The organism is Pseudoalteromonas sp. QJM3NY_22 (genome assembly GCF_056173065.1).
In genome coordinates this window covers 3,341,500-3,399,170 of the sequence record NZ_CM149655.1, presented here as the reverse complement: position 1 = coordinate 3,399,170, position 57,671 = coordinate 3,341,500, and the positions used below count along the sequence as shown (strand labels likewise).

General features: G+C 39.8%; 49 protein-coding genes and 3 pseudogenes (2 of these 52 only partly in view). 27 read left to right on the top strand and 25 right to left on the bottom strand.

What is annotated here, in order from left to right; genetic code table 11:
• Positions 1 to 744 carry the end of a M17 family metallopeptidase gene (locus AC0VZ4_RS15645; protein ID WP_475440119.1) on the top strand. It extends 792 nt beyond the left edge of the window, so only the last 744 of its 1,536 coding nucleotides appear in the window; its start codon lies beyond the left edge, outside the window; the stop codon is at positions 742 to 744.
• Between the two features lie 362 nt (positions 745 to 1,106).
• Here AC0VZ4_RS15645 and AC0VZ4_RS15640 read toward each other — a convergent pair whose 3' ends face one another.
• Complete coding sequence (locus tag AC0VZ4_RS15640; protein ID WP_008137536.1) at positions 1,107 to 2,741, bottom strand: methyl-accepting chemotaxis protein; 1,635 nt, start codon at positions 2,739 to 2,741, stop codon at positions 1,107 to 1,109.
• Between the two features lie 145 nt (positions 2,742 to 2,886).
• On the bottom strand, positions 2,887 to 5,112 hold the full coding sequence (locus tag AC0VZ4_RS15635; RefSeq protein WP_475440118.1) for a S9 family peptidase: 2,226 nt from the start codon (positions 5,110 to 5,112) through the stop codon (positions 2,887 to 2,889).
• A 111-nt stretch (positions 5,113 to 5,223) separates the two neighbouring features.
• On the opposite strand from AC0VZ4_RS15635, the gene AC0VZ4_RS15630 reads away from it, so the two are divergent.
• Entirely contained in the window at positions 5,224 to 5,628 is a 405-nt protein-coding gene (locus AC0VZ4_RS15630) for an HIT domain-containing protein (protein WP_475440117.1), read from the top strand.
• A 41-nt stretch (positions 5,629 to 5,669) separates the two neighbouring features.
• Here the strand turns inward: AC0VZ4_RS15630 and AC0VZ4_RS15625 are convergent, their stop codons facing one another.
• A complete protein-coding gene (locus tag AC0VZ4_RS15625) occupies positions 5,670 to 7,370 on the bottom strand; it encodes a dipeptidyl-peptidase 3 family protein (protein ID WP_475440116.1) in 1,701 nt (566 codons plus the stop codon).
• 178 nt (positions 7,371 to 7,548) lie between these two features.
• Here AC0VZ4_RS15625 and AC0VZ4_RS15620 point away from each other — a divergent pair, with 178 nt between their 5' ends.
• A complete protein-coding gene (locus AC0VZ4_RS15620) occupies positions 7,549 to 8,808 on the top strand; it encodes an IS256 family transposase (protein WP_475439694.1) in 1,260 nt (419 codons plus the stop codon).
• A gap of 237 nt (positions 8,809 to 9,045) precedes the next feature.
• Positions 9,046 to 9,885: an HDOD domain-containing protein gene (locus AC0VZ4_RS15615; protein WP_475440115.1), complete on the top strand. Its 840-nt coding sequence runs from the start codon at positions 9,046 to 9,048 to the stop codon at positions 9,883 to 9,885.
• Between the two features lie 435 nt (positions 9,886 to 10,320).
• Here the strand turns inward: AC0VZ4_RS15615 and AC0VZ4_RS15610 are convergent, their stop codons facing one another.
• Positions 10,321 to 10,977: a Crp/Fnr family transcriptional regulator gene (locus tag AC0VZ4_RS15610; RefSeq protein WP_475440114.1), complete on the bottom strand. Its 657-nt coding sequence runs from the start codon at positions 10,975 to 10,977 to the stop codon at positions 10,321 to 10,323.
• A gap of 287 nt (positions 10,978 to 11,264) precedes the next feature.
• Here AC0VZ4_RS15610 and AC0VZ4_RS15605 point away from each other — a divergent pair, with 287 nt between their 5' ends.
• Complete coding sequence (locus AC0VZ4_RS15605; protein ID WP_007377025.1) at positions 11,265 to 11,501, top strand: YgjV family protein; 237 nt, start codon at positions 11,265 to 11,267, stop codon at positions 11,499 to 11,501.
• A 15-nt stretch (positions 11,502 to 11,516) separates the two neighbouring features.
• Here AC0VZ4_RS15605 and AC0VZ4_RS15600 read toward each other — a convergent pair whose 3' ends face one another.
• From AC0VZ4_RS15600 to AC0VZ4_RS15580, 5 genes are all read right to left on the bottom strand, one after another.
• On the bottom strand, positions 11,517 to 13,229 hold the full coding sequence (locus tag AC0VZ4_RS15600; protein WP_475440113.1) for an amidohydrolase: 1,713 nt from the start codon (positions 13,227 to 13,229) through the stop codon (positions 11,517 to 11,519).
• A gap of 133 nt (positions 13,230 to 13,362) precedes the next feature.
• On the bottom strand, positions 13,363 to 13,599 hold the full coding sequence (locus tag AC0VZ4_RS15595; protein WP_007377023.1) for an EF-hand domain-containing protein: 237 nt from the start codon (positions 13,597 to 13,599) through the stop codon (positions 13,363 to 13,365).
• A 9-nt stretch (positions 13,600 to 13,608) separates the two neighbouring features.
• Positions 13,609 to 13,845, bottom strand: coding sequence for an EF-hand domain-containing protein (locus AC0VZ4_RS15590; protein ID WP_033016114.1), 237 nt, complete (start codon positions 13,843 to 13,845; stop codon positions 13,609 to 13,611).
• A gap of 290 nt (positions 13,846 to 14,135) precedes the next feature.
• Positions 14,136 to 14,363: a hypothetical protein gene (locus tag AC0VZ4_RS15585; protein WP_008137524.1), complete on the bottom strand. Its 228-nt coding sequence runs from the start codon at positions 14,361 to 14,363 to the stop codon at positions 14,136 to 14,138.
• 24 nt (positions 14,364 to 14,387) lie between these two features.
• Positions 14,388 to 14,621, bottom strand: coding sequence for an EF-hand domain-containing protein (locus AC0VZ4_RS15580; RefSeq protein ID WP_475440111.1), 234 nt, complete (start codon positions 14,619 to 14,621; stop codon positions 14,388 to 14,390).
• Positions 14,622 to 14,952: 331 nt separating this feature from the next.
• Between AC0VZ4_RS15580 and AC0VZ4_RS15575 the strand changes: the two genes are divergently transcribed.
• The 5 genes and pseudogenes from AC0VZ4_RS15575 (at position 14,953) to AC0VZ4_RS15555 (ending at position 19,998) form a co-directional block, all read left to right on the top strand.
• Positions 14,953 to 16,410 (top strand): sensor histidine kinase, encoded by a 1,458-nt coding sequence (locus AC0VZ4_RS15575; protein WP_475440110.1) that lies wholly within the window; start codon positions 14,953 to 14,955, stop codon positions 16,408 to 16,410.
• A 1-nt stretch (position 16,411) separates the two neighbouring features.
• Entirely contained in the window at positions 16,412 to 16,954 is a 543-nt protein-coding gene (locus tag AC0VZ4_RS15570; protein ID WP_475440109.1) for a hypothetical protein, read from the top strand.
• Positions 16,955 to 16,956: 2 nt separating this feature from the next.
• A pseudogene (locus AC0VZ4_RS15565) lies at positions 16,957 to 18,302 on the top strand (sigma 54-interacting transcriptional regulator).
• 10 nt (positions 18,303 to 18,312) lie between these two features.
• Entirely contained in the window at positions 18,313 to 18,813 is a 501-nt protein-coding gene (locus AC0VZ4_RS15560) for a DUF1543 domain-containing protein (RefSeq protein WP_475440108.1), read from the top strand.
• A gap of 33 nt (positions 18,814 to 18,846) precedes the next feature.
• Positions 18,847 to 19,998 (top strand): murein transglycosylase domain-containing protein, encoded by a 1,152-nt coding sequence (locus AC0VZ4_RS15555; protein WP_007377015.1) that lies wholly within the window; start codon positions 18,847 to 18,849, stop codon positions 19,996 to 19,998.
• Positions 19,999 to 20,386: 388 nt separating this feature from the next.
• Here the strand turns inward: AC0VZ4_RS15555 and AC0VZ4_RS15550 are convergent, their stop codons facing one another.
• Positions 20,387 to 20,812, bottom strand: a complete 426-nt coding sequence (locus AC0VZ4_RS15550) for a hypothetical protein (RefSeq protein WP_475440107.1) — start codon at positions 20,810 to 20,812, stop codon at positions 20,387 to 20,389.
• A 128-nt stretch (positions 20,813 to 20,940) separates the two neighbouring features.
• Positions 20,941 to 21,159 (bottom strand): hypothetical protein, encoded by a 219-nt coding sequence (locus AC0VZ4_RS15545; protein WP_033023621.1) that lies wholly within the window; start codon positions 21,157 to 21,159, stop codon positions 20,941 to 20,943.
• Positions 21,160 to 21,291: 132 nt separating this feature from the next.
• Between AC0VZ4_RS15545 and AC0VZ4_RS15540 the strand changes: the two genes are divergently transcribed.
• The gene (locus AC0VZ4_RS15540; protein WP_149615107.1) at positions 21,292 to 22,551 is read left to right on the top strand and encodes a multifunctional CCA addition/repair protein; all 1,260 of its coding nucleotides are present in this window, start codon (positions 21,292 to 21,294) and stop codon (positions 22,549 to 22,551) included.
• A gap of 6 nt (positions 22,552 to 22,557) precedes the next feature.
• Here AC0VZ4_RS15540 and AC0VZ4_RS15535 read toward each other — a convergent pair whose 3' ends face one another.
• From AC0VZ4_RS15535 to pdsR, 3 genes are all read right to left on the bottom strand, one after another.
• Positions 22,558 to 22,722, bottom strand: coding sequence for a hypothetical protein (locus tag AC0VZ4_RS15535; RefSeq protein WP_002961633.1), 165 nt, complete (start codon positions 22,720 to 22,722; stop codon positions 22,558 to 22,560).
• Between the two features lie 266 nt (positions 22,723 to 22,988).
• Positions 22,989 to 25,127, bottom strand: a complete 2,139-nt coding sequence (gene pdsS / locus AC0VZ4_RS15530; protein ID WP_475440106.1) for a proteobacterial dedicated sortase system histidine kinase — start codon at positions 25,125 to 25,127, stop codon at positions 22,989 to 22,991.
• Complete coding sequence (gene pdsR, locus AC0VZ4_RS15525) at positions 25,127 to 25,816, bottom strand: proteobacterial dedicated sortase system response regulator (protein ID WP_475441670.1); 690 nt, start codon at positions 25,814 to 25,816, stop codon at positions 25,127 to 25,129. The genes pdsS and pdsR overlap by 1 nt, the downstream gene beginning before the upstream one ends.
• A 204-nt stretch (positions 25,817 to 26,020) precedes the next feature.
• On the opposite strand from pdsR, the gene pdsO reads away from it, so the two are divergent.
• From pdsO to AC0VZ4_RS15510, 3 genes are read left to right on the top strand one after another with little or no spacing between them, the layout of a single operon-like run.
• Positions 26,021 to 26,752 (top strand): sortase-associated OmpA-like protein PdsO, encoded by a 732-nt coding sequence (pdsO, locus tag AC0VZ4_RS15520; protein ID WP_475440105.1) that lies wholly within the window; start codon positions 26,021 to 26,023, stop codon positions 26,750 to 26,752.
• A 46-nt stretch (positions 26,753 to 26,798) separates the two neighbouring features.
• Entirely contained in the window at positions 26,799 to 28,823 is a 2,025-nt protein-coding gene (locus tag AC0VZ4_RS15515) for a marine proteobacterial sortase target protein (protein ID WP_475440104.1), read from the top strand.
• Positions 28,820 to 29,425 (top strand): class GN sortase, encoded by a 606-nt coding sequence (locus tag AC0VZ4_RS15510; RefSeq protein ID WP_081824594.1) that lies wholly within the window; start codon positions 28,820 to 28,822, stop codon positions 29,423 to 29,425. The genes AC0VZ4_RS15515 and AC0VZ4_RS15510 overlap by 4 nt, the downstream gene beginning before the upstream one ends.
• Here AC0VZ4_RS15510 and AC0VZ4_RS15505 read toward each other — a convergent pair.
• Positions 29,320 to 30,279 (bottom strand): DMT family transporter, encoded by a 960-nt coding sequence (locus AC0VZ4_RS15505; RefSeq protein WP_475441669.1) that lies wholly within the window; start codon positions 30,277 to 30,279, stop codon positions 29,320 to 29,322. The genes AC0VZ4_RS15510 and AC0VZ4_RS15505 overlap by 106 nt on opposite strands.
• Positions 30,280 to 30,398: 119 nt before the next feature.
• Between AC0VZ4_RS15505 and proB the strand changes: the two genes are divergently transcribed.
• The 3 genes from proB to gltX all read left to right on the top strand — a co-directional run bounded on the left by proB (position 30,399) and on the right by gltX (position 33,502).
• Positions 30,399 to 31,502: a glutamate 5-kinase gene (proB, locus tag AC0VZ4_RS15500; RefSeq protein ID WP_475440103.1), complete on the top strand. Its 1,104-nt coding sequence runs from the start codon at positions 30,399 to 30,401 to the stop codon at positions 31,500 to 31,502.
• Between the two features lie 116 nt (positions 31,503 to 31,618).
• On the top strand, positions 31,619 to 31,978 hold the full coding sequence (locus AC0VZ4_RS15495) for a glutaredoxin family protein (RefSeq protein ID WP_475440102.1): 360 nt from the start codon (positions 31,619 to 31,621) through the stop codon (positions 31,976 to 31,978).
• A gap of 39 nt (positions 31,979 to 32,017) precedes the next feature.
• On the top strand, positions 32,018 to 33,502 hold the full coding sequence (gltX, locus tag AC0VZ4_RS15490; protein ID WP_475440101.1) for a glutamate--tRNA ligase: 1,485 nt from the start codon (positions 32,018 to 32,020) through the stop codon (positions 33,500 to 33,502).
• 65 nt (positions 33,503 to 33,567) lie between these two features.
• On the opposite strand, the gene AC0VZ4_RS15485 is transcribed toward gltX, so the two are convergent.
• Positions 33,568 to 34,536, bottom strand: a complete 969-nt coding sequence (locus tag AC0VZ4_RS15485) for an integron integrase (RefSeq protein ID WP_475440100.1) — start codon at positions 34,534 to 34,536, stop codon at positions 33,568 to 33,570.
• A gap of 259 nt (positions 34,537 to 34,795) precedes the next feature.
• Between AC0VZ4_RS15485 and AC0VZ4_RS15480 the strand changes: the two genes are divergently transcribed.
• The 5 genes from AC0VZ4_RS15480 (at position 34,796) to AC0VZ4_RS15460 (ending at position 39,777) form a co-directional block, all read left to right on the top strand.
• A complete protein-coding gene (locus AC0VZ4_RS15480) occupies positions 34,796 to 35,191 on the top strand; it encodes a hypothetical protein (protein ID WP_475440099.1) in 396 nt (131 codons plus the stop codon).
• Positions 35,192 to 35,644: 453 nt separating this feature from the next.
• Entirely contained in the window at positions 35,645 to 36,508 is an 864-nt protein-coding gene (locus AC0VZ4_RS15475) for a hypothetical protein (protein WP_475440098.1), read from the top strand.
• A gap of 213 nt (positions 36,509 to 36,721) precedes the next feature.
• On the top strand, positions 36,722 to 38,260 hold the full coding sequence (locus AC0VZ4_RS15470; RefSeq protein WP_475439616.1) for a transposase: 1,539 nt from the start codon (positions 36,722 to 36,724) through the stop codon (positions 38,258 to 38,260).
• 221 nt (positions 38,261 to 38,481) lie between these two features.
• Positions 38,482 to 39,099, top strand: coding sequence for a class I SAM-dependent methyltransferase (locus tag AC0VZ4_RS15465; RefSeq protein WP_475440097.1), 618 nt, complete (start codon positions 38,482 to 38,484; stop codon positions 39,097 to 39,099).
• 21 nt (positions 39,100 to 39,120) lie between these two features.
• Complete coding sequence (locus AC0VZ4_RS15460) at positions 39,121 to 39,777, top strand: alpha/beta hydrolase (protein ID WP_475440096.1); 657 nt, start codon at positions 39,121 to 39,123, stop codon at positions 39,775 to 39,777.
• 72 nt (positions 39,778 to 39,849) lie between these two features.
• Here the strand turns inward: AC0VZ4_RS15460 and ltrA (AC0VZ4_RS15455) are convergent, their stop codons facing one another.
• Entirely contained in the window at positions 39,850 to 41,205 is a 1,356-nt protein-coding gene (gene ltrA, locus AC0VZ4_RS15455) for a group II intron reverse transcriptase/maturase (RefSeq protein ID WP_475439586.1), read from the bottom strand.
• Between the two features lie 802 nt (positions 41,206 to 42,007).
• Here ltrA (AC0VZ4_RS15455) and AC0VZ4_RS15450 point away from each other — a divergent pair.
• Positions 42,008 to 43,546, top strand: coding sequence for a transposase (locus tag AC0VZ4_RS15450; protein ID WP_475439616.1), 1,539 nt, complete (start codon positions 42,008 to 42,010; stop codon positions 43,544 to 43,546).
• Positions 43,547 to 43,762: 216 nt separating this feature from the next.
• A complete protein-coding gene (locus AC0VZ4_RS15445; RefSeq protein ID WP_475440095.1) occupies positions 43,763 to 44,479 on the top strand; it encodes an HNH endonuclease in 717 nt (238 codons plus the stop codon).
• 465 nt (positions 44,480 to 44,944) lie between these two features.
• On the opposite strand, the gene AC0VZ4_RS15440 is transcribed toward AC0VZ4_RS15445, so the two are convergent.
• From AC0VZ4_RS15440 to AC0VZ4_RS15405, 8 genes and pseudogenes are all read right to left on the bottom strand, one after another.
• Positions 44,945 to 46,213, bottom strand: a complete 1,269-nt coding sequence (locus AC0VZ4_RS15440; RefSeq protein ID WP_475440094.1) for an IS110 family RNA-guided transposase — start codon at positions 46,211 to 46,213, stop codon at positions 44,945 to 44,947.
• Between the two features lie 331 nt (positions 46,214 to 46,544).
• Positions 46,545 to 47,093: a hypothetical protein gene (locus AC0VZ4_RS15435; protein ID WP_475440093.1), complete on the bottom strand. Its 549-nt coding sequence runs from the start codon at positions 47,091 to 47,093 to the stop codon at positions 46,545 to 46,547.
• A pseudogene (locus tag AC0VZ4_RS15430) lies at positions 47,083 to 47,637 on the bottom strand (transposase); the annotation flags it as partial. The gene AC0VZ4_RS15435 and the pseudogene AC0VZ4_RS15430, both read right to left, overlap by 11 nt.
• Positions 47,634 to 49,073, bottom strand: coding sequence for an IS66 family transposase (gene tnpC / locus AC0VZ4_RS15425; RefSeq protein ID WP_475439674.1), 1,440 nt, complete (start codon positions 49,071 to 49,073; stop codon positions 47,634 to 47,636). The pseudogene AC0VZ4_RS15430 and the gene tnpC, both read right to left, overlap by 4 nt.
• A 131-nt stretch (positions 49,074 to 49,204) precedes the next feature.
• Entirely contained in the window at positions 49,205 to 50,173 is a 969-nt protein-coding gene (locus AC0VZ4_RS15420) for an IS30 family transposase (protein ID WP_475441477.1), read from the bottom strand.
• Positions 50,174 to 50,257: 84 nt separating this feature from the next.
• Positions 50,258 to 50,578 (bottom strand): annotated as a pseudogene (locus AC0VZ4_RS15415) (IS110 family transposase); the annotation flags it as partial.
• Between the two features lie 23 nt (positions 50,579 to 50,601).
• Positions 50,602 to 51,699: an ISAs1-like element ISPsesp1 family transposase gene (locus AC0VZ4_RS15410; protein ID WP_475439755.1), complete on the bottom strand. Its 1,098-nt coding sequence runs from the start codon at positions 51,697 to 51,699 to the stop codon at positions 50,602 to 50,604.
• 52 nt (positions 51,700 to 51,751) lie between these two features.
• A complete protein-coding gene (locus tag AC0VZ4_RS15405) occupies positions 51,752 to 52,207 on the bottom strand; it encodes an IS110 family transposase (protein WP_475440092.1) in 456 nt (151 codons plus the stop codon).
• An 889-nt stretch (positions 52,208 to 53,096) separates the two neighbouring features.
• Here AC0VZ4_RS15405 and ltrA (AC0VZ4_RS15400) point away from each other — a divergent pair.
• From ltrA (AC0VZ4_RS15400) to ltrA (AC0VZ4_RS15390), 3 genes are all read left to right on the top strand, one after another.
• The gene (gene ltrA, locus AC0VZ4_RS15400; protein ID WP_475439617.1) at positions 53,097 to 54,386 is read left to right on the top strand and encodes a group II intron reverse transcriptase/maturase; all 1,290 of its coding nucleotides are present in this window, start codon (positions 53,097 to 53,099) and stop codon (positions 54,384 to 54,386) included.
• Positions 54,387 to 55,052: 666 nt separating this feature from the next.
• Entirely contained in the window at positions 55,053 to 56,342 is a 1,290-nt protein-coding gene (gene ltrA, locus AC0VZ4_RS15395; protein WP_475439617.1) for a group II intron reverse transcriptase/maturase, read from the top strand.
• A 664-nt stretch (positions 56,343 to 57,006) separates the two neighbouring features.
• A protein-coding gene (gene ltrA, locus AC0VZ4_RS15390; RefSeq protein WP_475439617.1) for a group II intron reverse transcriptase/maturase crosses the window boundary here: on the top strand, positions 57,007 to 57,671 show its 5' portion. 625 nt of this gene lie beyond the right edge of the window; only the first 665 of its 1,290 coding nucleotides appear in the window; it begins with the start codon at positions 57,007 to 57,009; its stop codon lies off the right edge, out of view.

Sequence of the window (57,671 nt, the reverse complement as noted above, 5' to 3'; positions counted from 1 at the left end):
ACAGGTGGAGCCGATTTAAAAGTAGGCGGCCATATGGCAGGCATGAGCCGTGATAAAGGCGGCGCAGCTTCTGTTGCGGGCTTTATGAAAGCCGTTGCTGATTATCAGCCTAAAGGCGTTAAAGTGGTATCGTACTTAGCTGTTGTTCGTAACTCTATTGGCTCAGATTGTTTTGTGCCAGATGAAATTATTACTAGCCGTGAAGGTGTTCGTGTACGTATTGGTAATACCGATGCAGAAGGGCGTTTAGCAATGGGCGACCTGCTTAGCGAAATGAAAGATTTAGCTAAAGGTGAGGTTAATCCAACGTTATTTACTGTAGCTACATTAACGGGTCATGCAGCTCGCGCAATGGGTCCATACGGTGCGTATGTTGAAAATGGTCCAGCTCGTAGTGCTGGTGTTTCACGTCAAATAGCTGATTTGGGTGACTTATGGGCCGATGGCGCAGAAGTGTCGCGCTCACGCCGTGAAGATTACGACTTTATTAAACCACGCACGCTGGCTGACGATGTTTTATCTAGCAATAACGCGGCATCTGCAGTTACTGCGCGTGGGCATCAGTTCCCAATGGCATTTATGGCTATCGTAGGTGGGCTAGATAAGCACGGTAACGACTCTACACAGCCTTTACCTTACGTACATATGGATATTGCGGGTAGTGGCGTTGAAGGTGGTGATTGGCAGCACGGTAAGCCAACTGCGGCATCAGTAACTAGCTTGTTTGCTCGTTACTGTTTATAAAATTTAAGGCCTGTTGACCTTTGTGGATTAAAATTTGTTATACCCAATGGCGGTTTGATCACGACTCGAAATTTTTAACCTAGTGGGCTAGGTAGTTGCTCCTGCGTTACTTATATATGTAACGTAGGATGAGGCCAAAGGGTAGAGTATGTTTGTCATTTATGAAGAATAACCAGATACCATAAATAGGCACTGCTTTGCTTAATTACCAAACATACAGCTGAAAATTTAATCTGGAAAGATAAGCAGGCCTCAATATATAAATAAAAGCCCCAAATTATGAACCATAATTTGGGGCTTTTAATTTACACTATTTAAAATGTGATTCGAGGCTGATTTTTATTCTGAGTTCAATATTTAAACTATAGCTTAAAGCGGTTAACAACATTGGATAACTCCGAGCTGCTTTGTTTTAGTTTATCACTAGCATCGGTAAGTTGTTTTGTATTGCTTAACGACTGTTCAGTTGAATGTGATAGGTCATTAATACGTAAATTAACTTCATCGGCTGCAGATGTTTGCTGTTCAGTAGCACGCGCTATTTGACTGTTCATTTCAGTTATTACTGATACAAGTCTTTCAATTTCGTTAAGTGACGTGTTGGCAGATGATGCTTGATCAACCGTTGATACGGAAAGTGTTTGGCTCGCTTTTACGGCTTCAACAGCTGCTTTAGTACCTTCTTGCAGCTTGGTGATCATTGATTGAATTTCATCAGTACTTTTCCCCGTACGACTCGCTAGTGTGCGCACTTCGTCGGCAACAACGGCAAAGCCTCGGCCGTGCTCACCTGCTCGAGCTGCCTCAATTGCAGCGTTAAGTGCAAGTAAGTTGGTCTGCTCCGAAATACTTCTAATAACATCGAGTACAGAACCTATATTATGGCTTTCGTTAGCTAGATCTTCCGTTACACGGCTCACTGTTTCTATATTGCTAGAAAGGGTTTCTATGGCAGTGATTGTTTTAGCTACAACATTTTTACCAGTAGATGCATTTTTAGCTGCATCATTAGCAGCCTGTTCTGCGGCTTCCGCATTACGGCTTACATCATGTATTTGGTGAGTCATTTGCTCCATTGCGGCGGCAACTTGAGTAGAGCTGTCGTTTTGTAATTCTATGAACGATTGACTTGTTTTACTTGATTCGTCAACAGTATGAACGTGCTCATTAACGTCTCGTACACTTTGTGAAACATTAGTAAGTGATTCACGCATTTTTGATATAAAGGAATTAAATGATTTAGAAAGCTCAGAAATCTCATCGTTGCCTTCTTCATTTAAAGTTCGCGTTAAATCGCCTTCGCCTTGAGAAATATCTTTCATCATATCGGCTGCAAGACGTGTTGGGATAAGAATACTTTTGCCAATAAAATAGCTAAGTAAAATAATGGCTAATATCATTACAACAGCATTGAGAATAATTAGGTTTCGTTGTTCTGAAAATGCGGTATCAATTGAATCAAGGTAAACACCAGAGCCAACAATCCATTGCCACTGATTAAATCCTTTAACAAATGCAATTTTTTCAACGGGTTTATCTTTACCTGGTTTTGGCCATTTATAAGGTATAAAACCCTCGCCATCTTTTTTCACTATATTTACCATATCAACAAATAGTGCTTTCCCGTCGGGATCTTTATTATTGATTAGGCTTTTACCTTCAAGTGCCGGCTTTATAGGGTGCATTACCATTTCTGGTTGGTAGTTATTAATCCAAAAATAATTAGTTTCATCGTATCTAAGTGCACGAATAGTTTGTATCGCTTGGGATTGAGCTTGTTTTTGCGTAAGCGCTTTATTTTGTTCAAGCTCATAAAAGTGATCGATTATGCTATACGCGGTTTCTACTACATTTTGTGTTTTAAGGTATTGTTCGTTCTTAAGGGCATTGTATTGGTGAGTTAAGCTCGAAATACTCAATACAATTAAGCCAAAAATAACAATACCTACTAAAATGGCAAAACGCTGGAAAATACTAAAACGACGAAGATTAAGCATACATTTATCCTTTATGAGTTTGCACTATTAAGTGCTTAGAATAAGCGTAGCTAAAAAGTGTATTTAATCTAGGCTTAGCCGCTAATAAAACAAAAAAAGGCTGATTTTTCAATCAGCCTTTAGTCTACCTTTAATATTAACTCATCTATTTAACATCAAAATGACGATTAAAGAAGTTTGTTATGGTTTGATGTAAGTGTGTTTGCACTTGTTTCCCACGTAGGCTGTGTTTAGAGCCAGGGTAGGTCATCATTTCAAACTGTTTTTCGTTATCTTGCAGTTGTTTAAATAATTTAGTGGAATGCGTAAACAATACGTTGTCGTCAGCCATACCATGATAAATCATTAATGGGCCTTTTAAGCCATCTGCATATGGAAATACTGCGCTGTCTTCATAGCCTTTAGCATTTGTATCGGGGTGACCTAAATAACGCTCTGTGTAATGCGTATCGTATAGAGCCCAATCGGTTACTGGAGCACCTGATACGCCGGCTTGAAAGTAATCGCCCGCTTTAAACATAGTCATAAGCGCCATGTAGCCGCCGTAGCTGTGGCCATAAACACCTATGCGTTGTGGGTCTACGTAATCAAGTGTACGTAAAAACTCTACGCCTTTAATTTGATCGGCAACTTCAACCACGCCTAGGTTTTTATAAATAGCATCTTCAAACTTTTTACCACGGTTGTACGAACCACGGTTATCTAGTTGAAAAATTACGTAACCTTGTTGCGCCATGTACTGAAAGTACAAGTTTTTACTGCGCCAGCTATTCGTCACTCGTTGAGCATGCGGGCCGCCGTATACGTTAACAATAACAGGGTGCTTTTTGCCATCAGCAATGTTGCTAGGCTTAAATAAACGGTAATGCATAACTTGGCCATCTTGTGCTTTAATTGTGCCGTATTCTGGTTTTGTTAAGTCGCTTAAATAAGGAGTAAGGGGGTGGCTACTATCTAGCTTATTTTCTTCAAGCCAGGTAATAAATTCTCCGTTTACTTTACGAAGTGCTGCTGAGTTTGGTTTATTATCAGACGAGCTATTATCGATAAAGGTTTTATTGTCTTTTGCTAGCACAACATTATGGTATTGACCTTTTTTGGTGATACGTTTGGCATCGCCTTTTTTAAATAAAGGCGCGCTGTATAAATGGCTTTCAAGCGGTGTATCTTTTCGACCAGCAAAATACACAATGCCTTTTTTCTCATCAATGCCTTTTAAACTATCAACAGCCCAATCACCAGAGGTGATTTGACGAACAAGTTGACCGTTTGTGCGATACAGATATAAATGTTTAAAGCCGTCGCGTTCAGATGCCCATACAAAATGTTTTTTGTCTTTTAAAAACGCAAGATCAAAATGTAGGTTAATCCACGTTTCGCTGTTTTCGGTTAATGCTACTTTTTGGACTTTAGTTTCGCAGTTATAAAAACGCAGCTCTAATTTATGTTGCGAGCGATTTTGCCATTGGTAAGAAAGTGTATTACCGTCTTTTAGCCATTTAGCACGCGCGATATAAATGTCTTCATCTTTACCTAAATCAATCCAATCTACTTTTTGATCGTTTAGCTTAACCACACCGAGTTGAATTTTTACGTTATCGGTACCTGTAAACGGGTAGCGCTGGTTAAATAATTTAACTTCATCAGCGTAAATTTCGTTACGGATAGCTTCTTTTACTGGAGTTTCGTCAACACGCGTATAGGCAATTTTAGTTTCATCACCTGACCACCAATAACCTGTCATGCGGCTCATTTCTTCTTGAGCAACAAATTCGGCCATGCCGTTTTTAATTACGCCGCCGCCATCTTTACTAAGCTGAATTTCTTTACCTGATTCAAGCTCTAAAGCGAATAGGTTTTGCTCTCGAATAAACGATACGTAGTTACCTTTAGGTGAAAAGCGTGCATCGGTTTCAAATGTTTCAGTGTCGGTTAATTTTTTACTTTTAGCAGAGGCTAAATCGTAATAATAAAGGTCGCCATTGAGTGGGAATAAAAGTGCTTTGCCATCTTTAGACCATTTGTATTCAAGTATGCCTTTACCAAAGATACGTTGGCGTTCGCGGCGTGCTTTTTCTTCATCTGATAGGTTTTCTGGGCCTGAAAATAACTTTGCCGAATCAACTAGCACACGATTGGTGTTATCTTTTAGGTTGTATTCCCATAAGTCGTAGCGATTGTAGTCATCGCTTTTACCTTGTAGATAAGTTACACGGCTTCCGTCAGGCGAAAATTTAAGTTGTACAGGTGATTTACCTGAAAGGCTCGGATCGTCAAAAATACGCTCCAGTGATAAAGGTTTTGCTTGAACAGCAAGGGTGCCAACCATTAATGGCAGGGCCAGTGAAAGATGTTTTATTTTTTTTAGCACAAGGTTGCCTTCGCTTTTATAAATATTGCTTTGAATGGTAAAGCCAAGCGTGTGCAACTGCAACTAAATGCTATAAAGTGGCAATTATTAAAGATAAAGTAGGACATAAAAATGACTAACCCTGAATTTACATTAGCGCCAGAGCTTAAACGTGACTGCATAGAGCTTGCCGATTGGCCATTATGTAAGGTACTTTTATTAAATGACAGCCTGTACCCGTGGTTTGTATTAGTACCTAGGCAAGCCAACTTAAAAGAGATAATTGATTTATCTGAGGATGATCAAATTGTTTATTTAAAAGAGTCAGCCAAGCTAAGTAAATTATTAATGGATGTATTTAAACCTGATAAATTAAACATAGCGGCTTTAGGTAATATGGTGCCGCAATTACATATTCATCATATTGCGCGTTTTACGAGTGATGCTGCATGGCCTGCGCCAATTTGGGGTAAGCACCCAGCAGTGCCTTATACAGATCTACAAATCACAGAGCTAAAAAAAGCGCTGCAGTTTTAAGCTGCAACGCTTTTTTAGGGTTTAACTAAGTTTAACTAAACTTATTTAAGCCCTAGTACTTCCCTACCTTGCTTAAACGTTACATCTACAGGGATATTAGCTTTACTTAGTTTTTCTAAGTCTTTAGCAAGTTCTTCTTTAATGTCGCCATGCGTTGCAATTAGTTGATCTACTTTTTCATAATCGCCATCACCTTGTAAGGTTAAAATTAAGCGAGAAAGCTTGGCCATTGCAATGCTCATTTTTTCCATATTAACGCGGTATAAGCCTTCTTCATTTTTAGAAAAAGCACCTTCTTGAGCAAAAAAGTTAAAGCGGATCATATTTGCTTTACCATGCGCGCTTGATGCTCCAAAACGAACTGAGCGGAATATACCTGCCATGAAGGTCGTGTAATAATCTTCAATAGTGCCTTCAGTAATTTCGCCTTTTTTAAGTAACTGTTCAATCATGTATAGACCTAAAATATCGGCTTTACCTTCTTCAAGTGCACTTGCGTGTTCTTGTAGTGATTGACGAACAGTGCCTTTACCTGTGATTGTATTTTTAATACCTAAACCGTGAGCCACTTCATGGAACATCGTATTGGCAAAAAATGCATCAAAAGTAATGTGTTTACGCTGCTCTGGTACAATTAACTGCTCTGAAATTGGCACTAAGATTTTATCAAATTTAGCACGCATTGCATTTTTAAGTTGCAGACGACGAGTTCCTTTTTCTAGCTGCACTTGTTCATCGTTTGGTAAGTTAATTGCGATTGTTTTACTGCCTGCATTTGAATGCCCAGCGTAGTAAACAACATCATATGCATTTAGGTCGGCGTCAGAGCCTGGTACTTCTTGTTTGTACTTAGCATCAACGGGTAAGTCTTTTTGAAGTTCAGGTAAAAATGCTGCAAATTTAGCTAGGCGTTCACTCCATTTTAAATCTTTAATTAATACATAAGATTCATAAGCAGCGCGGTAACCAAACAACTGATCTTCATAAGTTTCTATAGGACCAATAACCACATCAATAGGGTTGTTTTTCATGTCCATCCATGCAAAGTCAGATACTTGGAAGTCATCTTTTTGTAGAGCATCGGCACGCAAGTTTAGATAGTTAGCAAATTCTTTATCGTCAGCAAGTTTGCTTGCTTCACGTAAAATATCAGCAGCTTTTGCAAGCTCATCAGCGTATTCTTTTGAATAAGGCACGCTGTAAAGCTTACCTTGCTCATCACGCTTAATTACAGAATAAAGCCCTGTTTTGTTTTTTACGTCTGCATTATTTAATTCTTCTTTGGTTATATCAGCAGGGTAAAATTGTGCGCCAAGTGGCTTTTCTTTATAACCTGATAAAAACGCTTCATCGCCATTTAAACGATCCCATGGGCCATAGTTTATATCGGCAAATTGACGTACTTTTTCGTCACTTAGCTTTGCTAAAAAAGCATCTTTATTTTCACCAAATGCTTGCTTCCAAAATAACTCATCCATTATTTTTGAAGCGTCAATAAGCTTTGCAACCATCGCTCGTTGGTTGTCGCTCAAGTGTGATAAATCACTTTGCAGACTAAAGTCGGTGTAAATATCTAAACGTTGTTTATCTGCATTAATAAGCTTAGGGCCTGATTGTGCACTGCTTTTTTGAGCAAGCTCTACGGCTGTGTTGTCGGTAGAAGACGGCGCTTGTTCAGAACATGCACTAAGAAAAACGACACCAGAGAGCATAATTGCTTGGCTAATTTTATTTAAGATCATTATGTTGCCTGTTTGAAAAGTAAGTTTAATAATTTTTATGCACTAGCTAAGTAGCTAAATACATATAAACGTTTGCTTATAGAGCTATAGTCGTTTCTGGTGTATGAGAAAAAGTCATTGCGATGTAATCTGTTAATTGATCTTGACCGGATCAACAATTAACCAGAGAGACATCGCAATGACTGAAAATGATAATGTTATTTCCATTGAAAAACCAGACAATCCGTTAGAGCAGTTGCTTAAAAGCGGGGCGCAGCAGTTGTTAGCTCAAGCGATTGAGGCTGAGTTGGCTGTTTTATTGGCTCAATACCAGCATGAGACCGTCGAGGGACTTCAGCGGATCGTCAAAAATGGTCACCAGCCTGAGCGTACGATCCAAACAGGCCTTGGTGATATTGAGGTCAAAATACCTAAAGTCAGGGATCGAAAAAAGGAAGGCATTAAATTCAATAGTGCCTTGATCCCGCCTTATCTGAAACGGACAAAAAATATCGAAGAGCTGATCCCATGGCTCTATTTACGAGGAATTTCGACGGGTGATATGCAGCCCGCTTTAGTGTCTCTTTTAGGCGAGCAAGCCAAAGGTTTGTCGGCCAATAGTGTCTCTCGGTTGAAATCCACCTGGGAAACGGAGTATCAGCAGTGGTCTAAACGTTCCTTGGCTAAACGTCGATATGTGTATATCTGGGCCGATGGGATTTACAGTAAAATTCGAATGGATGATAAGCTGTGCTTACTGGTAATTATGGGGGTAGATGAAACGGGCAGAAAGGAGCTATTGGCGGTGGTTGACGGGGTTCGTGAGTCTGAGCAGAGCTGGACTGAAGTGTTAAATCAGTTGCGCTCACAGGGTCTAACAATACCACCAAAATTGGCCATAGGGGATGGTGCGCTGGGGTTTTGGAATGCCCTCACCAAAGTATGGCCAACAACCCAACATCAACGTTGCTGGGTGCATAAAATCGCGAATGTGCTAAACAAAGTGCCGAAATCAATGCAACCTAAAATCAAAGCGAATTTACAAGATATCTGGATGGCAGAGAGTCGAGCTTCTGCTTATAAAGCGTATGATTTATTTGTTAAAAATTACTCAGTCAAATACCCAAAAGCGACGGATTGCTTGATGAAGGATAAAGATGAAATGCTGGCATTTTATGATTATCCTGCTGAGCATTGGATGCACATAAGAACGAGTAATCCGATAGAGTCAACGTTTGCGACGGTAAGGCTGAGAACGCATAAAGTGAAGAGTTGTGGCAGCCGGACAACCACCTTAATGATGGTTTTTAAACTCGCGCAGTCGGCAGAGAAAAAATGGTACCGCTTGCGAGGGTTTAAGTTACTGGCTGAAGTAATTACAGGGGTAAAATTTAAAGACGGCGAAAGAATAACTCAAGATCAAACAGAGCATCAAGATGAGCTCATACACCAGATTTGACAATAACTCTTGCTTATAGTGACTGCATTAAAGCAAAACTAAATGGTAAATAGCAAGTGTTAGGCGTTGTAAGACAAGCCCTTGCGATAAAAGACATAGAATAAGGAATAAACTTCTATAATTTTCTTAACTTTAACGGTAAGTTAGGCAATACTAATTGTACTATGAAAATTACAAAAATTAATTGTCGAAGTTTGCAGTTGCATTGCAATCGAAGAACAAAAGGATGACAGATCTATGTCTACAGAAAATGCATTATTAACAATTTTAGTCGATAGAATAAATAACGATACACTCGTTTTACCTACATTACCTGAAGTTGCTGTAAAGGTTCGCCAAGCTGCAGATAACTCTGATGTCAATTTGATGCAAATGGCAGATGTGATATCACAAGATCCCGCGCTTTCAGCTCGTATGATAAAAGTAGCTAATAGTGCGATTATGGGGCGCTCTGTAAAAGTATCTAATTTACAACAAGCAGTGACACGTATTGGACTTCGTCAAATTAAAAATATTGCAACAGCAATGGCTATGGAGCAATTATTTGTATCTAATAATGAGATAATTAAAGGCTACATGGGCAAAGCTTGGCAAAAAACATTAACGGTTGCGAGTCATTCAATAACACTCATGGAGTTTTACTTAAAAAATAATAAACATACTTCATTAAATCGCGATTCAATCACTCTAGCTGCATTGGTTTATAACATTGGCGTGTTACCTATTTTAACTGAAGCTGAGCGTCATCCTGAAGTATTTGCTAACCCGAGCTTTTTAGCTCATGTAATTCAAAAGCTTAGTGGAAAAATTGGTTCTTCTATTATGCGTGCATGGGAGTTTCCTGAAGAATTTTCTAATGTCGCTTTAAGTTGGGCTGATCCGAGTTATAAATTAGAACAAATAAGTTATGTCGATTTCATTCGTATTGGTGCTATTTTAGAGGGAACACTCCAGGTTTCTGATAAGTCAGCTGCTTTACAAGTGTATATAGAAAAAGGGGTTATCCCTTCCATGGATCTGTTCTTGAGTGATGAATACAACGATATGCTTGACGATGTGAAAGACATGTTTAGCTAAAGTAAGTAATACCAGTCCGTTTAGATTATTTAAAGGTTTATACGGATTGGTATTAATGTTGACTATTAAAACACGATTTAATTGCAATGCTGTTTAAGGTATACAGTGGAGCAATTTTTTGAAATATTTAAATAACCTGAACTCTGGATAATAAATCCATCTCGAGCAGCAATTTTTAGCGCTAACTGCGTTGAATTTACTTGCAATAGGCCAGTTATCGACAGTATTTTCTTATCTCAAAATCGATCTCTTAATTAAGCGAATTGGGGGATTATTTGCTGTATAAGCACGCACATTCTAAGATTGTCAGATTAAAAATCTGATAATCGCGACTCATATCAAATTTTTAACTGAATGTTGTAAGGTCTTAAATAGCCTTTTTATGGATAACGTTTTACTAATTATTTAACCAGCCAAGCCAATTAATCAAAAACCTTAAAGCTGAGCAAAGCTGTCTACGTATTCACTTAGTTTGGGTATATCAACCGCTTGCAAACCATCGTTACTTCTAAGCACTAAGCCTTTTTCTACAAGTTCTGTAACAACCCGTCTGTAAGCTCTCTCAGTTGTTGCAAAACGTTCGGCTTCTGCATTTACCGTAGGGTAAGCTCTAAGCAGTGTAGGGTTGTTGTTTTCGGCTCTTAGTAAACAATCTTTAGCTATGTTGTAGCTTAGCGGTAGTAATAGCTTATCTAGATTGATTTTTTTATTTTCTTGAAATTTAGCCGCTATAGTCTGCGCTGTGTATAAACTCAGTTCTGGTTTTTCAAGCAGCAGCGCGCGCCAATGCCTTAATTCAATAAGGTTATAGGTTACATCACTAAAACACGTGACCGTATAAATACACGGATTATTATTTAGCGCTTCTATTTCACCAATAAGGGTGTTGTTACAATCCAATTGTCCTAACAGCAGGCGTCGTCCATTTCCTACATCGTAACTAAACGACACAGTGCCACTGCGTACAAGCACAAGCTTGCTTAAAGGCTGATCTTGATGGATCAGAACTTCTTTTTTTGATTGTTGATAGCTACTACCGGCAAAGGTTAAAAGCTGATCAACAAGGTAACTAGAAAAATGGTATTGAAACATCAATGTGCTCTTCGGACATTTGTCCTATTTATTACATCTTAATGACGATAGCATTAAGACACTAAGAATTTACGCTAACTTGCTACTAATACTATTAGCTTTGCTAAGAGTATTATTTTACCTTCATTTCCCGTGTAATGATTTAAGAAGTTGCTGGTATTTTCCGGCAAACTTTTTCAGGTTTTTTAAGCAAGTTAGCTTTTTTATTTTGTTGTTACTTTGCAATACTTATAAATGTCATAAGCTAGCAGTAGTGTAATGCTAACCTAAAGGCAGGGAGAGAACAATTGAGTTGGGAATATTTAGGTTATATTGCGTCAGCTTTATTGGTTGCATCGTTAACAATGACTGATGTAGTAAAACTACGCTGGTACAACATGTTTGGTTGTATTGTATTTACTGCATATGGTGTTGCCATTGGTGCAGTACCTGTGATTTTTACCAACGGCTTATTGTCGCTCGTAAATTTATATCACATTATAAAAATATATCGTCAGCCAAAAGTTGAAGCGCCTAAAAGCTAAAATACTAGGCTGTAACTATAAAGGGTTAACTTGCGTTAACCCTTTATAGGTTTTATTTATCGATAATATTTTTTCTTTTTCGTACCGTTTTATTCCTGCTATCCATGTTTGCAACACATTCGTTTCATAAATTTCATCAACAGGTATTTTAAAGTAATCTTTGTCTATTAAAATAAAGTCAGCCCATTTACCTTGTTCTAAGCTACCAATTTTAAACTCTTGATGTGCGGCATACGCACCGCCTAAAGTAAATGCACGTAATGCATCTTCTCTACTTAATACTTCACTTGCACGCCAACCATTTTTAGGTAATTGATTGTGGTCCATGCGTGTAATGGCTGAATATAACCCATAGAATGGATTAGCGAGTTCTACAGGGTAGTCCGACCCAGCCGCAATAATAGATCCTTGCTGTAAAAAAGATTGCCAAGCGTAGGCACCGCTTAGTTGTTTTTCAGTTAAGCGTTGCTCTGCCATATGCATATCTGATGTAGCATGCACTGGTTGCATTGATGGGATTATCTTTAACTTTTTAAAGCGAGGAATGTCTTCAAGCGTTACAATTTGCGCATGTTCTATACGGTTACGAAGCAATATCCCTCCCGTTTTTTTAAACACCTTCTCATAAGCATCAAGTACCACTTTATTTGCTTTATCGCCAATAGCATGGGTGTGAGCGCTAAAACCGCGCTTAAAGCTTTGCGTAAAGAGTGCTTCGAGTTTTTCTTGTGTCTCTAGCATTAATCCATGATGGCCTGTACGGTCTGCATAATCTTCAATAAGAGCTGCGCCACGAGATCCAAGTGCACCATCGGCGTATACTTTAACACTGCGGATTGACATGAAACTGTTTGCGTCTTGGTATCGCCCTGCTTTAAGCATTGTGTTTAAGTCGGGGCTAGCACCACTTAACATGGCCACAATACGCACAGGTAAATTTCCTAGTTCACTGCGTTCTTTGTAAACTTCCCACGTTGCTTTATCAATGCCAGCATCATGGGTAGAGGTAATACCTAAACTTAATAAATGCTTTCCTGCTGCATCAAGCGAATCGCTTATATCTTGTTTTGAAGGGGCTGGCATATGCTGGGTAATTAGCGATTCTGCTTTATCTACAAATATGCCGGTAGGGTTGTCAAATTCATCTTTAATTATTTCACCGCCTTCAGGTGCTTTTGTTTGGGCGGTAATACCTGCAAGTTCGAGCGCTTTTGAATTTGCCCAAATAGCGTGGCTATCTACACGTGAAAGCACAACTGGACGATCATTAACTACTTTGTCTAAATCTTTAGCTGTTGGGAAGCGGGTATCAGCCCAAAGCTCTTGGTTCCAACCTCGCCCTATAATCCAACCTTGTTTGTTATTGGCAAATATTTTTAGTTTATTTGTGACTTCATCAACCGATTTTGCGCCACGTACATCAAGCTGCGATAAGTTATCTCCCAGGCCAATAACATGGCCATGAGCATCAATTAAGCCTGGTAATAAGGTGCTACCTTGTACATCAATGAGCTTGGCGTCTGGGTAGCTATTTTTTAGTGTATCGCCACCTACTTTTACTACTTTTCCATCTTTAATGACAAGGGTAGAAAACTGCTGTACTTCGCCTTTGTATAAAGGGGTGTAACCATTGGCGTTATAAATTACTTTTGTTTGTGCAAGAGTGTAGCTAGAACTTGCGCAAAGGCTGGCTAGTATGAGTGGTTTGATTAGTTTTTTGAGTAGCATAAGGCATTATTTTTTATTGTTAGTGAATCAACACTAACAAAATCATTTTTATAATACCAATATGATGAGATGGTTGGGGGACGAAGTAAACTAAAGCTAGTTAGTGATACCTACCTAGCTTAAGAGTTAACAATTATTTACTCGCGTATAAACCGTATTCATTTAATGTTAGCTTACCATCTTTATCTTGATCATAGCTTGAAAATCGAGACCAAAGAGCAGGGTCTATTGATGCTTCGCCACGTGTTAAAAAGCCATCTTGGTTTCTATCAAATTTATTAAATTGTTCAACAATATTATTGCTTGCGGCAAAACTTAGAGTGCAAAAAGTGCTGAATGCAAAAAGTGCCATATAGCGTATTTTTTTCATAGGAAATACTCAGTAGAGGTTATTGGTTAGATAATTTTTAAATTCGATTAATGAAATTTGGTTATCTTGATCTTTATCCCATATCAAAAATGTGCTCAATAATTGTGGTTGAGGTTCAAGTTCATCATGGGTTAAATAACCATTTTTGTTAGTATCGAGATGGGAAAAGCGTTGCTTAACATCAAGTGCTAGGGCGTCAAAGCTTGATAGTATTAAGATGCTTGTAACAAAGGAAAGTATCCTCATGGTATTTCTTCCAAAAGATTATTTAACCTGTAATCTGGTTGAGAGGTTAATTAACACATCTGGCCTATTACAAGTAAATTCAACGCAGTCAGCGCTGGGAATAGCTGCTTGAGATAGATTTATTAACCAGAGTTCAGGTTATTTAGGTTATAAACAATTTAGTAGAAGCGGGGAAAGCACTTGCCATAATTTAAATCCCAACATTAAATCCTTTTACACACTCCCTCAGGGATTATGGCAAATGCTTTAGTTCACTCTACTAGATAAAAGCTTAAGCAAAACTTAACTTGTTAAGGCTTAAAGCTTTTAAACTCTGTCTTAGAAATTACTTCATCATCGTTTTCGTCTAAATCGGTAAATTGCTTCATTACTTCTTTGTCTTGCTTGGCTTCGATAATTGATATTTGTCCATTCATATCTTTATCTAAGTGGGCAAAACGCACATTTGTTGGCGATGCAATTACGGTGGCACTAATTGCTAAAAACATTAATGAAAAAGCGGCGATAAGTTGTTTCATAATCACGTTCCTTATTAAATGAGTTTATTGAATAAATTTTTTGAATTCATCTAGCGACAATTGCCCATCTTGATTAGTATCAATTTGAGAAAAATTCTCGTTTAACACAGCATCTTCACCTGCTTCGGCTTCACTTAATGTGCCGTTACTGTCTTTATCAAGTTCGTTAAAAGTCGCGTGAACGTCCATTGCGTGTGCATTAGCGCCGAAAAAGCCTAAAGTCAGTAATGATGAAATTACTAAAATGCGTTTGTTCATAATTATTTCCTTATTGATTAAAGTTATTACTCCTGTTACAAAAATGGTGCCAATAATAATTATTGTTATTTTTCAATTGGTTATTATTTTTGCTTTAAGCCAATGAGAAGTTTTTACTGGGTTTATTGTAATTTTTGTGCGCCTTTTGCAACATTATTTGGTGGGGGTGAAAGGGAGTTTATTAAAATCAACGAGTTACGCTGTCTCTATTTGGCGACACATTGTTTTTGTAGCGCTGGCTGTTAATCGTATTAAATATAATTGCTGGTTCAGCTAGTGTATAAGGTAAGCACTTAATAATAGAACGCTTAACTTAAAAGGACTAAACGAAATGCCAGCAACCATAGCTAAAAAATACCAAGCAATGCTTAACTGGCGGCCTAATTTAATTGGGCAATTTGCAATGAGTATGCTGCTTTCGTTACTCCCGCTTTCTATAGTGGTGATTGTATTTTTAAATGCGCTTAACAAGCAATTAGCGGTTACTCAAAGTATCGTGAGTAACAACTATCAAGTTACCAAATCGTTTAATACTCTAAAACAAGAGCTCAACAGCCTTGAGCGCGCCACTAGGCAAAACTGGGTATTAAAAAGTGAATCGCTTGATAAGCTCATTGTCGATAAATGGCAATCATCCCTACAAAGCATTGATGAACTCAAATTTGTAAACACGAATAAAGAGTATATTCACCAATGGCAACGCTTATATACCACCTTACAAACCGCGCATGTAAAACTCGTTGAGCAAAAACAACAACAAGCTGAGCTATTTGTGCCAGTGAGCGATTTAGTTGCTGAGCTTACTTTATGGTTACGTGATAAAAACGAAGCACAAATTACCAATAACCAAAATGAGCTTACAAGCCTGCAAGCGTCATTTATAAACTGGCTGGTGGCACTTATTCCGCTTACTTTAATTGTTGGTGGTGGTTTTTTATGGCGTATAAGTGGGCGACTAAAAGGGTTAACTACGGTTATTGATAAGCTAGGGCAGGGGCATTGGCAGCAAAAAATATCTGTGAAAGGTTCAGCTGAGCTTGTTGAGCTAGGAGAAAAGCTCCAATGGGTGCAAGAGCAACTTCATATGCTTGAGCAGCAAAAAGATACTTTTTTACGCCATGTTACCCATGAGCTAAAAACGCCCCTTGCTTCAATGGTTGAAGGCACTGACTTATTAACTGATGAAATAGTAGGCCCAATTACCGCTGAGCAAAAAGCAGTGCTTGAGCTTATTAGCCAATCTATGGTGCGCCTTCGCACAATGATTGACAGCCTGCTGAGTTATAATGCGATTCGCACCAGTAAAGACAGCTTAAGTGAAGTTGAGTTTAGTCTTCTTATTAATAAAATTAATAGCCATTTTGAGCATCGCTTAAGTGCGCGTGAGCAAGCTCTGCAGTGGCAAAACACTTTACCTAACAAACCGCTTGCTTTACCTAGTGAGCTTATTGAGATGATTTTAATTCAGCTTATTTCAAATGGCTTAAAATTTTCAGATAATAAGCAAAGCGTTACTATTAATTTAGCGCTTGAGCAAAACCAGCTTTGTATCGTTGTACTTGATAAAGGGTGCGGTATTAAAGAGCAAGAAAAAACTCAAATTTTCAGCGCATTTTATCAAGGTCAACACAGTAAAAATGTTACGCTGCAAGGCAGTGGGCTGGGCTTAACTATTGTAAAAGAGTCTGTTGAACAGCTAAGAGGTACACTTACTGTTGAGCATAACGAGCCACATGGTTGCCGGTTTTCAATTAAAATTCCCATAACAAAAAGTCTAGGAGTTAATTAACATGCGCTTGCGTTTAATCGCTATTTTATGTGTGCTTAGTAGCATGGTTATATCAGGTTGTGAAATTAATAATGGGCAAAAAGAGCGTGTGTCAATTACACCTGCACCTGTGGTCGATACAAAAAAAACGAACGACAAAAACAGTAACCCTAGTCCAAAACCTAGACCAAAAATTGAACCAAGCTATCCTCCTGCAGAGCAAGTTATTGCATGGCACGCTAATCAGTGTGGCGGATTTAAATTGGTACCTAACAAAGATGTTTTTACAGGTGAAAACGAGCTTAAACGCTTTTTTAAATTTATGTGCTTAAACATAAATGATGATCCAAATACGGTAATGACTAAGTTGCTAAAACTCGATCTTGCTTACTTTTGGCCTGATGACATAAAGCAATATTTGTGGCTTCAAAAGCAGCAAGTAACTATGCAAATAAATGCTAAAAAAGAGCAGCAAGCACTTAATAATAAAATGCAAGAAACCCTCTCATCGTTAGCTACGATTGAGCAGCAGCTTTTACTACGTGAAGAAATTAAGGAGCAGTAATTATGGCCGCAACCAAAGCGCAAGGTGCAAAAGTACTATTAGTTGACGACGACGCTAGCTTATTAAAACTGCTCGCTATTCGTATTGAATCAAAAGGATACGAAGTGACAACCTGTGAAAGCGGCTTAACCGCACTACAAATACTTAAAAGCCAAGTGTTTGATGCCGTAATAACCGACTTACGCATGGATGAAATGGATGGTATGGTACTGCATCGTCAGCTGCAAAGCCGCTACCCAGCATTACCTGTCATTATGATGACAGCGCATGGCTCAATTCCTGATGCAGTAGAGGCAACTAAGCAGGGCATTTTTGCATTCATAACTAAACCTGTAGATAAAGATGAGCTATTTGACAGCCTTGCTAAAGCAATTGAAATTCACGGTGTTAACGCTGATGAAGCTGCACCTAAAAGTAATATAGTTACGCGCAGTGGTGCAATGCTGCACTTGTTAGAGCAAGTAAAACTACTTGGGCCAACGCAAGTTAATGTACTGATTTCGGGGGCTAGTGGTACTGGTAAAGAATTACTCGCACAGGCGATTCATCAGCATAGTCATGTAAGCGGTGGCCCTTTTGTTGCAATTAACTGCGGCGCTGTACCAGGGGAGCTTTTAGAGTCCGAATTATTTGGTCATAAAAAAGGCTCGTTTACGGGTGCAATTAAAGATCACCAAGGCTTGTTTCAACAAGCACAGGGTGGCACGTTATTTTTAGACGAAATAGGCGATATGCCGCTTAACTTGCAGGTTAAGTTACTGCGCGTATTACAAGAAAAAACAATTCGCCCAGTAGGTTTTCAAGAAGAGATAGCAATAGATGTGCGTATTGTATCGGCAACACACAAAAATCTTCCTGAAGCTATTTTAAACCAGCAATTTAGAGAAGATTTATACTATCGCTAAACGTAGTTAATTTAAAATTACCGCCACTGTGTGAACGCCGCGAAGATATAAGCTTATTAGCACAACATTTTAGTGCAAGCATTGCTAAGCGCATGAACCAAAATGAAAAACACTTTGCAAGCGATGCTATGCATGCACTTGTACGTTACGATTGGCCAGGTAATATCCGCCAATTACAAAACGTAGTAGAGCAGGTTGTAGCATTAACGCCAAGCGATGTTATTTCAGAGCACTTAGTGTTAGCTGCGCTAAATAGTAATGAAAAAAACGTAGAACCATTATCACTAAACGACGCTAAAAAAGAGTTTGAGCGCGACTATGTAATTAACACTTTAAAAATGGCTGGTGGTAACGTAGCTGAAGGCGCTAAGCTTGCCAAACGTAACCGTTCAGACTTTTATAAACTCATTAAAAAACATAATATTGATGTAGATAATTTATAAAGAGAAGCAAATGCAGTTATTTATGGTGTATTTAGGGGGGCGAATTCAGGGTTGCCATATAGAAATGCATGATATTCGTTTTGTTGTAGGGGAGAATATAGAACAAACCTTCTCAAAGTTAAAAAGCCAGTGGGTAGGCGACAGAAGTAGTGTTCACATGGATAGCTACATGGCAATTAATCATATTGATGGCTTTAAAGTAGAAGTTGTTGATAGCTATGTGGAGCAAAATAAACAACTCTATTTTGTAAATTTAGGCGCTTACAGAAGTGATTCCATGGCTGAGCAACATGACTTTGCACTGTATGTTGCAAGCAGTAGCCATGAAGCTAAAGAGCGTGCTAAAAACGATTTACTTGCAGGGCTTAGCCATATTCATAAAGATGATTTACATGATGTAGACGATTGCTTTGCCATTGATTTACTCGACAGCCAATTGAATATAAAGTTAACCCCCAGCGGTGAAGCACAAACCATAAAGCCAGATTGGTTTGGCTACCATATATTGTAATTATAATTTTACTTGGTTCAATAGGGATTAGTTGTGAAAAAGTATGGCTTCTTAGTGTTTATTCTATTATTGACCGGTTGCGAGTCAATATCGCACTTAGCGCCAGTAAGGGATCTCAATAAACTTGCAAAACAAGTAAAAAACAATCCCACCGATGTTAAAGCAATTGAAAAACAAGTAAAAAAAACGCGGCGTTCAATTAAGCAGCAAGTGGGGAGCGTTAGTCAGCTATTAGCAACGTTAGAAAGTGTAGTTAGTCGTAAATGGGGTAAAAAAAATACTCAGCAACCAACACGCAGAAAGTATGTAAAATACAGCAATGATTACCAAGCACGCGCTGTTATTGATTTTGACCGTAATATGGTACAGGTCGAAACCATAGCCACTAAAAATACCAATTCGCTTCTAACTCAAGCAATTGTAATGACATTATTAACCTCAAGTGATCCACATAAAACAGACATTTTTACCAGTGAATCGCCTATTTTAGGGGATGAACCTTTTTTGTATCAACAAGTGCTTGATGAAGACGGGCTCCCCATAAAATACCAATGGCGGGCAAATCGTTTTGCTCGTTACTTAGTAGACACTAAGGTGCAAAAAAAACGTAGTGATGGTCATTCAATTACATCGGTATCTTTTCCTCTGGTAGAACAAAACGCTCACTTACGAAAGCAAAAATACAGTGAGTATGTTTTGGCTGCGGCAAAAAAATACCAAATATCTGCGTCGCTTATCTACGGTATTATTGAAACAGAGAGTCACTTTAACCCTTACGCAGTAAGCTCTTCAAATGCGTATGGATTAATGCAAATAATTCCATCGCGCGCAGGAAGAGACGTCTATCAAAAAATAAAGAAAATACCAGGGGAGCCCAGTAAAGAAGTATTGTTTGATCCTAAAAGAAATATAGATATTGGCAGTGCGTATTTAAGTGTACTAAAAAATAGCTATTTAAATAAAATACAAACCAAACAAAACCAACATTACGCCATGATTTCTTCATATAACGGTGGCGCAGGCAATGTACTAAAAATATTTAATTCAAATAGAACAATCGCATTTTCAAAAATTAACCAACTAACGTCGAGCCAGTTTTATAAAATACTCACAACTAAGCACTCTAGAGCTGAATCGAGACATTACTTAGAAAAAGTGACCGTAGCAGAAAAAGCATATCAATAAGTTTCAAATATATTTGTTATTGATAAACAAACCATAGCTGAGTTCCTGTTTTGGTTCAATTGGTTACTTCAATTTCAGGTGAAATATTAAAAGGAGGTTTGGTGCTATTTTAACTGCCGTTTAAAGGCTGTTACTGGTGTTTGAGTGGCTAGGTTGAGAGGGAGTGGCTTTACTTTCTTTGTGTGCTTTTTTAGGCTGTGTATCTTGTTTACTTTCAAAACATTGGCATTTAAGTGAATATTATTTAGGTGCTTGAAAATACATACGCCCTATGATGAATCAGCTTCCTTGCTGCATTGAAAAATAACGGAACAACGCTACTAAAATCTGCGGTGGAAAATAAGTATTAGTGCTCATCAGCGTGTGTTGTTATCTGTTAATTAGCTATTTACATTAGAGTTGCAGTTATGACAGCCGTTGCACTAATACATGCTACTAGTAGTGGGACTATAACCTTCCATCGCTCAAAGTTTGAAACCTGCCTATCATGAATTTCAATAGCAACTTCTATTAATTTTTGCACTAAACTCGGCTCTAATCGCTCACGTATTTTCTTACCATTTTTGGTTTCGTAAGATGCTACGTAACGAGATACTAAAGAGACCCTATTTATTTTATCTTCCTCATCTCTAACACGAAATAGCTCAGGGTGGGATTTTGATAGCTCCACCCAAGAATTCGCAGACCTTGGAATTAGTTTTAGTTCTTCAATTAAGCCTTCTTCACTACGACTTGTATTTCGATGGAATGCTAAGACCTGAATTAGTGCGATGACTTCGCCTAGCCGATGTTCTTTTAAGTACTCTTTTGACATTGCAATATATCCCCATGGCTCATAAATAATGAAGTGTTAGGTTGGATTGGAATCTCGTTTTTACACCGAAGGATAAGGCATGACCTATTGGTAACTATACCTTAGCTAATTACGCCACGGAAAATCAGTTATTCCTCTTGTTCTTCTTTTTCACTCTTAGCCGCCATTTTAAACGCCACAATAACCAATCCAAACATAGCAAACGGCAGTGCTGCCAACATGTATTCAACCACATTACTGTCTTGAAAGTTTGCTTGTAGCAAAAAGTGACCTGCTACGCACATTAAAATAACTACCAATAAAATAGGCAGTAACATAAGTTCTTTTTTTGATGAATGATTTTTCATTGAATACGAGGCTGTAGCTAAAAATAATGCGCCATTGTAATGAGCTTGTTTAGGCTTGGCAAATACCGCAGAATTTTTTAATTAATGATATGATTAGCGTCAAACAATTGGGCAAGTGTTATTGGGAATAAAGTGAAAAGTAACTTAAAACAAGTTTACCTCGTTGGCGGTGCAGTGCGCGACAAACTGCTAAATATAAAATCAAAAGATAACGACTATGTAGTGATTGGTGAAACGCCAGATACAATGCAGTCGCTCGGTTTTGTACCAATAGGTAGCGACTTTCCGGTTTATTTACACCCAAAAACAAAAGAAGAATATGCACTAGGGCGCACAGAGCGCAAAAGTGGCAAAGGCTATACTGGCTTTGTGGTTGATGCCAGCCCAACCGTTACGCTAGAAGAAGATTTAGCAAGACGCGATTTAACTATAAATTCAATGGCGCTTGACGAACACGGTAATATTATTGACCCGTTTAATGGCCAAACAGACTTACAAAATAAAATACTGCGCCATACCACCGCTGCATTTGTAGAAGACCCTGTACGGGTACTGCGTATTGCCCGTTTTTTAGCGCGCTATGGCAGCGATTGGCGTATTCACCCAAGTACGTATGCATTGATGCGCGAGCTTAAAAATAAAGGTGAGCTAAATCATTTAGTACCTGAGCGCGTGTGGCTTGAAACAGAAAAAGCACTGGGTGAAAAGCACCCTGAGCTTTATTTTGAAGCATTGCAAGGCTTGGGTATTTTTCCAGAGCTTGAGCGCATGGTTAATGTACCGCAGCCAGCAAACCATCATCCTGAAGGGGATGTATTTGTGCATACTATGTTGGTACTTAGACGCGCCGCAGATTTAAATTTTGATTTGGAAACTCGTTTTGCAGCGCTGACTCATGACTTTGGTAAGGCGCTTAGTTTTAAAAAGTATGGAAATTTACGTGGGCACGAACGCGAAGGTGTTGCAATTATTGAGGCGTTTTGTGAGCGCTTAAAAGTGCCTAATCGCTTTCGTGATGTTGGTGTACTCACCAGTGATAATCACACCCTTTGCCACACAATTGATCAGTTAAGGCCGCAAACCGTTCACAAGCTAATAGTGACTAACTTAAATGCTTTGGTGCATCCGAATCGTTTTATAGCGTTTACTCAAGCGTGCCAATGTGATGCGCAAGGCCGTGGTGAAACATTGGTTGATAAGCCATACCCGCAAGCAGCTAAACTGCGAGCAATTCATACTGAGCTGCAAAAAATGGATAAGAAGCAAGTAGTGCAAGATGCGCTTAAAAATGGCAAAAAAGGCCCTGAAATAGGCGAAGAAGTAAAACTAGCAGAAATAAACTGCATTAAAGCATTTTTACAAAGCGAGAAATTGGAAGCTCAACAACGTTAGGCTGAGTTAAATTAAATAGTGTGACACGCCTTCGTTTTTAGGTATGTCGGGTTTTCGAAGTTCTTTATAATTAGCGTTCTTTGGTTTTACATTTTCAGATTTAGGCTTTTTAGATGGCCTATATAGGTCAAAAATAAAGTCTAGCTCTTCACGTTCTAGTAATTCTTTCATAAAGTAATCTCCTCAATAAGCAACTAGGGTATGGTCGTTCGACTGAATTAAAAGTGAATAGTTACATATGAAGTTGTACTAAATTGTAATCGGCAGGTTTTAAGGGGTGAGAGGGGTTTGTTTGTTAATTTATATGGAGTTAAGGTAAATTAAATTAACTCTTTTTAACTAAAAATATACAGCTTAATTTATTACGTACTTACTATTTACATATAGTGCTGTGGCTATAAATATAACGGTACAAATATAACGGTATAAATACAGCCTTAACCATTTACTAACGGCAGTGTTACGGTAAATACTACACCATCGGCTTGTTCGTTGTTTTGCGCAGTTACGCTGCCTTTATGGTAATCGCACACCAGCCTTACAATATAAAGCCCTAACCCCAAATGTGGCTGTTGCTGCATTTGCTGGCTACGTACCGACACCATTGAATCAAAAATATGCTCAGTTAATCCTTCGGGTAAAGCAGGGCCTGTGTTTCTCACAGTTAATATTGCTTTATTTTCGCTCTGCTTAAGGCTTACATTAATAGCCGTATTGGCTTCACTGAACTCCAGCGCGTTATTAATAAGTTTATCAAGCAGCTGAGCTATAAACTCCGGTGCACCTTGCATAGATAATTTGTTTTGGCCTACATCAAGCGTAAATAACTGGTTTGGGTAAGTAAGCTGATAGCCTTGCATGCAGCCATTTATTACTTTTTGTAAATCAAAAGGCTCAGGCTCGTTGCTTTGAATACTTTGCTCAAGGCGAGTGGCTTCGCTCATGGTGGTTATTATTTTCCCTAAGCGTTCAACGCCCTCACTGGCGCGATCGAGGTATTTTTGACTCAGCTCGTTTTGTGGCAAGCTTTGTAAGTTCTCGAGTGACGAGCGCACTACGGCAACCGGCGTGCGCAGCTCATGTGATAACCGCGACGACATGTTTTCTAAGTAATCGGTATAGCCACCAAGTCGGCTCACAATGTTTGAAAAACTACGTGATAGGTCGCCAATTTCATCGTTAGCGTCGCTGTAATTAATACTGCCGGTAACACGCCCTTGTGCATCAATCGCTTGCTCAGCAGTATCGCGCAGTCGCCTAATTCGGTTTGATATACGTGAGGCAAAAAAGAATAAAGTCACGGTACCAATTAGCATCACAGCTAAAATAACGTTAAAGAGTTTTTCGAGCGATTTGTTACGCAGCGTACGTACGCCGTTTGTGGTTTCCTCTGCTATTACCGCGCCAATTACTTGGTCTTGGATCCAAATAGGGTAAGCGGCCGATAAAATAACGGCTTTGCTGTCGGGGGTTAAGCGCCAAGACGATGCTGGTTGTCCTTTTAAGGCTTTCGCTAAATGTGTGCCCTGCATAGAAGCTACATCGTGCAGGGTATCTAAAAACTCATTTTCGGGGCGCGTTAATATCTTATAGTAAATTGGGTGCAAGTAATTTTGCTCAAAGCGCTGCCACCACGTTTCAGGTGCTTGGTTAGCAAGTCCATCAGCCCAAACGCCATCTGCATTTTGAATAGTACCCGATTGCGCAAGTACGCGATGATGGTTATCAACCACCCAAATACGACTGCCACTGTGGCCCATACCTTTTAAAATACGGCTAATTTCTGGGGAAGGGACTAATACCGAGCCTAAATCGTTTGGATTATTTAAGTTTGAGGTTGACATTACTTTAGGCTTTAGCAATGCCTCTTTACTATCAATATCAACAATAGCAAAGCCAAGTTTGTTGCCCAGCATGCTAATTGGAAAGCGCAGCTCTACGTTATAACCTGATTCGGTACTTTCAAAATAGCCTTGGATTTTAGTAAAAGGGGCTTTGGTTTTTGCATCAAACGCATTAACCCAGCCATCTTGGCGCGGCGCAATAATGTAAGTATTAAACTGGCCGTCTGGCGTTTTTAGGCCAATTTGTAAATAATCGTTATTGGTAATGCTTAAGCTATTTTTAGCGCGATAAATAAGGGTATTGTCGGTGACTTTAAATACGGCATATAAGTAGTTATCAAATTTTCCCACCATATGATCAAACGATAAGTCACTGGCTTGATGTTTGTTATCTGTTTTTTGTAAGTAGCGCTTGTCGTAATGCCAAAATAGCGGTTGGTAGCTGTCCCAATCGTTAAGTTTACCGTCGAGCTGAATAGGGTTTTTAAGATTATAAGCGTATAAATCGCGGCCTTTTACTACTTGGTCTAAAAAGTTGGTTTGCTCGTCAAATAATGCGGGGCGCTCATGTAATGCAGTAGCAAGAGCACGAGTGGTGCCTACTAGGGTTTTTTCTTGGCCTTGGCGTAAAAACTTTTCCATTTCCCATACGTACTCGTAGCCAAGCCACGGCAGCAAAAACAAAAAACATGAAAGTAATATAAATTTACTGCGCAGACCAAATCGTAGCATTAGTGTTGTTCCCACCGATAGCCCATACCGTACACGGTATCTATACAATCAAAGGTGCTATCGAGTGCTATAAACTTTTTACGAATACGTTTTACGTGTGAAGTAATAGTGCTGTCGTCTACATAAATTTTTGCATCGCTCATTAAATCGTTACGGCTTTTAACATGGCCTGGCCGCTGGGCGAGTGAATGCAGCATCCAAAATTCGGTTACGGTTAAATCAACTAATTGTTGTTGCCAAAATACCTGCATACGTTGCGTGTCGAGTGTTAACTGCCCGCGTGTTATGAGTGCGTTTGCATCAGCAGGTTGTTCAAGTGCTTCCATGCGGCGAAACAGCGCACCAATACGTGCAGCCAAGTGAGCCAAGCTTATGTCTTTTGTTAAGTAGTCGTCTGCGCCCATGCGTAGGCCGCATACGGTATCTATTTCGCTATCGCGGGCGGTTAAAAAAATAATAGGCAGTGTTTTAGAAAGCGATCGCAATGTTTGGCACAGTAAAAATCCACCATCTATTTCATAGCCTAAGCCAATATCAACAATAGCTAAATCGGGTAGAGCATTTTTAAATGCAACCTCTGCGCTGGCGCGATCTGTAAAGCCGCTCACTTGGTAGCCTTGTGCGGTAAGCATTTCTATGTAGTTTTCGCGGATTGCGGGTTCATCTTCAATGATGGCTATTTTTTTCATCTTAATCATTATCCTATCGGCTCTGTTGTGCACTATAACGAAGTTTTTAACCTAAGTAAGGTTAAAAAGCTAATTGCCATTTTTTTGCCACAATTGCTCAGCAGTTTGCCATTTTTGCTCCCCTTTGTTGCCACTTGAGCTTGTTTTAATACACCCATCAAAACAAAACATCACAAATTAAAAAGTAAGTTTAAGGATCAAATCATGAAGAAGACATTAATTGCGTTAACACTCGTTGCTAGTTTTTGTACTCCAGCAATTGCCTCAACATCTAACACGCCATCAAAAGAAGCCCATAAAGAAACGGCTATTGGGCTAGGTGCAGGCGCTATTATTGGCGGCGTAGTGGGCGGGCCAATTGGTGCGTTTATTGGGGCATTTGCCGGTGGTTTAATAGGTGATTCAAAAGTAGCTGATAACAAAATTGCAGAGCAAGAGCGTGCAATTACGGTTATGAAAGAAAAAACCAGCGATTACCAACATGTGCTTAACCACAACAATATGTTAGAGCAGCAGTTAGAAGTACTTGCCAATCAAAATGAGCAGTTAACTCAAGTTCAAATTAATAACTTATTAGCCATGACGGTGCAATTTAAAACAGGCTCAAGCGTTATTGCACCGCATTTTGCACTGCAGTTAGACCAACTGGTTACCTTGTTAAACAACCAACCACAACTCGCACTTGATTTAAGCGGCTTTGCCGATCAGCGCGGCGATGAGCAAGCCAACCTTTTACTCTCTAAAGCACGTGTAAATGCCGTGCAAAGCTATTTAATAAAACACGGTGTGAGCCACAAGCGCTTAAGCACGCAGGCATTTGGCGAGCAGCAAACGTTGGCTAACAGCAACATGGTGGAAGACAACTTTTTTGATAGACGCGTAACGCTTACCACTCGCTCAATGAATAGTGTAAATGGCCAAACGGCGAGTAACTAAACCTAACTGAATCTAAGTAAAGCTAAGCGTTCGATGGAGTGATTTTATGTTGAGTAAACCAACCAAAATGCTTACTAAAGTAAGCATTTTTATATTCATAGCGATTGTGCTGTTAGCGAGCTTCAAAAGCCATGCGCAATCACCCAAGTTAGAGCTTTTTGATAGCAATGGTGCGCCAGCAGGCCCAGCAATAATATTAAAAAGCGACGCCAATATGACCTTAACCGGCCTAATTAATCATGTTGTCGTAACGCAAACCTATCAAAACGAAAACCCGTTTGCAGTTAATGCGCGCTACGTTTTTCCATTGCCAGATGAAAGCGCCGTACATGCCATGACGATGCGTATAGGTGAGCGAGTTATTAAAGGCCAAATTGATAAAAAAGTGGAGGCTGAAAAAAAATACGAAGAGGCTAAAAAATCAGGCAAGCAAGCGGCACTCGTACGCCAGCAACGCGCCAATATGTTTATTACGAATGTGGCGAATATTGGCCCTGGTGAGCAGGTAATTATTGAGCTTGAGTATCAAGAAATAATTGATTACAACAGCGGTACATTCGCTATTAGATTTCCTACTACCATTACACCGCGTTATCACGCGATTAGTGGTGAGGTTAATACTCAAAACCAAGCACATACTAATCCTTTACCAACTGGGTGGTTGAGCCCTGTTTACAGCACTCAAAACATCACTCAAAATAGTACTCAAAATGATAACGTACCAAGCAGCCAATTTAGCTTAAACATTAATATAGACGTAGGCTTAGAGCTGGTGGATATCAATTCTAAATTTCATAATGTTGATGTACAAAACACTGCGTTTGGACAATATAAAATAGCGTTAAATGAGACAAATGCAGGTAATCGCGATTTTGTACTTGAGTTTAAACCGCTGCAAAAAGAGCAGGCTCAAGCCGCATTTTTTACTCAGCAGTTTGAAAATGGTGATCGATACGGGCTTGCTATGCTAATGCCACCAGGGGATCACTTTACACAAACTCAGCGCTTACCTCGCGAAATGGTATTTGTAGTTGATACGTCAGGCTCTATGCACGGGCAATCTATGGAGCAAGCTAAAAAAGCCTTGTTTTATGCACTTTCATTACTCGATAGCGACGACAGCTTTAATATTATTGGTTTTGATAACATAGTGACTCCAATGAGCGATAAACCACTTATAGCCAGTGACTTTAACTTACGCCGTGCAGAGCGATTTATTTATAGCCTAGAAGCCGACGGCGGCACTGAAATACAAGGTGCGCTTAATGCCGTACTTGATGGCAGCCAGTTTGATGGTTTTGTACGCCAAGTTGTATTTTTAACTGATGGTAGCGTAAGTAATGAAGATGCATTATTTAAAAATATTCAAAGTAAGTTAGGCGATAGCCGCTTATTTACAGTGGGTATTGGCAGCGCACCTAACAGCTTTTTTATGCGCCGAGCAGCAGATATAGGCAAAGGCTCATTCACGTTTATAGGCAGCACAAGCGAGGTGCAACCTAAAATGCAGCAGTTGTTTGATAAGCTAGCACATCCGGCTATTACTAATTTGGCGCTAAGCGATGAAAGCGGTAACAGCTTAGATTTTTGGCCATCACCACTACCTGATTTATATTTTGGCGAGCCTATCATGGTCGCTATAAAACTTAATAATGCTAAAAATGTGGTACTTGCTGGGCAAACAGCACAAGGGCCTTTAAGTATTAAATTAAGTACACAAAATAGTTCAAGCGCTCAAGGTATAGCAAAACTGTGGGCGCGCCAAAAAATCAAGTCATTACTTTTATACAATGAGCAAAGTACAGTTAAAGATGAAGTACAGGAGCTTGCGCTTACTCATCAATTACTTAGTCCGTTTACTGCTTTTATAGCGATTGAACAAACTCAAATAAAAGAGGTGGCAGAGCAAACGGCGCAAGCTACTAATGCATTACCACAAGGTATGGCAATGCGTTTACCGCAAACCGATGGGCAAAGCAGGTTACATATGTTGCTAGGCTGTATTTTATTATTGGGATTTGGCGCGCTTAAAATAAATCGAGGGCTTAAATTAAGTAGGGAATATAAATGAAAAAGTGGCTAAGCGTGGGCTTACTAATAGCTGGGCTTGGATTATTTGGTCACGGCGCTTATATGCAGGCAAAAGCGTGGCTTGCTCAAGTATTAATTGAGCAAGCATGGCAAGAGGCACTTAAATCACCCGGCACTAAAGTAAAACCGTGGTATTACGCCGACAGCTACGTTACTGCAAAGCTTGATTGGCCAAGTCATAATAAAACATTAAGTGTATTGGCTGGAGCGAGTGGCCGTAACTTAGCGTTTGCGCCTAGCCAATTTTTACCCGCAGGGGAGCTGGGCGGAAAAGAGTTTGGAAACGAAAAAGGCGCGCTAATAGCAGGGCATAACGACACCCACTTTGCATTTTTACAAAACGCAAAAGTGGGAGAGGCGTTTACTTTGCAACTGCAAAGTGGGGTGATTCAAAATTATAAGGTAACGGGGATTGAGGTTATTCATCAATCCCAAAACTCATTTTTACAAACACCTGGGCTGTATTTGCTTACCTGTTACCCTTTTGATTCGCTTGCCTCGGGTACTGATTTAAGGCTGCTTGTATCTGCGCAAATGTCTTCGCCTGATTCACTAAGCGGTATATCAACCACGAGTTCTTGATGACGCTGGCTTATCATTACGCCAATAAATACCACAAATATGCTCAGCCATTGCCAAACGTTGAGCACTTCGCCCAAAATAATCGCTGACAAAATAAGTGTAAAAATAGGAATTAAATTAGAGTACGCAGCAGCGGTTAATACCGATACCTTGCTAATTGCATAGTTGTACATGCCATAGCCGCCAAGGGTTACACACGAACCTAAATACAAAATGCTCATGAGCGCAGTTAAGTCGTGTTGGTTTTCGCTTGGTAGGTCGATAAAAAATAAAAATGGCGCAAAAAACAAGCTGCCGCTAATACCTTGCAAAGCAATTAAAGTCAGGGGCGAGTAGCGATTAGCTAAATGTTTAATACTTACAGTATAAAATGCCGCGCACACCATAGCCATAAGCTCTAAAAAGTTACCCAGTAACGGATTAGGTGCTTGGTCGGTACTTGGTGAAAGAAGCGTAAGTAAAATACTGCCGCCAATACACAGCGTAAAACCGACAACAATGGCTTTGCTTATATGCTCTTTAAGTAATACAAAGGCAAGCAGCGCAATAATAATAGGTAAGCAAGAGACAATAACACCGGCCTGCGAGGCTGATGTATATTCCATTGCATGGCCTTCAAATAAAAAGTACAAGCAAGGCTCAGCAAGCGACATACCCACTAAATACTTCCAGTCACCTTTTAAATACTCAAACCGAATAACGTAGCGCCATAAACAAAGCGACAAAACTAACGTGGTGAGCATGCGTAAAAATATCACCAATGCAGGGTCGTAAATAGCAATGGCGTATTTAAGCGCAATAAAAGAACTGCCCCATAAAAAGGTGGCAATAATTAAACATAAACTGGCAGGCATAGAGAGTAATTTACATAATTTAATAAAATCAGATCCTAGCATGAATATTTTTAACTTGTTCAAAAATACCGAGCTGGTATAAATTAATTCATCTTTAATTAATCAGTAGTAAAAAGCACATGCAAAGGGAACAGGTAATAGTTGTAAAGCTTGGTACAAGCGTACTTACTGGCGGCACCGATAAGCTAGATAAAGCACATATGGTTGAATTAGTACGCCAATGCTGCGAGCTTAAAAAGCAGGGGCATCACGTTATTTTAGTATCGAGCGGCGCGGTTGCTGCTGGGCGCGAACAACTATTAAAACCCTGTGGCAGAAGCTTAATTGATAAACAAATGCTTGCTGCAATTGGACAAGGTCAACTTATTCATATTTGGCAGAGCTTGTTTGCTTTATACGGTGTAAATGTAGGACAAATGCTGCTAACTCGCGCTGATGTAGACGACCGAGAGCGCTACCTTAATGCCCGCGATACACTCAATGCGTTATTAAATTACGACGTTGTGCCCATCATTAACGAAAATGACGCAGTCGCTACCAGTGAAATAAAAGTAGGCGACAACGATAACTTATCGGCACTTGTCGCGATTTTGGCTAATGCTAATAAGTTACTGCTACTTACCGATCAAGAAGGGTTATTTACCAGCGATCCGCGCACAAACGCCGATGCTACTCTCATTGGCGAAGTAACACATATAAATGATGAGCTGCGTCAACTTGCTGGTGGCAGTGGCACAAATTTAGGCACCGGCGGCATGGCAACCAAATTACAAGCCGCTGACATTGCAAGGCGCGCAGGTGTTGAAGTTATTATTGCTAAAGGCGCAGGTAAAAACGTTATTTTAAAATGTATGAGTGACGAGTTACCTGGTACACGCTTTTTAAAACTCACCGCCCCAAAAGATGGCCGTAAAAAATGGCTACTCGCTGGGCCTAAAAGTACCGGCCAAATTGTTATAGATACAGGTGCTATTGCAGCGCTGCAAAATAAAGGCGCAAGCTTACTTGCTAAAGGCGTTACTAATGCATTTGGACGTTTTGAAAGAGGCGATTTAATTGATTTAATAGATAATAAAAATCAAGTAATTGCACGTGGCTTAACGCGTTTTAGCAGTACCGAGGTAAATAAAATCAAAGGCGCACACTCAAATCAAATAGTTGAGTTACTCGATTACGATAGTGGCGCAGAAGTACTTCATAGGGATGATATGGTATTGCTATAGAAGTACTTTTAGTAAATTAAATTACGTGAGTGTAATTCTCGCAGTATTACACTTTTTTGATTGTAAATTTGTGCTAAAATCTGGCTCCTTAAATTGTTGTAAGCAGAGCACAGAACATGAAATTAGTTCGTTGGTTTTTAGGTTGTATAATCTTATTCTTTAATTTTGTATTTACTCCTCGCAGTAAAAAGCGCGCAAGCGACGAGCAAGCACAGGTTGATCTGCAAACCTCACAATTTAAACTGTATCAATTTAAAGCATGCCCGTTTTGTGTAAAAGTACGTCGCGCCATTAAACGCGAAGGCTTAAACATAGAAACGCGTGATGCAAAAGACAATGAGCAATATCGTCAAGAGCTACTAGAGCAAGGCGGCAAAGTTAAAGTTCCTTGCCTGCGTATAGAGCAAAACGGTCAAGTACAATGGCTGTATGAATCAAACGATATTATTGCTTACTTAAACAAAGTAGCTGCATAAACCACTTTTATTATCTCACTTATTTAAAGAGAATTTACCATGACAATTCGCACCCGTGTTGCCCCGTCGCCAACTGGTGACCCGCATCTTGGCACCGCTTATATCGCCTTATTTAACTACTGTTTTGCTAAACAACAAGGCGGTGAATTTGTACTTCGTATAGAAGATACAGACCAAGTACGTAGCACGCCAGAGTCTGAACTTGCGATTATGGATAGCCTACGTTGGTTAGGGCTTGAGTGGGATCATGGTCCTGATGTTGGTGGCGAATTTGGTCCTTACCGTCAATCTGAGCGTAGCGATTTATATAAAAAATACGCGCATCAGTTAGTTGACGATGGCAAAGCGTTTTACTGCTTTGCAACAAGCGAAGAGCTTGATCAAATGCGTGAAGAGCAAATGGCAGAAGGCCTACGCCCTAAATACGACGGTCGTGGTTTAAACCACACAGATGAAGAAATTAAAGCAAACTTAGCGGCAGGAAAACCTTACGTTATACGTATGAAAATCCCAAGCGAAGGCACATTTAAGTTTAACGACTACCTACGTGATGAAATTGAGATCCCGTGGGAAAACGTAGACATGCAAGTGCTGTTAAAAGCAGATGGTTTCCCTACGTACTTTTTAGCGAACGTAGTTGACGACCACCATATGGAAATTAGTCATATTTTCCGTGGTGAAGAGTGGATTAACTCAGCACCTAAGTTATTAAAACTGTATGAAGATTTTGGTTGGGAAGCACCAGTACTTGGTCACTTACCACTACTACGTAACCCAGATAAATCAAAGCTGTCTAAGCGTAAAAACCCAACATCTATTAATTACTATAAAGAAATGGGTTACCTGCCAGAAGCCGTACTTAACTACTTAGGTCGTATGGGTTGGTCAATGCCTGATGAGCGTGAAAAGTTCACACTTAATGAGATGATTGAAAACTTCGACATGAAGCGCGTATCGCTTGGTGGTCCAGTATTCGACGTAGATAAATTAAGCTGGTTAAACGGCATGTGGATCCGCGAAAACCTAACCGACGAGCAGTTAATTCAGCGCTTTGTTGATTGGAAGTTTAACGGCGAAATGCTCGCTAAAATATTACCAGAAGTGAAAACACGTATTAATACGCTGTCGGATATGGTTGAGCTTGCAGGGCACTTTGTAGGGGGGATTCCAACTTACGATCCTGCGCTATTAACAGCCGGCAAAGCAGACGAAAACGTAATACGCCAAGCGCTACAATTTTTTGTATGGCAGCTTGAAGGCTTACGTAGCTTTGAAAAGCCCGCTATTTTTGCAATTGCAAAAGAAGTGGCAACATTCCACGAGCTTAAGATTAAAGACTTTTTAGAGCCAATATTTGTCGCAATTACTGGCAAAACGTCAAGTACGTCAGTGCTTGATGCAATGGAAATATTGGGATCTGACCTATCACGTGCTCGTTTACGTGTAGCACTTGCTCATTTAGGTATTTCTAAAAAGCAGGCTAAAAATATAGAACGCGCATACCGCGAATACCCAAGTACATAATTGCTAAAATGCACTTACAAAAGCCGAGCTTAGTAAAATAAGTTCGGCTTTTTTAATCGGGTCACTTATAATTTTGAAAAAGGGCTAATAACACCATTAGCACCTTGTTGTAGTACGTGGGTATATATTTGTGTAGTTTTAACGTCAGAATGGCCAAGCTGAGCTTGAACAGTTCTTATATCGGCGCCACTTTGCAGTAGATGAGTAGCAAAAGAGTGTCTTAATGTATGAGGTGTTATTATTTTTGTTAACCCTGATTTTTTGACGGCTTTTTTAACCTCTTTTCTAATGCAAGAGTGATGAAAATGATGTCGCCTTATTTCGCCACTTTGAGGATCTGAACTTAATATATGAGAAGGAAATAAATATTGCCACGCAAGCGATTTTGCGGCACTTGGATATTTTTTTGTTAAAGCATATGGCATCCATACGCCAGAATATTTAGTATTATTTAAATCCAGTTTTAAATAGTCATCAACGTTCAAAATTTGATTTCTCAGTATAGGAATTAGCTCTGTGGCCAGCGTAACAATGCGGTGTTTATTACCTTTTCCATTCCATACTTGAATGCATTTATAATCAAAATCAATATCTTTTACTCTTAATTGCACCGCTTCCATTACTCTTAAGCCACTTCCATACATAAGGGCTGCAATTAAATAATAGCGCTTATTTAAATGAGCCATCAACATTTTAACTTCCTCTGGGGTCATCACGACAGGGAGCTTTGCTTGTTTTTTACTGCGGACAAAATTTAAATTTAATGAAAGTTCGTTTTTTATTATATGTTTGTATAAAAATGACAATGAATTGAGTGCAGTGGCTTGCGTACGTGGTGCGACGTTTTGATTTAACACTAAATGTTCTAAATAGCGCTCGACTTCGTTGTCTCCCATTGAGGCGGGGTGGCGTTTATTATGAAAATGGATATAAGATGCAATCCATCTTAGGTACGTATCTACGGTGCGTAATGAATACTGACGTACCAACATATAATCGGCTATATAATTTAAAAATGGAGAACGTGTTTTCATATTACCACTAATAATAATGCTGTTTTTATATACAGTATAGTTGTGCTGCTCCCATATTCAAGAAAATGAGCGACGAGCGCATTTTCTCTTTTATTGAGAGTTTGAATGCTAATAAAAAATTATATATAGCAATGTGTTAAGTTATTTGGTAAAAATGATTTATTAAATACATGAGCGTATCGTTGGCAGAAATATGCGCGATGAGCGCACTATTAAATTGTTATGAATCATCGTTGTAATTAATTACGGAGTTTTCTTTATGCTGGATTTTTTAAGTAATAGTGTGTTTTGGAAAGGGCTTTGCGCTATAGCACTGATTGGAGGATTATACAGAGTATATTTAATTAACTTTGGCCCCGCAGCAGGCCAAGCTGCTATTGATTATGAGGCAATTCAAGATTTTGGTTTTTGCCAAGCGAGTGTGTTTGGTAAACAAGCTCATTCTCTCGAAAATTGCTATAAATTTTATACAATCTATTTACCTAAAAAAACTGCTCCTAAAAATAAGAGAAAAATAGTAGAAGTGCAGCAATTAGATCCAAAGGATATTAAAAAGCTATATGTCGATCTAAATGTTTGGTTAAAAGAAAGAGGTGCCAAGCAATTACCTGCACTTTCTAAATTAAGTAATGGCCAATTGATTGTAAATTCATAACAAGAACTTCAAACGGAAAAAATACAGTTGGCTGTTTTCACTCCGTTCAACATTTTAGCCAACTATATTTTTCCGCTTAAGTAGGCGTTATGAGTTTAATCTAATTCGTTTGTTGGGTTTTGTTAAAAGGGCGGTTATAACAACTTAACTTTGTAATCGCTTCAAACGAGTTGAGCTAGGTTAGTTTTATAAATAACCACTAATAGACTTTGCCTTCATAAAGAGATCTTTGTGGCAAATCCATTAGTTCGTTAAAGTATTGTTAGTAGCTCAAGTTAACGTTTATCTATAAATTGGGTGTTTACTATTAGTTTAGTATTTTGAGTTAACCAAAGTTACTCATAACAAGCAAATCAACGGGAATTTTACAGCTGGCTGTTTCGTTCCTCAACATTTTAAGCCAGCTATAAAATCCCATTATTTGGGCGTTATGTAGCATACGGAGTCCGGTGAATGAGTGATGCGTCAGGAACTATATTAAAAATTATTTCTTCAGTTGCTTCTCCTAAGGCCGCTGTGAAATTTATATCTATAGCGATAGTTCTTACACTATCATGGAATTATTTAAATGTTACGTTAGATTCTTTTGGAACATCTTTTGAGCATAAGAGCATAGTCTTATTGTTTATATCGATTGGTGTAGGATCCTTGTGCGGTGAGTTAAGTACCGTTTGTGGTGGCATAATTTATAAGGGTACATTAGGTCGATATGTCAAAGCCAAAACAGCAAAAGAGCAAAAATTAGAAGAAGCCAAAAAGCGTGAGAAATTATTAAGTCACTTCAAGCTCACATATAAACATTTATCATTTAGTACTAAAGAGCTTTTGTGGGAACTTGCAAATGAACCTCAATCTGTTTGGGATGATGATGAGTCTAACATTCCTTTTAGGTCTCTATTAGAAAATGGTTACATTAAACAAGTTGCTTGTCTTAACGAGCATGAGAGTTTATATAAATTACACCCTGATATAGCTGAACATCTTAGCGGTTGTAAAGAAAAAGAAATAAATCAAATTATAGAGTCTTTTTTAAAAGAAAATAGCGAACCGCAAATAGACTTAATAGAAACTATTACATCTCATGATTACTTGCCAAAGGTGAATTACAGCGACTTTTCTGAAATAAGCCGAAAAGCTTCTCCTATTGTAAATTTCAATGTGAATTATGGTAGTGATTTTGATGACTTCTCTAATAGTATTAAAGGGTTTGAAATTTCACTAAATAAATGCTTCGAATCTAGCCTTGGTGAAAAATTACAAAAAAGCTTTTATTCAAGAAACTTTTTAGTCTCTGGTGAGGAAATAGCTGCTACATAACAAGGGTTTTCAAGTCGGACAAATTACAGTTGGCTTTTTGTTCGTGCCTCACTTATTTTAGCCAACTACAATTTGCCGCTTAAAACGGCGTTGAGGCTGTAGAATTACTCTTTTTAGGAACATACACAACTATTCTTGGTTGGTTGCTTTTTAACCTTGAATCCATCTATTCGCTGTGATCTAATAGATATTATTCACCCATGGTAAACTGTTATGGCTAACTATAAGCCTGACTTATCCTGTCAAAATAAATTCATTCCTATCAATTTCGCTGAGCAGATTCTGCCTGGCACATTTGAATATGCCCTTTGTTATATCGTCGAAAATAAACTCGATTTATCGGGATTTGACGCGTGGTATAACAACGACAAAACGGGCGCTGCTGCGTATCCGCCTTCGGTAATGTTAAAGATTATTTTACTGGGCTATGCACATGGTTTAATTAGTAGTCGCCGAATTGCTAAAGCGTGTGAGACGAACATTTTATTTATGAGTGTGTCGGGTGATATCCAGCCACATTACACATCTATAGCGGGTTTTGTGGCTAAAATGCATGAACAGATTGAGCCACTTTTTACGCAAGTGCTGATGATATGTGATGAGGAAGACTTGATAGGCCGCAACATGTTTGCCATTGATGGATGTAAATTAAAGTCCAATGCGAGTAAAGAGTGGAGTGGCACATTCGATGAGTTAGGCCGCAAAAAAGCAAAACTAGAACGCGCAAGTAAACGTATTATTGAACGCCACCAATCAGAAGATGGTCTGGGCGAAGAGTTGATAACTCAGGACTTAAAACAAAAAGAAAAGCTGGATAAAAGTGCAGATAAAATTACCGAGTTCTTAGCCACTCACAAAGAAAAAATAGGCAGTAAAGGCAAGCCTGTTAAAAGTAATATCACTGACCCTGATAGCGCGAAAATGACCACGTCAAAAGGGACAATTCAAGGCTATAACGGCATAGCGATAAACGATGACAAACATCAAATCATCCTGCAAGCACAAGCGTGGGGGTCGGTGGGCGAACAACAAACTCTACAGCCAGCTGTTAAGCAATTAAAACAGCAACTCGCTAAACTCAATACAGAAAAAATGGCAGATAAACACACCATTAAATTCACCGCAGACAGCGGGTTTAACAGCGAAGTGAACCTTGAATATATGGCGAAAAGTGGGTTCGATACCTACATTGCGGATAATCAGTTTAGAAAACGAAATCCGCTGTTTAAAGACAGCGAAACATACGAAACGGAGCAAGAAAAGCGCCGGCTAAAACGCAGCAAAGGCAAGCCACGCTTATTTACCTCAGATGATTTTCATTATGATGAAGCAACCCAAACATGCCGCTGCCCAGCAGGTAATGATATGTGGCGAAGTGGTATAAATGTAAAAAGTCACAATCAGCAATACACGCGATTCTGCGGTTACTTAAAAGACTGTAAAGCGTGCCCGCTACAACAGCAATGCATGCGAAAACCACCGATAGACAGGGGACGACAAGTTCAGTTTATAAATAATGAATCACGCAAAAAGCTGAGCTATGTAGACAAAATGAAAGTAAAAATAGATAGCCCCATAGGGCGACGACAATACAGTAAGCGATTAGGCTGTATTGAGCCAGTGTTCGGAAACATTACAGTGAATAAAGGGATGAATAAATTGACCTTACGGGGTCAAACGAAAGTGAACGCCCAATGGCAACTGTATTGCCTTGTTCATAATATAGAAAAGCTGAAAAACACGATGCATTAAGAGAGGCAACCCCTTTTAAGCCAAAATAAAGCCACTGAAACACCCGTAACTCCTTCCAAAACGCCAGTTAAAACAATACCAAACCAGCTTTTATATTCTATGAAAAATACAGTAATCAATTGAATCAAAATTGGAACTCAGCTATGGTCTATTTATCAATAAAAATAAATTTAAAAACGAGTTAATCTACAGGCTCGTTAGCAATCGGGGTTTAGCCGCTCATGAAAGAATATGATCAGGTCGGTTCAAAGTATCGAAAAACAAGATCATCGGATATAGGCGTCGCAGATGTTTTGAGTCTTATTGAACAATTTGGCAGAAAGATTTCAGTGTTGGATCTTGGGTGTGGTAATGGATTTCCTATCGCTGTTGCTGCCCATAGACATGCTTCTCATTATGTTGGGATTGATTCTTCAAAGGTATTGGCTGAGGAGTTCACCTCCAACGTGTTAGGAGCTGAAATTCTTATTGCAAGTATGGATGAAGTTGATCTAGGTGGGAGGAAGTTCGATTTTGTTTTTGGATTTGGAAGTGTTTTTCATTTGCCTCCTGAAAAACAAAGGAAGGCCTTACGGAAAGCAGCCGAAGTTGTTGAGCTGAACGGAGTTCTGATGTTTACCTCTTCAAGGGAAGATGGTTATTGTACTGGAAACGTTGCAGGAGTAACCGTTCCACATTGGTCCTTGGGCGAAGATGGTTACGTTGAGTTGCTAGAAAGTTGTGGTCTATCTTACAAGGGCTGGAAAATGGCGAGCGGCGGAAACTGCATGTTCATTTTTAATAAAAAATCTGCTAACAAGTCAAGTAAGCCGGACGCTGAAAAGCGCGCCGCTTCTTGAAGCGTTAGCTATACAAGGAAATTGCGTATCAAACTTCTAGCACTATTTACACTACTTCTTCCTGCTCTCGTACATGCTGGAAAAACCTATGAACAATTCCCAGACGAAGTAGATCCTAATAGCAAATATGTATTTTATTCACATGGAAAAATTGTTGAAGGAAAAAATACTAATCCAATACACCCTAGCTGGGGGGAATATGACTTCCCGAAAGTTAAAGAAGCTCTATCAAGTAATAACTACACTCTCGTTGCATATCACAGACCCGAAAATACCAACCCCAAAAAATTCGCCCTGAAATTGTCAAATGACGTTCAAAAATTAATTTCTCTTGGGGTTAAACCTCAAAATATATCACTTGTAGGTTTCTCGCGTGGCGGTGAAATTACAATTTTAGCTTCAAATAATTTACAGAACCCAGATGTTAATATTATTCTTCTAGCTAGCTGCGCTAGCTTTATGAAGAATAGAGAACTTTTCAAAGTTTACGGTAAGGTTTTTTCAATTTATGAAACATCTGATATGGTTGGCTCTTGCCAATTCCTGATAAACCAAAGTACTAATGTAAGTTCATTTAATGAAGTATCTATTAGTACAGGTAAAGAGCATGGCGCATTCTTTAAACCAATTTCAGATTGGATTAAACCCGTTAAAAAATGGCTTGGTGGCAATGTATAGCTAATCGGGTAGCCGGAGGTCTCTAACCTCCAGCCCCCACACCACCCATCATGCGGGTCCGCAATGGGCGGTTCATCTCCCGTAATGAATACCGATCCAAATATCTCTCAATGACACTAAACCTTGTGATGCTAAATAGTCATTGCCTAGCGCAATGTTAATTCCTTTTGTTTTTGAGCTTCGACAAGGCCCTTTACTGGTGATACCACAGGCTATCGCGAGTCGTTCGCTAACACCCAGTTTTATTAAACTGCGTACTTTCGTACGTGGTTTACGCCATTGCCGCCAGTAGCACATTCTTATCCTACGGCGGATCCAATGATCTAAATCCACCGTTAACTGATAAGCGTTGGCTATTAGGTAATAGTGTCCCCAGCCACGTAAATACTGCGTGAGTTTATGAATTTGTAGGGTCATTGAGATCCCCCAGTTGCGGTTAGTGAGTTCTCTTACATTTGCTTTAAATTTCTTTAGCGCCTGTTCGTGGATCTGCACTTGAGCGTAGCGGAAGGTAAACCCAAGAAATTTCGAGCCTGATACGGGACCGACTCGACTTTTCGATTCATTCACTTTGAGTTTTAATCGCTGAGTGATAAACGCAGTAATTTCCCGTTGGATTATTAGCCCTTCACTTTTCGTTTTTACTAAAATGATTATGTCATCAGCGTAACGTGCAAACTTAAGGTGTTTGTAGGTTAGCTTCTTATCTAATTCATCGAGTAAAATATTGGAAAGTAAAGGGGATAATGGCCCACCTTGAGGGACTCCTTTGGTTGACTCAAACCACAGACCCTTTTCGCGCTCTGCGATCCCTGCTCGTAGGTATTTACCGAGTAGGTGCATGAGTGCTTTGTCTTTGATTTTACGACCAACACGATTCATCAGCATGTCATGGTTTACCTCATCAAAGAACTTAGACAAGTCAATATCAACCGCTGTTTTGCAACCTTGTTTAACACAAGATTGAACATGGTCCACTGCTTGACTGGCTCTTTTATGAGGGCGATAACCATAACTATGTGGTGAAAATTGAGGCTCAAAGAAAGGGCTAATCACTTGAGCAATGGCTTGTTGGATCACTCTGTCGATAACAGAGGGGATCCCAAGCATTCGCTCACCGCCATCAGGTTTAGGTATTATCACGCGTTTGACTGGCAAGGGTTGATAAGTGCCGTTAAGTAATTGTTGTTTAATACCCAGCCAATGTAACTTAGCGAAGTGATTAAATTCCTCAATACTCATATTATCAATACCGGCAGCCCCTTTATTGCGCTTAACATGTTGCCATGAAGCGCTAATATTGTGGTTGCTCAGTACCCTTGCCATCAGGTCATGATTTGTTTGGTTGTATTCATTCGAGGTATTATTCACCATAGAACGCTGTTCATCACTATCACAACACGGTGATCTATGTGAATTCAAGTTCATTTGTAGTATCTCCTCTGGTTAAGATGTTCAGGCCTTCACCATGTCTTATCCATTACGATAAGTGTTGGGCTACTCGGCAACTGCTCCTGCGTTGCTCTACCTCCTGCATCCATGCAGTCGTATGCCGTCTGCTGACTTCTGATAAATCACTCTAGCGATTACTCGATAAAGCGCGTCTAAACTAACGCTTGTTTACTGCTATTTCGCTCGCTGTAGGTCGCAGCAACCAGAGCGCCTAGGTTTTAAAGACCAGTCCCTAACTGGTAATCTTCAAGCATTAGCGCGGATGCGTGTTTATCAGATCTCCCCGAATAAGGTGCATCGACTTTCTCTGCACAACTGCATCATTTACGGTGGCCGTTAGATCACATGACTTCGCTATCTTGTGCTAGCTCGTCTCCAGCCTACGCCTCATATGATGTTTTTGTTCATCAGCTCGCAGATTTGCTAGCGGCTTCCTCCAGACTATCTCTCGCGATTTAGCCCTTGCCATTCGCTAGTAGTTATCGTTTAATAACAGCATGTTATTTAAACGGTGATCTTCCTACAGAGGACTTTCACCTCATAAGTCAATGCCCATGTCGGGCGTACACAAGGCAATTAAACGGAAAAATTACAGTTGGCTGTTTTTCGTTCCTCAAACATTTTAGCCAACTGTAATTTTCCGCTTATTGCGGCGTTGAGGCTGTAGAATTACTCTTTTTAGGAACATACACAACTATTCTTGGTTGGTTGCTTTTTAACCTTGAATCCATCTATTCGCTGTGATCTAATAGATATTATTCACCCATGGTAAACTGTTATGGCTAACTATAAGCCTGACTTATCCTGTCAAAATAAATTCATTCCTATCAATTTCGCTGAGCAGATTCTGCCTGGCACATTTGAATATGCCCTTTGTTATATCGTCGAAAATAAACTCGATTTATCGGGATTTGACGCGTGGTATAACAACGACAAAACGGGCGCTGCTGCGTATCCGCCTTCGGTAATGTTAAAGATTATTTTACTGGGCTATGCACATGGTTTAATTAGTAGTCGCCGAATTGCTAAAGCGTGTGAGACGAACATTTTATTTATGAGTGTGTCGGGTGATATCCAGCCACATTACACATCTATAGCGGGTTTTGTGGCTAAAATGCATGAACAGATTGAGCCACTTTTTACGCAAGTGCTGATGATATGTGATGAGGAAGACTTGATAGGCCGCAACATGTTTGCCATTGATGGATGTAAATTAAAGTCCAATGCGAGTAAAGAGTGGAGTGGCACATTCGATGAGTTAGGCCGCAAAAAAGCAAAACTAGAACGCGCAAGTAAACGTATTATTGAACGCCACCAATCAGAAGATGGTCTGGGCGAAGAGTTGATAACTCAGGACTTAAAACAAAAAGAAAAGCTGGATAAAAGTGCAGATAAAATTACCGAGTTCTTAGCCACTCACAAAGAAAAAATAGGCAGTAAAGGCAAGCCTGTTAAAAGTAATATCACTGACCCTGATAGCGCGAAAATGACCACGTCAAAAGGGACAATTCAAGGCTATAACGGCATAGCGATAAACGATGACAAACATCAAATCATCCTGCAAGCACAAGCGTGGGGGTCGGTGGGCGAACAACAAACTCTACAGCCAGCTGTTAAGCAATTAAAACAGCAACTCGCTAAACTCAATACAGAAAAAATGGCAGATAAACACACCATTAAATTCACCGCAGACAGCGGGTTTAACAGCGAAGTGAACCTTGAATATATGGCGAAAAGTGGGTTCGATACCTACATTGCGGATAATCAGTTTAGAAAACGAAATCCGCTGTTTAAAGACAGCGAAACATACGAAACGGAGCAAGAAAAGCGCCGGCTAAAACGCAGCAAAGGCAAGCCACGCTTATTTACCTCAGATGATTTTCATTATGATGAAGCAACCCAAACATGCCGCTGCCCAGCAGGTAATGATATGTGGCGAAGTGGTATAAATGTAAAAAGTCACAATCAGCAATACACGCGATTCTGCGGTTACTTAAAAGACTGTAAAGCGTGCCCGCTACAACAGCAATGCATGCGAAAACCACCGATAGACAGGGGACGACAAGTTCAGTTTATAAATAATGAATCACGCAAAAAGCTGAGCTATGTAGACAAAATGAAAGTAAAAATAGATAGCCCCATAGGGCGACGACAATACAGTAAGCGATTAGGCTGTATTGAGCCAGTGTTCGGAAACATTACAGTGAATAAAGGGATGAATAAATTGACCTTACGGGGTCAAACGAAAGTGAACGCCCAATGGCAACTGTATTGCCTTGTTCATAATATAGAAAAGCTGAAAAACACGATGCATTAAGAGAGGCAACCCCTTTTAAGCCAAAATAAAGCCACTGAAACACCCGTAACTCCTTCCAAAACGCCAGTTAAAACAATACCAAACCAGCTTTTATATTCTATGAAAAATACAGTAATCAATTGAATCAAAATTGGAACTCAGCTATGGTCTATTTATCAATAAAAATAAATTTAAAAACGAGTTAATCTACAGGCTCGTTAGATTTTGGGACAACCTATGACATCAATAGCAAACGAGGCGGCCTTTTTCAGATTCATGGAAGGAAATGGGCCTGCAAGTGAAGGTGGTAAGAGAAACTACTTATCTTGGCTTCGCTATGTCAATGAGTTGTATGATGTCGATTACGATAACCTGAGTTCAGAAGATATAGATAATATATTTCAAACATTAAGAGAAACACAAAGTATCCGTGAGAGATATACATCAAATTCCGCTGTGTCTGACATTAAATCGGCTTTAAATAAGTATTTAGCGTTTATATCACGAAACGAAAACGTATCTAGTGTTGTCTCCGATATCTCTTCCATAATTGAAGCAGGCTCTACAACTATAAAGGCAGAAATTGAAGCTAGGTTGGGGCAAGGTAAGTATCGCAAAGGTGTTATAGCTCTTTGGCGGAAGTGTGCTGTAACAGAATTTGATCGTATTGATTTACTTATTGCTTCACACATTAAGCCTTGGAGCCAGTCAACAAATTCGGAGCGAATTGATCCAAACAATGGATTACTTTTGTCTCCAACATTAGATAAGCTATTTGATCGTGGATATATAAGCTTTACTGATAAGGGTAGCCTCATTGTATCCCCTCTACTAGCCGAGCGAGATTTACGAAAGTTAGGTGTTAACGAGTCAATGAAACTCTATAAGATTGAGGTCGGTTGCCTGCCGTACCTAAAGTTTCATAGAGAGGCCGTTTTTGTCAAACAAATCTAACAAGTTGCTGCACGCGGACACATACTGCTACGCTCATTTTTGTGTATGTCGCTGCGCTCCAATTTTACACAAAAACGCTCTCCGCAGTATGTGCCGGTGAGCAAAGCGTTATAAGGCATTTCATTTAGCCTTTTTAGGTTGGTTTTGTCAGGCCAATAATCAGCGGAATTTATTGCGAAGTTTGCATCATCAACTTTGTTTCAAGTTTGCTAGAATTAACAGGCTTTCCAAAACCTAAACGTCGTTACTTGCTGTGTTTTGTACTTCAAGTGCGGTAGCCTGTTTGAGTGTCCAAAACCGAGTTTTAGTCGGGGATTTAAAATTGGTTTTTAGCGTCGTTCGTCAATGCGCTTCGCTGAGAGTTAATCTTAAATTGAAAAGGGGAATCACATCGTATTGTGGTTTCCAATTGTAGGTTGAATCGGTTGACCTTATAACAACACGCCCTGAGGTGGACAGCAAGCGCTAAAGCTCATTTTCCACCGCAAATTTTAACAGCGGTGATCCCTTACTTTTCAATGCAGTTAAGTAAGTTGATTCATCGTAGGGCGTATGTGTCTTCCAGCACCTAAATAGGATTCGTATCCACTTAAATGCCAATGATCTGATGATGGTATTATGGGGTTTTCCTTTGGCTTCTTGCTGCCGATAATAGGCTTTTGCCCAAAATGAATAGCGCACAGATAATCCTGCCCATTCCACAAATGTTTGCCTTAAAAATTTAGTGCACGAGTATCGCCAGTGTATCCATTCTTTCTTGCCACTGCGTTCGGTTACTGGAGCAATGCCTGCGTATTTTTGTATGTCAGCGGCGCACTTATAGCGGTCACGATTTGATCCCATAGCGGCTAATAATCGAGGTGCTAATTGTGGCCCCGCCCCAGGTAAACTATCAAAAATAGCGCGATCTGTATGTTGCTTATAAAGTGTTTTAATTTCGTCATCAAATCGTGTTATTGCCAACATCAGCTGTTTAAGTTGCGGAACGAGGCATTCAATAAGCAATAAATTTGGCGTGATCACCGCCATATCTTCGGTGAGTATTTCTGCATCCTTGATTTCTTTTATCCGCTTTTCATTAACGAGTGGATAGCGGGAATTATGTTGATTAAAGAAGTCGAGTAGTGTTTGTTTCCTCGCTTTTTTAGCGTGAGCAAGAGAGGGCCAGCGCAGTAAGAAGTCACAGAATATTTGAGTGTCTTTTTCTTTAAACCAATCAATCACGTGGGGATAATAATTTTTTAGCGTTGTGGCTATTTTATTGGTTAAATTAACACGATCTTGTACTAGTTTACGTCTGTATTCGACAAGCTGCGCAAGACACCTAACGTCCTCTGAATCCGGCCTAATAACCGTTAATTTATCCATATGAAGTTGTAAAATTTCAACTTGAATAATCGCATCAGTAGGATCATCTTTAGCCCCGCTGTGCGTAAATGCTGCACGGTATTTAGCAACACTTGATGGGTTAATCACAAATAATACAATGTGCTTAAATTTACTGAGTGCATATATAAGTGGGCCTTTTTTTAGCTCACACGCGACAGCAACAGATCTGCCGTTGTAGCGTTGTTTTAACTCAAGCGCCCATGCATTAATTGACTTAGGCTCAGAGGAAATCACACTTAAATGTTGTGTATTTGTGTCACGATATATTTCACAAATATCGTGTTTACGGTCAGCCCAATCGATCCCGATAAGGGCAGCAAAATCTGAGACGTTAAAGGCTTCCATTTTGGGCCTCCTAGAGGTAAAGTGAAAGAATAAATAGAGGCTAATAGTGTTTCTCGCAGGTCTTATAGATAGTCGGTATTACGACAATCCCTGAGTATGCGTATTGAAACAAATAACTCCTGTTGATCCGAAAGTCTTGTTACAAACATTAATTGTTTCCGCTCAAATATTCGTGATCAACAGAAGCATATTCCATGTATTAATGAGATAGGTAAATACATTAATTAATGGAACGGAGTAACTATAAGTCACTCAAAAGGACAAATAACAGTTGGTTTTTGCTCCTTCGTCGCGTATTTTAACCAACTGATATTTGCCTCTTAGTGAGGCGTTATGTGTATGTATCTATTCGTGGTGTAACTTTTGCAATTTGCATCTTTTGTAAAAAGCGTTCAACCTCTTCTAATGATTCTGTTGGAAGGTTGTGATTTTTATTAAATTCAATTTGTCCTTTTAAGGAATCGAACATGTTAAATTTTTCAGTCATAATTGCATCAGATTCATTAGCATTACGTAAACTCCCATTTTCTCTGACTAGAACCATCGATTGTTCGTAGAATGGTAAGGCAAGCTCAGTATTTCCACTTTCATGTAATGCATCTCCAATCAAACGGGCGTCATTGCGGTTCATCTCAGTTGGGTCAATAGATTTTGCTAGTTCATGTACTACTGACTTTTCTTTAACCGGCTCTTCTTTACCTGTAGACGGCAATATTTTTCCGTTGTATGGTGTAGTTTGTGTCTTTTGAATATAACTAGCTCTTGTGATTTCCATATTTAAGGTCTTGTAAAATAAAATGTAGTAATGAAGATAAGCAAGTACCGTACCAAATACACATAACAACACGCCCTGAGGTGGACAGCAAGCGCTAAAGCTCACTTTCCACCGCAAATTTTAACAGCGGTGATCCCTTACTTTTCAATGCAGTTAAGTAAGTTGATTCATCGTAGGGCGTATGTGTTTTCCAGCACCTAAATAGGATTCGTATCCACTTAAATGCCAATGATCTGATGATGGTATTATGAGGTTTTCCTTTGGCTTCTTGCTGCCGATAATAGGCTTTAGCCCAAAATGAATAACGCACAGATAATCCTGCCCATTCCACAAATGTTTGCCTTAAAAATTTAGTGCACGAGTATCGCCAGTGTATCCATTCCTTCTTGCCACTGCGTTCGGTCACTGGAGCAATGCCTGCGTATTTTTGTATGTCAGCGGCGCACTTATAGCGGTCACGATTTGACCCCATAGCGGCTAATAATCGAGGTGCTAATTGTGGGCCTGCACCGGGTAAACTATCAAAAATAGCGCGATCTGTATGTTGCTTATAAAGCGTTTTAATTTCGTCATCAAATCGTGTTATTGCCAACATTAGCTGTTTAAGTTGCGGAACGAGGCATTCAATAAGTCTTGAATTCGTAACTATTCAGCCACATTTTCAATAAATATATCAGGTAACTGATTTTTGAAGAGTAATTCAAGGGCTAGGCTTGCTGATACATGCTGTTTTCTGCAAGTCGATAGGTAGCTTCTGATTAAACAAAACATCTCTGCACCTTGCATGCTTCTGAAGCACCCAGATATCTTTTGATGAACCTTGGTCATCCTAATATCATTCTCACCTTGGTTGTTGCTAAAAGGCACCGCTGTTTCCGTCATGAACCGTAAGACATCATCTTGATAATCTCTTAACCGCTCTAACAACGCTCTAGACTTTGTTCGTTTCAATCTGCCTCGCTGGCCTTTTACTCGGCTGTTTCTATCCGGTGGAGGGCATTTAATGTCACCTTGAGCCAATATTTGTTGATATTTCTCTATATAGTGAGCTTTTGTGTCTGCATCTAGCTCGGGGTTATCTATTTGATGTTTATTGATTTCAGTCAGTAGGGTTTGCAAATCCTTTGCCCATTGCATACCGTCTTGCTCCCATGCCCTTTCTAACTCTCGGATATGATGTGCATTACACAAGGCATGTTGGCACTGTGTATATTGATAATACGGTTTCCAGTGGTCGTGGCATAGTACCCCAGTAAAGTGAGGTAAAATATCGGCGTCATCCATCGCTATTTTCCCTCTTTTCTCATGCGGGTAAAAATACGTCCACCACGTCGTTGATGCACCATGAAGCCATCGTCGTTTACCACCTATATTAATCCCCGTTTCATCAACGTGTAAGGCTTGATAAGTCGTTTTCAGGGCTTTCTTGAGCGCGGCTTCTGCGCCGGAGGACTTTACCAAGGCCGCTGCTTGTTCATTAAAGTTAAATAAACTACCCGCACTGATTGGAATACCGAGTTGATCACAAAAATATTCTTCAATGCGGTTGTAAGGGAGTAATTGATATTGGGATAGGTAAACTGCATGGGCTTTTACACCAACCCCATATTGAATAGGACTGTTAACGTCTTCTGGAAATTCACCAATAAAACGCTTACCTTGCTCATTTTCCAGAATTTGTGCTTGGTATTCAGTGACCACTTTCCTGATATCTATATCGACAACCTGTCGTTTTTGAAAGCCAATTTCACGGTAGTGACCTTTCGGTAAAAAATCACGTTCAACTAGGATGATTTTGATCTCATCAGGCGTCTGTGTTTGGGTTAGTGTTTTACCTGCACGGCCTTTTTGACCACCCGCTGACTTGGCTGATTTCTCTTTGTTTTGTTTTTTTCGGTTGATGTCTTTTGATGGCGGGATACTGCTATTGTTACTGTTAAGTCCTAATTTACTTGCTAACATAACAACGACAACCAGAATGAGTTCAATAGACATCTTCAGCGCAGGCGTGAGAGTTTTACCTTCTTGTAATTGAGCTTTGGTTTTCTCAACGATTTCGTCGATGTTGATGCTGTTTAAATTCATTGAAGCTAGGGCTATTAGGTCATAGCCCTAGCTTGGCATACTGGCGGGATCGGTCAATAGTTAAAAAAGATCCTTTGAAAATAATTTACCATGGTGAATAGTTACTTGAATTCAAGTATTAAGTGCAATCATTATGCAGCCACCAGAACTTCTGATTGCCCCGTAAATAACTCATGAGGGGTTTTATACCCTCTTGTTTTTCTTGGCCGATGGTTGAGCTTATCAACTGCCGCCTGTATTTCTGCTTCACTTAGCGACATAAAGTCAGTTCCCTTGGGGAAGAAGCGTCTAAGTAAGCCGTTGGTATTCTCATTTATGCCCCGCTCCCATGATGAATATGGGTGAGCGAAATACACATCCGCTTCTAATTTTTGTGCAATATGCTCATGGTGAGCAAACTCTTTTCCATTATCTAAAGTCACGGTAATAACCTTACCTTTATAGGGTGTCATACACTTGATCAGCGCATCGGCTGTTATTTTCGCATGCTTGCTTTCAATTCTGTGAACGACTGTATATAACGTTTTACGTTCAACCATTGTAACAAGGGCATTTTTACGCCCTTTGCCTATCACTGTATCGCCCTCCCAATCACCAATCCTAGACTTTGAATCCACAATACTTGGGCGTTCATCAATACTGACTCGATTAACTATCTGTCCACGTTTATCGTAGCTTCCATAGCGTTTTTTATACTTTTTACATGCACGAGTGAGTGTCTTATGTAGTTCACCACCACGAGCCTTGTCTCTGTAAATATATTGATAAATCGTTTCATGATGCAAAACGACCTTTTTCTCTAAAGCTAAGCGGCCTGCCACCTGCTCTGGCGAAAGTCCGTCAACCAACAATTTATTAATCCAGTCAGTAACATCATCTGTTAACTTACTTGCTTTGAAAGATGACTTGCGTCTTTGCTCTGCAAAATTATTGGCTTGGTTAGGTCGATAGCCTTTAAGCCCTTTATTGCGTTTTAACTCTCTAGAGATAGATGACGGTGAACGAGTGAGTTCATCAGCTATCTGTTTTTGGTTATTTCCTGCTTTTATTAACGCGTAAATCTGGTATCTTTCTGCTTGTGTCAGCTGTTTATATTTCATTAAAGCAATTTCCTTTGGCGAGAGAATGGCCGAATTATAACAGCTGGCCATCTAATCTGAGAAATTGCACTTATTATCCGAATTTAGGAGTAATAAGTTTGGCGTGATCACCGCCATATCTTCGGTGAGAATTTCAGCATCTTTTATTTCTTTTATCCGCTTTTCATTAACGAGTGGGTAGCGGGAATTATGTTGATTAAAGAAGTCGAGTAGTGTTTGTTTCCTCGCTTTTTTAGCGTGAGCAAGAGAGGGCCAGCGCAGTAAGAAGTCACAGAATATTTGAGTGTCTTTTTCTTTAAACCAATCAATCACGTGGGGATAATAATTTTTTAGCGTTGTGGCTATTTTATTGGTTAAATTAACACGATCTTGTACTAGTTTACGTCTGTATTCGACAAGCAGGGCGCGAGCATACTTTGTTAAAAATGTTAACCAAAAAGAAGTTCTTCTCTAAAAGCATCATCATAACAAGCTCTTACACACTTACTTCTTATTGACCCCTTGCTTTTCGTATGCTGCTTTATCATGTTCCTAACGACGCGTCTAAATAGTGCCATATGTTGCGCACTTAATGGCTCATGTATTTGACAGGCATCTTCTTTAAATACGACATCCAGTATCCAGTGTTGCTGATTTTCTATCAGCCAATGTTGTCTTATTGCTTTACTTATCAATATATTGTCTGTCAACGATGTTAGGTAGTAATGTGTGTCAATACTCGTTCTATTACCCTTCGTTCGCTCTCGCTGCACCGCAACGATTGTTCTAACTGATGGCCAGCTCTCTTTAATTTCACTCGGTAATAAACGCGCATCAAGACAATCTATCGTGCGTACTTCTTTTCGCCCATGCCCTTCATCTTGTGTTACATGACTAAGTATCTCTGAGTTTTCAGATTCATACTGGTGTGTAAATGCATCTTGAATCGCGCTATAAAGTTTCTTTTGATTACCCTTTGCTTGCACTAGATAATCTGCATGTCTGCTAATTAGCTGTTTTAGCGTTTCTTTTTGGCAGTGCAAAGCATCAAGTGTAATGACGGTGTTATTGATATCGAGTATTTTCAATAAATCCCGAACTGCCGGTATTTCATTCGTCTTACTGCCAACTGTTTGGTGGAATAATGTGAGACCTGCTTCACAATCAAATGCTGAGACGAGATGTAATTTATCAGCAATGTGTTTACTTGCTCCGCGAATAGTTTTGCCATCGAAGGCAATGACAGGATGCGCTGACTTAACGCGGTTTTGATTGACCCAGCTATACATCGCGAGTAGTAATGAGTCAGTATCAACGGTTCTAAAAATCCGAGCAATACTATGTCGAGTGGGTATGCCATTTTTGAAAGAACGAAATCCTCTTAACCAATTAAGCTTACTTTCGCCATAGACTTCAATGTCTTGCCAGTTTTCACACCCTGATGTAACGGCAGTAATAATAAGAAAAAGCACATCAACTAAGTTATGGTGCTGATTTATATGTGAACGATTATCTTTGACGAGTTCTAAATGTGAGAAGAGTGACATAATAAGTTTAAGGTGATGAAATTTATGGTATTAGATCATAAAATTTGTTTATTTACAAAGTGTGATCCCGCCCTGATTCGACAAGCTGCGCAAGACACCTAACGTCCTCTGAATCCGGCCTAATAACCGTTAATTTATCCATGTGAAGTTGTAAGATTTCAACTTGAATAATTGCATCAGTAGGATCATCTTTAGCCCCGCTGTGCGTAAATGCAGCACGGTATTTAGCAACACTTGATGGGTTAATCACAAATAATACAATGTGCTTAAATTTACTGAATGCATATATAAGTGGGCCTTTTTTTAGCTCACACGCGACAGCAACAGATCTGCCGTTGTAGCGTTGTTTTAACTCAAGCGCCCATGCATTAATTGACTTAGGTTCAGAGGAAATCACACTTAAATGTTGTGTATTTGTGTCACGATTTATTTCACAAATATCGTGTTTACGGTCAGCCCAATCGATCCCGATAAGGGCTGCAAAATCTGAGACGTTAAAGGCTTCCATTTTGGGCCTCCTAGAGGTAAAGTGAAAGAATAAATAGAGGCTAATAGTGTTTCTCGCAGGTCTTATAGATAGTCGGCATTACGACAATCCCTGAGTATGCGTATTGAAACAAATAACTCCTGTTGATCCGAAAGTCTTGTTACAAACATTGATTGTTTCCGCTCAAATATTCGTGATCAACAGAAGCATATTCCATGTATTAATGAGATAGGTAAATACATTAATTAATGGAACGGAGTAACTATAAGCCATTCAAGCAGGACAAATAACAGTTGGCTATTTGCTCCTTCGTCGCTTATTTTAGCCAACTATTATTTGCCTCTTAATGGGGCGTTGGTGCGTCAAGCTAAGCTTGATCCATCTTGCAGGGTGCAAGTCCCTGTCGGGCAAGGTCTAACTAACCTCCTGTATCGAGTGTTGCGCCTTTGGCGGAGTGTGGGATTAGCAATTGCTTTTCAGTTATGAGGATAGCATCACACGAACAAGATTGGCGAAGCGTACACAGAGAATTATGTAGGCCATAGGGGTTATCGTGATCCTGAAGTGCTGATATCGCTCCGATAAATATTAGATCTGACTGACGAGGTTTGCAACGCCACCGAAGTCCATGCAAAACAGCCGTGTTAGTAAGGTTGTGGCGAGTCAGCGGAGTTTCAAAGCCGTGGCATGTATAAAGAGATGGTTTGAGAACTTGAGAGATCCAAAGGTGTTCCACAAGGATGGTGGTAGGAAAGCTTAACGAAAAGCAAAGCTAACGATGACCTTTTGGAAGTCAGATCAGCCCATAGTAGTCTGGGCAGGGGAAAGCCCTGTACATGGCGAAGGAGCTGACAGTTATATCGGGTACTAAGTTGACACATAGACCGGACAAAGTAGGGCTGGAAATATTATGACAACAACACTTAATACCCTTGCATTTAAAGCACATACTCACCCTAAGCACAGGTTTCAGAATCTATATGGATTGCTAGATGCCGCAAGCCTGTATGAAAGCTGGGGTCAACTCAATAAATTAGCCAGTCCGGGTATTGATGGCATTACGATGCCAAAATACAAGTTGACGTTAATTGAAAATATCGAACGTTTAAGTCAGCAACTCAAACAGAAAAGTTATCGAGTTAATGATATTAAACGCATCTACATCCCAAAATCCAATGGTAAAGAACGACCGCTAGGGCTTCCAACAGTTGATGACAAACTTGTGCAACAAAGTGTTAGTCAGATCCTGCAAAGTATCTGGGAGCAAGACTTTATGCGCAATAGCTATGGGTATAGGCCGAATAAAAGTGCACATCAAGCAGTACATAGCCTAACAATGAATCTTCAATTTAAAGGATATGGTTATATCGTTGAAGCTGACATTAAAGGCTTCTTCGACAACCTTGAGCATGAATGGCTGATGAAAATGTTAGCGTTACGCATTGATGATAAGGCAATGCTTAATTTAATCAACCAGTGGTTAAAAGCGCGGATAAAATCACCCGATGGCGTATTCACTAAACCATCAAGTGGAAGCCCTCAAGGTGGAATTATCAGCCCAGTGTTGGCTAATATATATCTGCATTATGCTTTAGATCTCTGGTTTGAAAAGAAAGTAAAGCCGAGGATGCGTGGAAGTGCAATGATGATCCGCTATGCAGACGATTTTGTTTGCGCATTTCAATTTGCAAATGACGCAGAGCGCTTTTATAAAGTGTTACCCAAGCGATTAAAGAAATTTAATTTAGACGTTGCGCAAGACAAAACCTCGCTAATGCGATTTAGTAGATTTCATGTTGGTCGAAAACGTCACTTTGTATTTCTAGGGTTTGAGTTCTATTGGGGCACAGATTCAAATGGTAAGCCACGACTTAGGCGACGAACGGCTGCGAAGAAGCAAAAGGCGACGCTGAGTGAATATTATCGATGGATCAAAGCAAGGTATTCATTAAAATTGAAAAGCTGGCTACCTCAATTGAGACGAAAACTGTTAGGATTTAGAAATTACTTTGGTTTACCAGACAACAGCCGAAGCTTATCCACAATATATGACTATGTGCTACATAGTTTATATAAATGGTTGAACAGACGCAGTGGTCGACAAAGTTATAACTGGAGTAATTTCAAGAAGATGATAGGGTATTTTAACATTGAGAGTATCAAAGTCAGCAAGCGAAATATCCTTGTTGATTGGTACTAGGGTCGTGTGTTTTTTTTACACGAGTGAATATATAACTGAAGAGCCGGATGCGGTAGTTCCGCACGTCCGGATCTGTGTGGGGTCGGCCTAGCAATAGGTCGCTCTACCACGATGTGCGTCAAGCTAAGCTTGATCCATCTTGCAGGGTGCAAGTCCCTGTCGGGCAAGGTCTAACTAACCTCCTGTATCGAGTGTTGCGCCTTTGGCGGAGTGTGGGATTAGCAATTGCTTTTCAGTTATGAGGATAGCATCACACGAACAAGATTGGCGAAGCGTACACAGAGAATTATGTAGGCCATAGGGGTTATCGTGATCCTGAAGTGCTGATATCGCTCCGATAAATATTAGATCTGACTGACGAGGTTTGCAACGCCACCGAAGTCCATGCAAAACAGCCGTGTTAGTAAGGTTGTGGCGAGTCAGCGGAGTTTCAAAGCCGTGGCATGTATAAAGAGATGGTTTGAGAACTTGAGAGATCCAAAGGTGTTCCACAAGGATGGTGGTAGGAAAGCTTAACGAAAAGCAAAGCTAACGATGACCTTTTGGAAGTCAGATCAGCCCATAGTAGTCTGGGCAGGGGAAAGCCCTGTACATGGCGAAGGAGCTGACAGTTATATCGGGTACTAAGTTGACACATAGACCGGACAAAGTAGGGCTGGAAATATTATGACAACAACACTTAATACCCTTGCATTTAAAGCACATACTCACCCTAAGCACAGGTTTCAGAATCTATATGGATTGCTAGATGCCGCAAGCCTGTATGAAAGCTGGGGTCAACTCAATAAATTAGCCAGTCCGGGTATTGATGGCATTACGATGCCAAAATACAAGTTGACGTTAATTGAAAATATCGAACGTTTAAGTCAGCAACTCAAACAGAAAAGTTATCGAGTTAATGATATTAAACGCATCTACATCCCAAAATCCAATGGTAAAGAACGACCGCTAGGGCTTCCAACAGTTGATGACAAACTTGTGCAACAAAGTGTTAGTCAGATCCTGCAAAGTATCTGGGAGCAAGACTTTATGCGCAATAGCTATGGGTATAGGCCGAATAAAAGTGCACATCAAGCAGTACATAGCCTAACAATGAATCTTCAATTTAAAGGATATGGTTATATCGTTGAAGCTGACATTAAAGGCTTCTTCGACAACCTTGAGCATGAATGGCTGATGAAAATGTTAGCGTTACGCATTGATGATAAGGCAATGCTTAATTTAATCAACCAGTGGTTAAAAGCGCGGATAAAATCACCCGATGGCGTATTCACTAAACCATCAAGTGGAAGCCCTCAAGGTGGAATTATCAGCCCAGTGTTGGCTAATATATATCTGCATTATGCTTTAGATCTCTGGTTTGAAAAGAAAGTAAAGCCGAGGATGCGTGGAAGTGCAATGATGATCCGCTATGCAGACGATTTTGTTTGCGCATTTCAATTTGCAAATGACGCAGAGCGCTTTTATAAAGTGTTACCCAAGCGATTAAAGAAATTTAATTTAGACGTTGCGCAAGACAAAACCTCGCTAATGCGATTTAGTAGATTTCATGTTGGTCGAAAACGTCACTTTGTATTTCTAGGGTTTGAGTTCTATTGGGGCACAGATTCAAATGGTAAGCCACGACTTAGGCGACGAACGGCTGCGAAGAAGCAAAAGGCGACGCTGAGTGAATATTATCGATGGATCAAAGCAAGGTATTCATTAAAATTGAAAAGCTGGCTACCTCAATTGAGACGAAAACTGTTAGGATTTAGAAATTACTTTGGTTTACCAGACAACAGCCGAAGCTTATCCACAATATATGACTATGTGCTACATAGTTTATATAAATGGTTGAACAGACGCAGTGGTCGACAAAGTTATAACTGGAGTAATTTCAAGAAGATGATAGGGTATTTTAACATTGAGAGTATCAAAGTCAGCAAGCGAAATATCCTTGTTGATTGGTACTAGGGTCGTGTGTTTTTTACACGAGTGAATATATAACTGAAGAGCCGGATGCGGTAGTTCCGCACGTCCGGATCTGTGTGGGGTCGGCCTAGCAATAGGTCGCTCTACCACGATGTGCGTCAAGCTAAGCTTGATCCATCTTGCAGGGTGCAAGTCCCTGTCGGGCAAGGTCTAACTAACCTCCTGTATCGAGTGTTGCGCCTTTGGCGGAGTGTGGGATTAGCAATTGCTTTTCAGTTATGAGGATAGCATCACACGAACAAGATTGGCGAAGCGTACACAGAGAATTATGTAGGCCATAGGGGTTATCGTGATCCTGAAGTGCTGATATCGCTCCGATAAATATTAGATCTGACTGACGAGGTTTGCAACGCCACCGAAGTCCATGCAAAACAGCCGTGTTAGTAAGGTTGTGGCGAGTCAGCGGAGTTTCAAAGCCGTGGCATGTATAAAGAGATGGTTTGAGAACTTGAGAGATCCAAAGGTGTTCCACAAGGATGGTGGTAGGAAAGCTTAACGAAAAGCAAAGCTAACGATGACCTTTTGGAAGTCAGATCAGCCCATAGTAGTCTGGGCAGGGGAAAGCCCTGTACATGGCGAAGGAGCTGACAGTTATATCGGGTACTAAGTCAACACATAGACCGGACAAAGTAGGGCTGGAAATATTATGACAACAACACTTAATACCCTTGCATTTAAAGCACATACTCACCCTAAGCACAGGTTTCAGAATCTATATGGATTGCTAGATGCCGCAAGCCTGTATGAAAGCTGGGGTCAACTCAATAAATTAGCCAGTCCGGGTATTGATGGCATTACGATGCCAAAATACAAGTTGACGTTAATTGAAAATATCGAACGTTTAAGTCAGCAACTCAAACAGAAAAGTTATCGAGTTAATGATATTAAACGCATCTACATCCCAAAATCCAATGGTAAAGAACGACCGCTAGGGCTTCCAACAGTTGATGACAAACTTGTGCAACAAAGTGTTAGTCAGATCCTGCAAAGTATCTGGGAGCAAGACTTTATGCGCAATAGCTATGGGTATAGGCCGAATAAAAGTGCACATCAAGCAGTACATAGCCTAACAATGAATCTTCAATTTAAAGGATATGGTTATATCGTTGAAGCTGACATTAAAGGCTTCTTCGACAACCTTGAGCATGAATGGCTGATGAAAATGTTAGCGTTACGCATTGATGATAAGGCAATGCTTAATTTAATCAACCAGTGGTTAAAAGCGCGGATAAAATCACCCGATGGCGTATTCACTAAACCATCAAGTGGAAGCCCTCAAGGTGGAATTATCAGCCCAGTGTTGGCTAATAT

Coding starts and splice junctions, on each gene's coding strand:
- AC0VZ4_RS15485 (WP_475440100.1), bottom strand. CDS start 34,536: ATGAAAACACGTTCTCCATTTTTAAATTATATAGCCGATTATATGTTG.
- AC0VZ4_RS15545 (WP_033023621.1), bottom strand. CDS start 21,159: ATGAAAAATCATTCATCAAAAAAAGAACTTATGTTACTGCCTATTTTA.
- ltrA (WP_475439617.1), top strand. CDS start 53,097: ATGACAACAACACTTAATACCCTTGCATTTAAAGCACATACTCACCCT.
- ltrA (WP_475439617.1), top strand. CDS start 55,053: ATGACAACAACACTTAATACCCTTGCATTTAAAGCACATACTCACCCT.
- AC0VZ4_RS15570 (WP_475440109.1), top strand. CDS start 16,412: ATGCGCTTGCGTTTAATCGCTATTTTATGTGTGCTTAGTAGCATGGTT.
- AC0VZ4_RS15480 (WP_475440099.1), top strand. CDS start 34,796: ATGCTGGATTTTTTAAGTAATAGTGTGTTTTGGAAAGGGCTTTGCGCT.
- AC0VZ4_RS15535 (WP_002961633.1), bottom strand. CDS start 22,722: ATGAAAGAATTACTAGAACGTGAAGAGCTAGACTTTATTTTTGACCTA.
- gltX (WP_475440101.1), top strand. CDS start 32,018: ATGACAATTCGCACCCGTGTTGCCCCGTCGCCAACTGGTGACCCGCAT.
- AC0VZ4_RS15640 (WP_008137536.1), bottom strand. CDS start 2,741: ATGCTTAATCTTCGTCGTTTTAGTATTTTCCAGCGTTTTGCCATTTTA.
- AC0VZ4_RS15465 (WP_475440097.1), top strand. CDS start 38,482: ATGAAAGAATATGATCAGGTCGGTTCAAAGTATCGAAAAACAAGATCA.
- AC0VZ4_RS15515 (WP_475440104.1), top strand. CDS start 26,799: ATGTTGAGTAAACCAACCAAAATGCTTACTAAAGTAAGCATTTTTATA.
- AC0VZ4_RS15405 (WP_475440092.1), bottom strand. CDS start 52,207: ATGGAAGCCTTTAACGTCTCAGATTTTGCAGCCCTTATCGGGATCGAT.
- AC0VZ4_RS15510 (WP_081824594.1), top strand. CDS start 28,820: ATGAAAAAGTGGCTAAGCGTGGGCTTACTAATAGCTGGGCTTGGATTA.
- AC0VZ4_RS15615 (WP_475440115.1), top strand. CDS start 9,046: ATGTCTACAGAAAATGCATTATTAACAATTTTAGTCGATAGAATAAAT.
- AC0VZ4_RS15450 (WP_475439616.1), top strand. CDS start 42,008: ATGGCTAACTATAAGCCTGACTTATCCTGTCAAAATAAATTCATTCCT.
- AC0VZ4_RS15440 (WP_475440094.1), bottom strand. CDS start 46,213: ATGGAAGCCTTTAACGTCTCAGATTTTGCTGCCCTTATCGGGATCGAT.
- AC0VZ4_RS15445 (WP_475440095.1), top strand. CDS start 43,763: ATGACATCAATAGCAAACGAGGCGGCCTTTTTCAGATTCATGGAAGGA.
- AC0VZ4_RS15470 (WP_475439616.1), top strand. CDS start 36,722: ATGGCTAACTATAAGCCTGACTTATCCTGTCAAAATAAATTCATTCCT.
- AC0VZ4_RS15550 (WP_475440107.1), bottom strand. CDS start 20,812: ATGTCAAAAGAGTACTTAAAAGAACATCGGCTAGGCGAAGTCATCGCA.
- AC0VZ4_RS15590 (WP_033016114.1), bottom strand. CDS start 13,845: ATGAGGATACTTTCCTTTGTTACAAGCATCTTAATACTATCAAGCTTT.
- AC0VZ4_RS15505 (WP_475441669.1), bottom strand. CDS start 30,279: ATGCCTGCCAGTTTATGTTTAATTATTGCCACCTTTTTATGGGGCAGT.
- AC0VZ4_RS15410 (WP_475439755.1), bottom strand. CDS start 51,699: ATGTCACTCTTCTCACATTTAGAACTCGTCAAAGATAATCGTTCACAT.
- proB (WP_475440103.1), top strand. CDS start 30,399: ATGCAAAGGGAACAGGTAATAGTTGTAAAGCTTGGTACAAGCGTACTT.
- pdsO (WP_475440105.1), top strand. CDS start 26,021: ATGAAGAAGACATTAATTGCGTTAACACTCGTTGCTAGTTTTTGTACT.
- AC0VZ4_RS15580 (WP_475440111.1), bottom strand. CDS start 14,621: ATGAACAAACGCATTTTAGTAATTTCATCATTACTGACTTTAGGCTTT.
- pdsR (WP_475441670.1), bottom strand. CDS start 25,816: ATGAAAAAAATAGCCATCATTGAAGATGAACCCGCAATCCGCGAAAAC.
- pdsS (WP_475440106.1), bottom strand. CDS start 25,127: ATGCTACGATTTGGTCTGCGCAGTAAATTTATATTACTTTCATGTTTT.
- AC0VZ4_RS15575 (WP_475440110.1), top strand. CDS start 14,953: ATGCCAGCAACCATAGCTAAAAAATACCAAGCAATGCTTAACTGGCGG.
- AC0VZ4_RS15625 (WP_475440116.1), bottom strand. CDS start 7,370: ATGATCTTAAATAAAATTAGCCAAGCAATTATGCTCTCTGGTGTCGTT.
- AC0VZ4_RS15610 (WP_475440114.1), bottom strand. CDS start 10,977: ATGTTTCAATACCATTTTTCTAGTTACCTTGTTGATCAGCTTTTAACC.
- ltrA (WP_475439586.1), bottom strand. CDS start 41,205: ATGAACTTGAATTCACATAGATCACCGTGTTGTGATAGTGATGAACAG.
- AC0VZ4_RS15495 (WP_475440102.1), top strand. CDS start 31,619: ATGAAATTAGTTCGTTGGTTTTTAGGTTGTATAATCTTATTCTTTAAT.
- AC0VZ4_RS15475 (WP_475440098.1), top strand. CDS start 35,645: ATGAGTGATGCGTCAGGAACTATATTAAAAATTATTTCTTCAGTTGCT.
- AC0VZ4_RS15595 (WP_007377023.1), bottom strand. CDS start 13,599: ATGAAAAAAATACGCTATATGGCACTTTTTGCATTCAGCACTTTTTGC.
- AC0VZ4_RS15600 (WP_475440113.1), bottom strand. CDS start 13,229: ATGCTACTCAAAAAACTAATCAAACCACTCATACTAGCCAGCCTTTGC.
- AC0VZ4_RS15585 (WP_008137524.1), bottom strand. CDS start 14,363: ATGAAACAACTTATCGCCGCTTTTTCATTAATGTTTTTAGCAATTAGT.
- AC0VZ4_RS15620 (WP_475439694.1), top strand. CDS start 7,549: ATGACTGAAAATGATAATGTTATTTCCATTGAAAAACCAGACAATCCG.
- AC0VZ4_RS15560 (WP_475440108.1), top strand. CDS start 18,313: ATGCAGTTATTTATGGTGTATTTAGGGGGGCGAATTCAGGGTTGCCAT.
- tnpC (WP_475439674.1), bottom strand. CDS start 49,073: ATGAATTTAAACAGCATCAACATCGACGAAATCGTTGAGAAAACCAAA.
- AC0VZ4_RS15630 (WP_475440117.1), top strand. CDS start 5,224: ATGACTAACCCTGAATTTACATTAGCGCCAGAGCTTAAACGTGACTGC.
- AC0VZ4_RS15420 (WP_475441477.1), bottom strand. CDS start 50,173: ATGAAATATAAACAGCTGACACAAGCAGAAAGATACCAGATTTACGCG.